Raw genomic sequence first — 54,751 nt, 5'->3', positions numbered from 1 at the left:
GGACGACAGGGAAAAAGTACGTAGATCTCAATGCGTACCATACTTGGCGACGTCCTCAAACCAAATAGTGGATAAACCATTTTGACGGCGAGGAATTTACACATAAATATGGACTTGACCCTACAAGGGAGAAAACAGCGAGAAAAAGATGCAAAATCGCAGGAATTAGCATCTTAACCATAGATAAGGGCTAAATTGATGCATTACTGCATGCATTCTTACAAGCAGATAGATCTAAACGGATGAGATTGAGAGGATTAGCTTAATTGGGCTGAGGTCAGAATCATTTTTTTATAGAGTTTTTTAGAGTTTTGTATGTCCTTTACCCTGCTTTCACCGTTCTTGCTCTTCACATGGGTTGCAACATACAAAAGTAAAAGACAAAAGTAAAAGACAAAAAAGCCTCCAAATATCCACTATTTAAGCGGAAATGGAGGCTTCTATTGAAGCAATACTCTTGCTATATGAGCATCAATTAACGATGCTCATGTAAAGCTTGCACTGCCAAAGCCAAAGATCCTGTAATTCCTGCGCGATCCTCTAGGCCTGGAGATACGATATAGGAAGCTGTATCCGTCAAAATAGCCGGATGCTGCACATATCCATTCAATAGCTGACGCAATTTCTCGTGTATACGAGGGAACAAATGACGCTGCTTAGATACGCCGCCGCCAAGCACAATTTTTTCAGGAGACAAGATCAAAATATAATTCATGAGTGCTTGCGCAATATAATGAGCCTGGAACTCCCATGCCTGATGGTCTTCGCCCAATTCAAAAGCCTTTACACCCCAACGCTCTTCAATCGCTGGCCCTGCTGCTAAGCCTTCCAAGCAATCTCCATGGTAAGGACATTTGCCCGCATACGTATCATTTACATGACGTGGTACAACGATATGCCCCATCTCTGGATGAGTCAATCCATGCACAAGCTTCCCTTCTACAACAGCACCTGCACCGATACCCGTACCAATCGTAATATATAGACAGCTGTTCAATCCTCGTGCTGCGCCCCATGTCGCTTCACCTAACGCCGCTGCATTCACATCAGTATCGAACCCGATCGGCACTTGGAAATGACGCTTCAAATGTCCAACGACATCATACCCGCTCCAATACGGCTTCGGTGTCTTCGCAATATGACCATACGTATCGCTAGCACGATTCAAATCAACAGGGCCAAATGAGCCGAACCCGATCGCTTCCACACCTTTGTTTTGGAAAAATTGCACCGTACGCTCCATTGTCTCCTCTGGAGTTGTTGTCGGGAAAGATTCCGTTTCAATAATGGTTCCATCCGATGTTCCAATTCCGACGACGAACTTTGTTCCGCCGCCTTCAATAGCTCCCAGTACTGTCATGTTCGTATCTCCGCTCCTTCGTACTGCTCTCTCCTCTACACGAAGCGCTGCCGCTAGGAAAGTATCGTCTTACGATAGCGCTTCCAACACATATTGATTATATCATTTATATCTTTGTAATCCAATATTAAACATAGACTATAACTCAACCATTTCACACATAAGCAGCTATACATTTTAAGAAATACGAAACCTCTCTATCACACCCGAAAAGGATAGACTTTCCATTCTATTCTCCGCTAAAATAAATGTATTTCAACCTTTTTCCATTCTATTTATCTCGAACAGGGGGACAAACCATGACTATGACAACATCTACTCCAGGCATGTTTGGTTCATTCGGGGGAAGTTATGTTCCGCCAGCGTTACAAGGGGTGCTGGATCACTTGGCAGAAGCATTTGAGACCTACAAGGATGACGCTGAATTTACAGCTGAGTTCGAATACTATTTACGTGAATATGTCGGACGACCAAGTCCACTTACCTATGCAAAGCATCTCACCGAACAGTTAGGCGGAGCTCGTATTTATTTGAAGCGTGAAGATTTGAATCACACAGGCTCTCACAAAATTAACAATGTACTTGGTCAAATTCTTCTCGCTAAACGTATGGGGGCGAAGCGCGTCATCGCTGAAACAGGCGCAGGTCAGCATGGCGTTGCAACAGCCACCGTGTGTGCGATGTTCGGGATGGATTGTGTCATTTATATGGGTGCTGAAGATATTCGCCGCCAAGCACTCAATGTGTTCCGCATGGAGATGTTGGGCGCTACCGTCGTTTCTGTAAATAAAGGACAAGGCCGACTTAAAGACGCTGTCGATGAAGCGCTCAATGACTTAGTTACGAATTATGAAACTACATTTTATTTGCTTGGCTCTGCCGTTGGGCCTCATCCATTCCCTACGATCGTTCGTCATTTTCAGGCGATTATTAGTAAAGAATCAAAAGAGCAAATCTTGCAGGCCGAGGGAAGACTTCCAGATGCGATCATTGCGTGCGTAGGCGGTGGCAGCAATGCGATTGGCGCATTTGCTCATTATTTGGACGAGCCGAGCGTTCGTGTGATTGGAGTAGAGCCTGATCAGGCTCCCGCACTAACACAAGGCGTGCCAGCTGTTCTTCATGGCTTTAAATGTCTCGTACTGTTAGATGAAAACGGAGAGCCAGCTCCCACTTACTCGATTGCAGCTGGACTTGATTATCCTGGAATAGGTCCAGAGCATAGTTATTTGAAAGAATCAGGCCGAGCAGAATATGTAACGGTTTCCAACGAAGAAGTGCTGGACGCGTTTATGCGCTTATCCAAAACAGAAGGTATCATCCCTGCGTTGGAAAGCTCACACGCTGTTGCACACGCTATAAAACTAGTTCCGCAAATGAAACAAGATGAGATTGTTATCATTAACATTTCTGGACGTGGTGATAAAGATGTGGAGCAAGTCTATGAAATGTTGAAGCAAACTAAATAAATCGATAACATACCGTTCATAACTATTTTCATAATAAAATGTCACGCCTGTTGATTAACCAATAATATACAAAAATTATGCAGCAAGAAGGTCGCCTTTTCTGTAAAATCGATTGCACCACACAACTCGATTTAGAAACGAGGCGACCACTATGGGATGTCGTTGAAAGCATTGCCTCTCACCATGATGGTTCCGTTGGTGAACAGCTTGCGGATATCGTTTATTCTCGTCCAAGATCGGGCTACTATACGAAGACAAAACGTCCTCTGTTCCGATTGTTCCAATGTTTAAATAACACGTAGTTGAGTGCCGCGAATCTGAAGCATTTAAGGAACATTACATGCAAAAATCACAAAAAAATCGTTTCGTCGCTGCTCTAGGCAACTATAAAACGATTTTTCAGTGCTCTTCTGCTTTTGGGATATTCCCTTTTCAAATCGGAATGTAGATTGCTAGAAACTAAGACGTGTTATTGGAATGTAGCTGAATAATCAGTGATGGATGCCCAAGGACCTACACGGACAAATACTCTGTAAGTTCCTTGTGGGAGATTATGGAGGACGGCATGACTGCTCATATTTTGATGGTACAATGTCGGCCCGCCTGGACCAGCATATGGGTTATAGGGTTGCCCAGCGACGATTGGTCCAACTATCGTTAAACTCCAGTACCCTGCACCGCCTGCATCTGGATTAGGATGGGCATTTCCTCCCGTAAAATTTACAACTAGAGTTCCCGATCCTGTTATGTCTTCATAAAAACCACTACTATCTGGCCAAGGCAACGGAACTGTTGCAGCGGAAGCATTAACGGCAGGCAACATGGCGATGATAAGTACAAAGATTAGCATTATTTTGGTCATCGTTTTTTTCATGATCTAATCCTCCTTTGATTTTACGGATAGTGTAAGCCTAATAACGAGAAATTCACCTCCATGGGTAAGAATTGCCTACACAAAACGGATCATATATGATCTTCATCTAGTTGTAAATATACCTATAAAATAATACGATTTTCGACTTTTTCTATTAAACCTGAGACAATGAAGCTTACATAATTACGGATCGAATCTGAGCATGTAGCTAGTTCGTGCGGTTATTTCAGACTAGCTTCGGGCATGCTGCACTGCACAAGAAGCTAGTCGAAAAATACGTGAATTGCACGTTTGTTTCAAGTTGGAAATGGAGCCCTTGCAAACTATCCGACGCTTAGCTTTGCACATTTTTCTCGCCTTCTTATGCTGGGGAAGTTTCCTGATATCTGCTATGAGTAACATTCAAATATATGGTTAATCAACAGGCGTGATAAAATGTAATAGTATTCTTTATTTCTAAAGCCTTCGCTAGAGGGCTTTTTCTATTATTCAAATCAACTTTTGAACTAACATTTCCCCATCTCCTATCCGATAAATAAGTATAACTATGTCCACGTAACTAGTAGGAGGATGCAATGGTGTCACGCCTTGTTCGCCAGATGAATCGCTGGCTGCTATTCTGTATTATTATCACCTTGTGCGTGTTTCCATTACAACGTCTGATATCGTCCAAGATCAATGAAGGACGCTTCTCATTCGAGATGCCTACCGATGATATTGTGCTCATGTTGTATAGCAACACTGCAATTGTAGGGCCGTATTTAGTACCGATCGATTCGAAAACGAAACATGCTGCTCCTTATCAATCTAGCGGCGAAACACTCATACCCGCTCGCTTCTTAGCAGACAGCTTTGATGCAGAGCTCACGTACGACAATAAACTAGGAAATATCGCGCTTACTTCAGACGAAGGAAGCATTCAATACACGTTAACAAAAGCTCAGGCTAAAGTAGATGGTAAGCCACTCAAGCTCCAAACCAAACCTGTGGTAAAAGACGGCATTACTTATGTTCCACTACGAGCCGCAAGTGAAGCATTTGGACGCAATCTTCATATAGAAGATGGTGTTGTGCTGTTATCTCGTAGCAAAAATGCTCCAGACTCAGAACGGATGACTGCTTGGCGTGAAGAACTCTCTTCCTATATTGCCTATGAAGCATTTGGTTCTTTCACCGTGGAAGCTTCGAATCATAGTCAGGCATTATTTAAGACATGGAATGAGGCTGTTGCCTATGCAAGAAAAAATTCTGGTCGTAAGGTGACTTATCGCGGTAGTAATCAAGTGTTATGGGATCCTGCTAAGCCAGCTCCTATAACGGCACGCCATAAGAAAGCCAAAGCGATTATGCAGCTGCCTGAGCTGCCTCGTGGTTGTGAGGTCACTGCGCTCGCCATGCTGTTATATGCAAATGACATTCAGGTCGACAAGATGACACTTGCTAAACAGATCAAAAAAGAACCAACTCCTTACAAAAAGGTTGGAAATACGATTTACTTCGGGAATCCGCACGATGGCTTTGTAGGCGATATGTACAATATTAGTAACCCTGGGCTTGGTGTGTATCATGAGCCAATCGCTGAATTAGCAGAACAGTATGCACCTGGTCGAGTAGCGGATATCACAGGTACCACTTTTGAGCATTTGAAGTATACGGTCGGTCAAGGGATACCTGTATGGGTCATTCACACGACATTGTATGATGCAGTTCCTGAAAATGCTTGGCATCAATGGCAAACACCGACTGGACCTGTTCGGATTACCTATTACGAGCACTCATTACTTGTTACAGGCTACGATAAACAATACATGTATGTCCTAGATCCACTTGGTCGCACAGATCGCATCAAAATAGATGCCTTCCGGCGCGGCTGGGAGCAAATGGGCTCTCAGGCCATTGCAATTATGGAACCAGCAACGTAAAAAACAACCTGCAAGCAGTTCAACTGCATGCAGGTTGTTTTTTTGTATACGTCTATTCAAACACTATATTCACGTTTTTTAATCTATTAGCCTTGTGCATCCGCATCCTTAAGCACTTGAATGAAATCAGCATGAATATGGCCATTTGAGCCTAACACATCTCTCACTCCAAGATGGTACGGCTGACCATGTGTATCTGTAATACTCCCGCCCGCTTCAGAGATAAGAAGGCTGCCGGCAGCTAAATCCCACGCATTCAAGTTCAGCTCCCAAAATCCTGTTAGACGACCAGCTGCCACATACGCCATATGTAGGGCTGCTGAGCCTGCCGTTCGGATATTTCGCACTTTAGGTGCAAGGGCCTGAATGCCTTTCAGATTCACTGGCAGTGCCCGAGTGAAGTCCGTAGGGAATCCTGATGCGATAAGACTGCCATGTAAGTTCTTCTCGTCTGCTACCTGCATCCGCTGACCGCGGACATAAGCACCCTTTCCTTTCTCTGCGACGAACAACTCGTCCCTTATCGGGTCATACACGATACCGACAATTACTTCACCTTTATGCGCCAATGCAATCGATACCGAGAAGAATGGAAAGCCATGAACATAATTCGTTGTCCCATCCAGCGGATCAATAATCCAAAGGTATTCGGATTGCAACGCTTCTTTGAGTGCTTCTTCCGAAGCCGCCTGTCCGCAACCTACTCCCTCTTCACCCAAAATGCTATGATTCGGAAAATGAGTTCGTATTAGCTTGCGGATCATTAACTCCGCACCTTTGTCCACTTCCGTTACAACATCGTGCATGGAAGATTTCACTTCTAACGATTTATATTGACCGAGTCGACTTTTGATCCATTCACCCGCTTTTGCAGCACAATTGATGGCCACAGCGGTAAAACTTTTCCCCGTTACAACGTAAGGTGTCTTATCCTGATTCAATCCTCTCTCACTACTTTCTGTATAAAAATGTCATATCCTTAACTATACGCTGCCTCCTTGCCGAAGTTTCATCCAATTATCCTGAATCACTCAAATTCCACTAATCAGCCATAAATCCACTTATAATCATACGAAGGGAAATGACGAGCAAAGTCAATCGCAGCAGCAGCAGCAGCCCTTTGCCTGACATTCGATTGGCTATCGCGGCACCGAACTTACCTCCTATCCACGCACTTGGAGCCAAGATCAGTACAAGCATCCAGTCCACAGAGCCGTTCCATGCATGGACAGACGTGCCCAATATCGAGCTTAGGAAAATGACAAACATCGAGGTTGCTGTTGCAATATGGGCTGGGTAGCGAAATAGCAAAACCATTAACGGCACGAACAAGGAACCCCCACCAATGCCGAACAACCCCGAGACTAAGCCGACCATAAACCCGATCAGCAGCATAAGCGGGATATTTAGACCATATTCATGCGTTGCACCTGTTCCATCTGTAAACGACTGCATACGACGCCATTGAATCTGTAACGGCTTCATTCTTTCTTTTACAATCATCAACACAGCCATCGCCAACATAAAAAAGCCGAACGCCAACTGGAATGAGCTATCTTGAAAATACTGTGCGAGCTGTGCACCAACCATCGACCCGGGGCCGCTCGTTATGAAGAAGATTAAGCCATTTCTCCAGTCCACTCGTTTGACTTTGGAGTAAGCTAGCGTAGAAGACAGCGCTGTAAATATGAGCACAGCCAACGAAGTTGCGACCGCTGTCTGCGATGAAACCGCTTCCCCAAGCAGCCATGGTCCAAGATAAACGAGGCCAGGAACGAGAATAATTCCTCCTCCTAAACCGACCACACTGCCGAATGTCGCTGCAATGAATCCAATTATCCCGAGCAGCAAAATCTCAAGCCACATGCCAAGTTCCTTCTTTCGTGTTAACGAAGCCCATAGCTTCTATTTATTGTCGCCGTGCCTCGAATATAACCACAACCTTTGTGAGGCATTCCGCAATTGCACCGCATAATATTAGCGGCACATAGAACAAACGCCCTGCATAGGATGACGTCTCATAAGAAGACACCTGTGCAAGGCGCGTGGCAATCAGGCAGGCGAACGCACAAGCCTGATCACCGCCGTTAATCATTTAACTAAGTAGATACGATGTTGTAACCACCATCCACGTAGATGACTTCCCCTGTAATACCGCGGGACCATGGGCTCATCAAGAACATCGCCGTATCCCCTACTTCTGCAGCATCTGTTGTACGACGAAGCGGAGCTTTCTCTTCCACTTGCTTCAAGATGGAGTTGAAATCGCCAATCCCCTTCGCTGCTAATGTACGAATTGGACCTGCGGATATAGCATTTACGCGGATATTATGTTGACCAAGGTCATTCGCCAAGTAACGAACAGACGCTTCCAGCGCAGCTTTTGCTACACCCATAACGTTGTAGTTCTTCATCGCGCGCTCTGCACCTAAATACGTCATCGTCATGACACTTCCGCCTTCAGTCATAAGCGGGTGCAAACGCTGCGTAACAGCTACAAGAGAGTATGCACTAATATCATGCGCTAGCGCGAAGCCTGCACGGGACGTATCCACATACATTCCTGTAAGTTCTTCTGTCTTCGCAAATGCGATACTGTGCACGATACCATGAAGGGTACCAAAATGCTCTTTCAATTGGACTGCAAGCTGGTCGATGTCTTCATCCACAGTAACATTACAAGGAAGAATAACAGAACCTTCAATCGTTTCCGCCAGCTTGCGGACACGAGCTTCTACACGCTCGCTTTCATATGTAAACGCTAGTCTTGCGCCTTGAGCTGCCAACGATTGCGCGATTGCCCACGCAATACTACGATCATTTGCAACACCCATGACGACGATATTTTTACCTGCTAATACTTGGGACATACTTTTACATATCCTCCTCTCACCGTTGAACAATTGGCAAGCTCCAGCTTGTACATTGCTGTACGTACAAGATTCTCCAATAAACGGTTTGCTTTCTTTGTACAAGGTAACGTATTTCGCGCATCTTTTCAAGTGACGACCATCATTAAGATTGGATGTTCACAGATGCAGGGCTTATGAGCGAAACCCCTTCGCCCTTATACTGAGTAAGGTCATGCATCAATTGAAAGAGTGCATCATCTTTCTTCTTCGCTTCAATCATCACATCCAGCCTATCTGTATATGGGGCTATATCCCTTAGAAAAGCTAGCAGCGGCTTCACATCGACATAATCAGCATGCCCCCGAACGTCCTTCTCGCTCTTCGGACTCGATACATGAATCTTAGGTGAAAGCAGATCATCAGCTGGTGCGTCCGCCTGAGCATATGGGGTATCCCACGTCCTCAAAACTCTTGGCCACAACTCAGATAACTGCTCCCCCTCATGATTGACCCAATGATGGTGAATATCAAGTACCATTGGAATTTGAAGCTGCTCAGACACCTCCAGTGTCTCTGCCGCAGTAAAGGTTTTATCGTCATTTTCCAGCGTCAATCGCTGCTTAATAGGCTCGGAGAGCAATTTGAAATTACTCTTGAATCGCTCGGCTGCTGTCTTCTTATTGCCATAGGCACCGCCAATATGAATATTGTTCTTCGCTCGCGCATCCAGTCCCATCGCTTCAAGCATGCGAAGATGATGATTCAAGTCACGGATCGAGTTATGCAGCACATCTTCACGAGGCGTGCTCAGCACAGTAAAGTGATCAGGATGGAAGCTAAGCCGCATCCCATGTTCATTGGCATACGCACCAATTGCTGCAAATGGATCTTTCAAAGCGATAAAGGGGTCCCAATCTGCTAACGCTTCATGTGTAGCAAGCGGAATTAGCTTACTGGAACAGCGGTACAACTCAATATGATGAGCACGATTATGCTTCAATAATCGCAGCGTATTGGTCAAGTTCTCCTCAGCCAACCGTTCCAGCTTGCGAATCGCAGCCTCCCGGTCATCAATCTTACAAAAGCTCGTATACGTCATCGTACGTGAAGGCGAACAATTCTCCACGATTACCGACATCGCTACATATCCGAAGCGGACAAGCATAGTTGTACCTCCAATGTTTGATTTGCTACTTACTAGCATCCCAATCAAGAGATTGGATCATACTTGGAGGTTAGAATAAAGCCGAAATGGAGGAAATTATACATGTGAACAACTAAAACCAGAAAGAAGTACGGAGATTATATAAACAGACTTTACTGCACGAAGCCGGAGAAATAAACGACCACCGGCTATGTGCACGCGTGTATTTTTGGAAGATACCAATCAAGAAGTCGTGTCAACAAACACCTGGACATTAAGAGAAATGGCTAATTTGGAAATGGCTTTCCACTTTAGCTTGTAGTAACTGTACTCGGATAAAGGAGGATCGAACGTAAAGCTGTACACTTGGTAGTCATAAACACCATCTTCCTTCAGATAGCGTTCGGTAATAAGCTGTCGTTCCTTCTCAGGCAAGCGCTGTGTAGCTTTCTCCACTCGCTCGCAATATGTACGCATCTTCTCAGGAATATCTACATTGTCCGCAGCAATCTCCCCAGTCTGATCCGTTACTCGATTCGTCGGTCCATGGGAACGCACCGTGTAGGAAGAAGTCAGCCTCGTTTCTTTCACTTCATAACCAATTTGCTTATACATCCGGTATTTCTCCAGTACCGCCTCAACGTTTCTACGAGTCGCTTCCTTGTCTAAATCCGGAAGGTCGAAAGATACGCCACAAAGCATCGTAGCACCGCCTTTGTTCACATCTGCAGTATTTATATCTCTATTATATACGAACAAACGTTCTTGTTCAAGTGATTTTTCATATATCTCTTTTGCTATACAAATATAATCGAAACGATATTTCCTCCTGTAAACAAATAAAGCCCCCGGATTATCCGGGGGCTGAGAAGAGGCGTGTTACACATAGCTAATTGATGTAATTTCATGGTATTGTTCTGGTGTGATCTCTCCTGATGGATTGTTCCCTGTTCGCACAGCTTTACGAAGAATATCCGCGTTGATCCAATTCATATCGAATGCATATTTCCAAAATTCCATTGTTCCAATCTCCCTTCTATTTATCGCTGTTAATCGTCATTAAACCATTCCGAGCAGTCTCGAATCTCTTGTTGGCTACTTGCATGAGGTATGACCACTATTTGCTTGCTTGTGAATTAGCTAGCTGCTGCTTTAAGGAGTCAATCTCATTTTTCTGTTGCATAGATTGGAGCTTGAGCTCAACGAGCTGTCGTCCGAGCATTTCTGTGCTAGAAACAGGCTCTTGTTGTTGCTGATGCAAAGCGTCGATCTCTTGCTGTGTTAGCCCTTCAACCCATTCTTCCAAATCAAAGCTCCAGCGCGGCTTATACAATCCAGTTGGCACTTCTACTGCGACCATATAGCCTACCGTTACTGGCTCGCTGGGTTTATCTGTACTAGAAGTACCAGTGCTAGATGAGCCCGTTTGCGCTGTCTCTGTAATAGGAAAAACGCCTGTTACGGAGTCCGCAACAAGCGTAGGTTCGATGTAAAATCCATCAAGATTTACTTTTATGGCTTCTTTCATTTTGTCTCCTCCTTAACAAATTCAAACCATTAAGTTCTTTTATTTGCAATAACGTTCAACTTCTTTATAACAGCACACGAACTCCATCCAACGGGATAAAATCATTAGATGTTGTTCCACGGACTATTACCCCTTCTTTAGACACATTCAAGTAGCATGCTGTCGCTGGGGAATTGGCATCCTTGCCATTTGCCGTCGATATTAATGGTGTGTTTCGGAAATAGCTTGGGTGCAATGCAGTTGGCAAATGGAATGCAACCTGTGCAATCGTCCCCGACTGTAACGAACCCTTAAATTCAATATAATCACCGTTTCTGCGATACATAGGTGCAAAATTCGGATCACGATTATTCCCTGGTGTCCAACCGTTGATTAATGTAGCCTTGACCCACTCCGTTACTACTGGCGCTTCTCCTTTGCTGAATTCCAACACGCTAACACGTGCGGCAAGATCTGCTGCTTCTTGCGCGATACGAGCTGCTGATGCACCTAATGTGTCAGCATATTCAACCATAATCGAAACAGGCGACGCACTAGTTGCTAGCTTCGTGTATGTGATGTAGTAAGCTTGAGATGGTTCAAAGTTATATCTACTAGTCACTAAACGTTCCTGTCCGTAACTCATACCATCATTATCTGTTATAACCTTCCAATGCATAAAATCGTACGTATTGTTCACATATACATTTTTAAATTTAGCCACTTTATGCTTTACCGCACTACCAAAATCCACTCGGTTGATCTGTACATTCGGATCAGCTGCGTCCGCACCGCGTGGAACTACCTTTTCTCGAATGACAATTCCATTGCCAACATTTACGATATTATTACCATTGGACAATATTGCTCCCGTTTCGTAAGTCTTGACTGTACGAACAACCGGATTTTTACGAAGATAAGACAGTTGGTAAGGTATCCAACTCTCGTAAGAGTGAGATGGTGCATGGTGGGATGTATAGCTATCTCCGTCCCAATCTTGTATTTTGCGAAAAGCCTTATAATTACCAGTTCCATCCGTTAGATTATACAAAGAGCCACGTCCATCACGATTATCGTACATACGCCAACCTAAGAAATAAGCCTTAATCTCATCTGGTGATGGTGTGTAATTCGCTCCCCATCCACTATCTTCGTGAGCAATTGTCAAATAGAAGTTTTCTCCTGTGCTGAAGCCCCATACAAAGTCTCCAGTTTCTACTGCCGTATGCCATGGACGAAGAATAGTTCCATCATACTTCATCCCGTATACAACACTATTGATTAACGGAATTTGATTGCCATCTAAGACAATTGTGTGATAATTTGGACCCTTCCAATCAAGTTTATATGAGTAAGAATGATTCAGAGCAAGTTTTTCCCACATCTCCGCAATATATGGTTTACCGTCAGTACCTGTAAATAGTTCATCGTTATGTCGGCCCGTATGGGGGAACGAACCCAAATTACACTCTGCCGCCCATAGTCCACGCTGCTGCGGTGTATATGGCTTAGACTCACTCCCCAAAGCGAGCATAGGATTCGTCCAGTAAAACCATCCCGTACCTACACAGGCGATAATCATTGCACCTTTCACAGCCCCCTCTGGAGATGTCACTTGGAACGTGAATTTCCCATTGCTAGTGGGAATACGGTTGTTGAAGCCTAATGATTTTCCCGCGGAGTCAAAAAATTCTATTGATGTATATGGATGCTTGTCCGCTGATACGTATCCTGCTAGTTCAACGCTTCCAGAGTAAATTTGATTAGCCCGTGCATCAAAGGTATACGTCGCACCTCTTGCCCAGGCCTGATCCGTAAATACTTCAACCGTATTATTTCCAATTAAAGTACCTGAAGAAAAGTCCCACTCCGATAAACGCGGTACAAGATTCGCACCTATTGTTTCGATGTATGGATTATCTACGAAAGCCATGCCATCAACATATGGGTACTTTTCAGCCACTTGTTCGGGTGTCATAGATGCAATCAACGTCATAGCATCGTCATCAACATGATAAATGCGAGGATGTTTATAAGACATCCAACCGACTGCACCAAGCGTTGAGAAGTTATATAGTCGTAGGTTTCCGCGACCCGTAACCGTACTTGTAAACGTTCGTACAACGGTCTTGCTTAAGCCGCCTATTTCTTCAATCATTACTTCCCCATTAGCATTTTCTACGACGATACGTCCTTGCATACTCGCATTCTCTACCGTCTGCTCAACGATTAATACGTATTTTTCACCTTGTTGAAACGGAATACGACCCATATAGTCGACCCGTCGACCATACTGATTATCATCATTAGCTACCGCATTAATAACCTGTACCTTGCTACCGTCTGTGTTCGTGTAGATCGAGAAGTTCTTCCGTCCGAAATCGGTACTCCAACCATCGGCGACTCCGTTCCCGTCTCCATCTGTGTAAAATCCACCTCCACGTCCAAGCAAGTTGATTAACGTACGACCACGCATTTCCCGCAGCGTTAGAGACGTATCGCGCTTCACAGCCACCGTCTGAACATTAGGAATCAATGAAATCTGTTTGGATAAAGCATTTTCCATATCAGCGGCTGCAGTATTAATCGCAGTCTGCGTTGTATTATCGGCTTTTTTCAATGTTCCGATGGTACCATCGATTATTTCCCATTGCTCATTGAAATGTTCCATTCGAACATAGTCGTTTGAATCAAAACGATTCAATCCATTCGGTAATTTTCCCGCCATGCTATACCTCCTTCTAAAAAAGAAAAAGCCCTGCGGAATTCGCTGGACTTTTTGCTGATAAAAATATAAATATCAATTAGAATAACCTTTTCGAAAAGTGTATTTTTTTAATGTTCCGCCTTAAATGATATACCACTTATCGACAAATAAGAGGTATTTATGTTTGTATTGCCCTGATTAATGAAAACTCGCCCTTCTGAGCCTACATCTATACGAGTAGCTGCTGCAACGCTATTAGCCGTACCAGCACACTCAAATAATAACGTCCCCTTCGGGCGATATCCTTGTGGAAGATAAAACAATGTCGTATTAGCCACCGTAACCCCTCCAGTCATAAGTCCCTCTAGCCGCACAATACCATTGTTATCGATACTGTAACGTGGAACTTGATAGCCATCAGCATACGGTTTCCAGCTATGCATCAACGTTGGGACAATCCATTCATCGATTCCCTCCATTGCTTGCTGCGCCTCTACCATGCTTAGACGGCTATCCACATCACTCATTTGATCAACGAGAGCTGTGACCGTACCTCGCATATTCGCCGTTACTTTAACATTAATAGTTGCCGCGATAGTCGGAATGAACGCTGCATACGTAATGTAATACGTGGCTGTAGGATCATAGTGGCTGATATCCGTCCGAAATTTCTCTATGCCATGGGGGTTAATATGCGACTTATACCATACTCCGTCTCTACGAGCACCCTTATAAACTTGAATTGCCTTCTTAATTTTTTGTTTTGTTGGGTTATGCGTATCCCCAATGGCTACAGCCGTTGTAGTTGTAAGGATTGCCGCCTTTTCACGTAAGATGACGCCCGAGCCAACCGTCACTACATTCGCACCAGATACAAGCGACGCACCAGTATCGTATGTCTCAACCCGAACAATTTTCGGCTTTGACTTTAGATATTGCAGCCGGTATGGATGTATATCCCTGTGCTTTGCGTAATTACCATCAATTAATTGTGAAGGGACTACATTAGGAACTGTGACAGTGGCGCCGAAGTAGCGAGTACCGTTATAGCTGTCTAACGGCGTCCATCCTTTTTCTTTACTGTCAGTGCGGTTGTATACTCCGTTTCCGTCTACTCCATTCGTGGATACATCGAACATTTTCCATCCCAAGAAATAAGCTTTAATTTCTTCAGACGTGGGCGAATACATATCCCCCCACCCGCTTTCAGCGTTTGATACACTGAATACTAGAAGGTTAGGATTAGGATCGGTAATATCCGTTAGCACCTGAGTATCAGCCGCGGTAAGCATTTCCCCTTGTAACTTGCGTCCCAGTATCGTACCGTCGTACTTTGTAACGAACGCTGTATCCTTCTGCGTTGAAGGCAATGTTTCCGTGTAAAATATTTTAAATCCCGCACCCTTATCAACAAGCCGATATGTTAAATCTCCATCTAGAGTAACCTTCTCCCACTTCTTAAGTACGTATGGAGAGCCATCTTCTCCCGTATACAATATATCAGCATCTGTACCTGTTACCGGATGAGCCGAGAGTTGTGCCTCAAGTGCCCATAGGCTTCGTTTCTGAGGTTGGTACGACTTAGGCATTATACCAACAACTAGCATCGGATTTTTTACCGTCCGAGTCCCTGCCTTCGCTCCGGTTTCGATAATAATACGAACTTGCACAGAGCGAACTCCGACTGGAACGGTAAATGTTGTACTCCTCACGTCATGCCCAACTTGCGGCGTGTCCAAAATGGGCTGCCCCGTGATATTGGTATAAACATCTAGCACCACTCCAGCTCCGTCAATATCAGCGGAGAGCGTATACGTTTGTCCTGGTACTACCGCGAAGTGCTCAGAGTCGAATGAGTACGCGCTTTGATTATCGGTTTGCAAGACAATCCTCGTCTCTTGCGGGGATACAACTTGCATAGTCTTTGAACTGTGAACGTCAAAGCGCGTGAAATCAGGGCATAAATTCATACCCGTAACCTCTACATACGGATTGATAACATGCGTCAAGGTATCCGTATATGGATATCGATCAGCAATCTGTTTCGACGTCATGCTGCCAATTACGTCATACTCGTTCCTACTTATCTCATATATACGAATGGCATCGAAGCAGCCACCCGCGTTCGTGCTAGCCGTTTTAATCCAAAGCTGAACTTCCACTTGCGATGTAGCAACTAAATCCGATGGCTTGAAACGAACGGCCAACGGCTCGAACTCTCCGTATCCCTTCGAATCAGCGGTTACAAACTTAGAACCTCCACCCATGCCGTGAATTTGCAATCTGAGTGCGGATGCCGTGATATTATGCGCCATAGCAACCGCAATATAATGACTATCAGTATTAATATTAATGGCTCTACTAACACCGTAGTAAGAGTCATTAGACACTGTAGATACGAGTAGTAAAGAGCCATTACCTTCAACTTTACGAGAAGTATCAAGTGACACCTCAAGGGGCAGCACTTTCGTAAATAAATGCGGTTCCTCGCATCTTCCCGAGATTCCCATCAAATTAACGAGCGTACGTCCCTGCACGTTATCGATCGTGATCGGTGTTGCCTCTTTCACATCAACGATTTGTGTTCCTTCGCGAAGCGCAAGCGCAAGCGGATCTTTGTTCGGCAGATTACCGCCGTGCAACGGATATAAACCCATTAGAGCACCCCCACGATTTGTACGGTTGGAGCAGCAGCAGAGATAACTTGAATCTCCTTCGCCCGTACATTCAACGTGTACCCCATACCTTCAGGCACTAAAATGCAATCCGCACCATCTACAGTAGCAGAAGCACCTACATTAATATAAATATCGCCCACGCCGAAATTTTGGATATCGAATGACTCGCACAACGTTGAAAAGGTCAATACAACAGCCTTGCCCGCTTCCAGCTTCACTCGCTTTACTTCCTTTGATTCATAGCCTGTCTGCTGGGAAGGTACCGTAAAGCCGCTCGCACCAATCGGTTTCACAGCGCCAGCCTTGTTATTCGCATCTACTGGAAATGTAAATGACATCGTTATATCCCCTCCTTAAATGCTTATCCTTACTTTATTTTCAATCACTGTTCTGCCATCGTTAAGCCTACACTTGAACGTACGATCGGCAGGCGATAGTCGAATACTTCGGTTTGAGTCCATGTCAGCTTCAGATCATCGAAATCGTTCCAACTTAACAGCAACTTGTCCAAATTAGCCCAAGACAAGTACGTATATTCGTACTCGATACTCAAATGCGCTGGAATTAACGCCCGCAGCGAAGCTTGCAAGTCTTCCAAATTCGGTGGAATGCCCATCTTGCCAATGAACGTAATCACGATCTTGTATTGAGAAGCAAACTCTTGAACGCTAACCTCACCATTCGAATACGATTCAGCTACGCTGCGGATGACGTCTGCTGTTACCGTGCCAATCCCTCTCAGCTTCGACTTAATAACCGCTCGGCGTTGTTCGAGCGGCTTTGTGGGCTGCACAGGAATACCACAGAAACGTTCCCATCTATCCAGTCCAAAGGTAGCGGTATCGACATAGAATTGACGCAGCAGTTCCGCCGTATTCCCAGCTACTTTTCCAAGCTGAGCCGCTTCTGTATCCAACAGTTCTCGATACAATAGCGATTCAAGCAGAAATTCCGGAACAGACTGCCGCATTTGCTCCCTAACAAAGGCTAACTCGTTCGAAGCAGCCTTCGTCGATCCTTCTTTTATAAGGCTCGCGATCATACAACCTTCACCGTCCCTAGTACGGCGACTTGGTCAGCTTCCAGTACAAGGTTTTGAGTTCCGCCATTCAAGCGAAGACTGGTGTAATCCAATACCGAAGACGAATCCAACACAGCATTCGCAATGCGCGCAATCCTTACGACAGGATCACGGAATGCAAGCTTGCCCAAATAATCCGTCGCACTGCGCTCAATCTCAGCACGAACAAGCGCCAAATCTGTTCCTTCTTGCGTCAAGGAAACATCCACTTCGATATGAACAGGTACTTCCTTAGCCGCAACAATGGTAACTTCTGCGCCAATCGGACGCATTTTCTCGATATGCTGCTTCACCTCATCGATCAATCCTTGTGCTGGAGCACGTTGTTCTGTACTCAACAGAACAACCTTGACGGTTCCAGGACCATTCCACACGGGAAATACCTTCGCATCCCCTATGCCCGCAATGTCCATGGCCCATTGCATATAATGATCCACATTGCCGCTCGTTGCAGGATTACGTACCTTCGCCAACAAGCGAGCCAACAATTCGCTATCTGTCTCTCCGTCATATCCCCCATAGGTGGAACTATCATTCGTCACAGATTGTACGCCTGCCAGCTCCGTAATGACTGTGTTAATCAAGCCTGCGGGCACATTGCCAGATCCACCTAACTCCACTGCGGTGATATCAACCCGAACGGGCTGGGAATCTGCGAATACCACTTCTTGCGTTGTCTGGAACAACGTCCCGCTCGCGGTAGCTACAATGGCGCCCTTCGTAATCACAGATCCTGCACGGCCGCTGAATCGAACGCTGCCTTGTGCAGCTTCAGGAGCTTTGCGCTGCAAGCCATGCTCATCGGCTCTCATATCGAGATAAGGACCATTCGTTGTCTCGGCGAATCCTAGTCTCAACACATCCTCCAACTGCTCATAAACTTGCTCCAGCTGAAGAGCTGCCGGGGATAGCACATCATAGACGAAAGTCCCTTCTCGTTTGGCTACTTGCGAAGTTTGCAAACCTTCCAGCATTTCATCAAGCAGCTTTCTCCATGTTTGCTGTTCATACATCGACTGTCACCTCCCCGTAAATCGTATTGACGACTACATGTATGCGCAGTTCGTCTCCAATCAATTGAATATTTGGCGGCTCAATGTCCGAGATATAAGGGTTAACTAGCAGGGCCTCCCGAATAAATCGTTCAGCTTCACTGCGCTGGATTGCAGGAGTATAAGCACTGCCGATTAGCGTTTCAAACTCGCTGCCATACTCCAAACTATACGCTGGATATCGATAGCGCTGCGTTTTCAGCGCCTTGTATATCCACACTTTCAAAGCCTCATTGCCTGCTAAAATAACAGGCTGGCCATCTCGCAGGATGAAATCATTTCGTTCATAGTCCCAGGCATACTCTTGAAACAAAGGCAATCCTTCTGCTTGCTCCATTGCAGTGTCCGATGCCTCTTCCATAAATGGAAAGCTCGTATCCATCACGGTCTCACCACCCTGCATAACACGACAAATTGCTGATTATCTACCAGCGGCATGACAGCTACTTTTTCGCCCACTAACAACTCACGCCCTTGTAAAGAATCAGCAATCCATAGTTCGTCTCGGTCTAATTCCAACCCCATTACCTTTACTTTAAAGTTGGGTATTGAAGCTGTTACTTCTCCAATTAACATGGTAGGCGGATTCAGCTTCGCCCCTTGCTCGCGAATATAATCCACCAGCCACGACCACTGCGACATTCCGCCACCTCCTTATTCGGCCACACGCTCATCCATCATTTTCTGGAATTGCAAATCTAACTGAATCGAATGCTGACCATTCTCAAACGTATGCGTGTCCCCACCAACAAAAAATAGACCTGTTCTGCCGAACAAGCCATGATTCATCTTAATCATATGTCCTGTGATCATATCGATCATATCGGGGCCTCCCTGCACCTGAGCGGAAGCCGTTCTTTGCATTCCCATTAGCTGAGCTGTACCAGTCGTCTTTACATCTTTCTTATCTTCTTTTTGAACCGTTGCTTGAAGTTTACCGTATCTATCTTTCCAACCTTTATTCTCAACCGAGTCGAGAAGCTTGCCATCTTGGTCTATAACACGAACAACATTGATCATACTTTCGATATCTTCATCGTAGCTGGCATCAAGCAGATTCGAAGCGGAAGAAAGCATTCGTTTTGCAACGACTTCTCCAGAAGAAACGACGGTAAGTTTGCCTTTGTCCATACGAGGAATATATAGCGGCCTTCCTTTTGTTTTTTTAGACACTAACGTGTAAGCCACCATAATCGCTTCATAAGCCGTTTTTCCCATATGAATAAAGCTTAACTTCACCTTTGAATCAGGCAATTTCCCAACAGGGACACCCAAATCCGCGCATATCATCTTCACGATTTTATCTGCTTCCAAGTCTTTAAATTTCATCGATACACTCGATTTCAGCAAATAAATAAGCCGATCGTACGCGCTGTAGCTTACTTCCAAACCAGCGAGTGTTTTTCCTTTTCGGAATATATATCCTTGAAATATCTCTTGATCATTTTCTCCAATTAAATGGACAACTTCCCCCACCTCCATGGCTACATAGGGCAGGTTGCGATCCATTTTTGAAGTAAGAACAGAGAATTCAAGCTTGCGTGCAGCTTCGCTCAACGTACCGCTCCATGTGATACGAGTTACCAGCGCTGTAATATCCTCTGTATGTCCTGAACGGGATTTATAAATCAGTTTCACTGAGCGCACCCCAATTCAGCACATATTTTGTACCTGGCTTTAACGTATGATTCGAATTTAGAAGCTTATTGAGCTTCACAAGACTCTTCCATTTCTTGCCATCACCGAGCAGTTTGCGTGCGATCCAGTACAGAGTATCCCCATAATTCACTACATAAGTTTTGGATCCATACTTCAGCAATTGCTGTTTTCTCTGCTTTGGATTTACTACATTCTGATTTCGAGGGTTCAAAAATCGATATTCTTTCAAATCAAGTGTGAAATAAACATCCTCCGGTCCGTGCTTTTGTGAATAGTTAAAATTTTCAATTGCCATCGCCTCGTTTATGCTCAAGCCTTGACCATAAATTATAAGTCGAATAGGCTGCCCACTGTCACGCCACCGTTCTATGCGCTCCACACTGGATTCCGGAGTAGGGAAATGCTTGTACTGACAAAGACCATCGTCTCGAATCGGAAAATAAGAGCTAAGCGAAATAGCTTTCAATCTTCGCTTGCCTATCACATTGACTTCTCCAAGTTGATGAATGTTAACCGGAGTCAATGTTGATCCCGTCTGCATTTCAAAGGTTTGTGGTGGAACAGCCAGTCTAAGCTGTTCCTCACCGTTTTGAAAAGACAACCAGAATTCAATCATACTCGTTCACCTCCTTTAAGCCATGTTAACAACGGCTCCTTCCAGCTCAGCGCGCAGCACTTGTGCCCATTTTGCAAAGTCGGCTTCTTCACGCGCTACTGGGTGATTTAAATTGATCGTAACGCCGCGTCCACCAAATCTGCCATTTCGATATTGATTCGCTTCCTGAGCAGTAAGCACTGCCTCATTTCTATGAAGCAAAGCTGGATAATTATCTCGTGGCACAGTACGCAAACCTGCCGCATGCGGCTTCGCTTGCGGATCTTTACGATCTTGCGGCGGTGTTGTCTCGCCCGTTATCCAGTCCACGAGATTACCGAATCGATCGCCAAGCCAGCTCATCGTATTTTTAATAGCCTCTAGGAGCGGCTCGAATACACTCCACAACATATCAATCGCAGGTTTGAACTGATCCTCGATAACAAAGGCAGCTAGTCTTAAGGCATCCTGTAAAAAGGTGAAAATAGGCTGCATCGTTTCCCAAGCTTTTGTTAAAATAGTTTGAATCGTTGGCCAAGCTTCTTCCCAGGCCTTCCATAAGCTTTGAAATACATCCATAACTCCGCTGATTAAAGGAGCAACTGTAGTAAACACTGAACCGAGTGCATCTTTAAAAATAGGCATATTATCATAGACCCACTGGAATACATTCTTAAATAAAGACATAAGCTGTTCAAAAATAGGACCCATCGTAGCACTCACTTGTCCAACCGTCGTTTGAATCCCATTAATAATTTCTGGCATTTTAGGTTGAATCCAAGTAACAAAAGCAGTCAAGTGCCTTACTACGGCACTAATGCCAGCCCCTGCAAATGCTCCAAGAGTCTGAAATACAGGACGAAATCCTTGCACCAAAGTAATTAACTGTGACAACCCAGGCTTAATTGCGGCAAGCATCTCTATACCAGCATCCTGCAAACCCGCTGTTAATGAATTTTTGAGTGTATTAGCCATACCTTTGCCTGTTTGCGCATATTTGTCTTTTCCACCTGCAAAGGTAGTATTCAAGCTTTTACCCTTTTCATTTACAACTTTTGAGAAATCACCGTTAGTAGCAGACTTTACACTGCCTTTACTCGCTGTAAATCCAAAATCCGTAAGTGCGTCTGCTTTACCACTCTTTAGTTCCTGTAAAGCGTTTACTGCATCTCCTACCGTTTTCCCGGGATTCAGGGCGGCGATATTTTGAGCTGCTTCAAGCATATCCTTTGCGGCCTGGGTGTCACCACCAGTAATTTTGATAGCATCCATACCGGCTTTCATCATCTCATCTGTTGAAAACGGCCCAGAAGAACCCAGTTCACGGAGTTTATTGATATATTCCGTTGATGCATCTCCAGCCGCTCCATTTGCTTGCGTATCACCAACAATATGTTGAATACTGATCATTTGCTGTTCCAAATCCATAGCACTGCCGACGGCGAGTTTTATACCTTGAGCAAGCATTCTACCTACGTTCTGTGCCAATCGACTGAGACCTGTAATTTGATTCGCAATTGGTTGCGTATTCGCAGTTAGTGGTACGGGAACAGGTTTTAGAAGGAACCCCTTATTAAAACTGATTAAACTAGGCTGCAAGAATAGTCCCTTATTACTATTTTTATAAGCTATTTGCGGCGTAAAGCCACCTCTCGTTCTTGTCGTTGTATCATCTGGATTAACCTGGTTAATTGCAGACGTATCAACCTTCAGCCTATAAGTCTTTTCAAAAATTTCATCCAGCGTCTTGCCGATATTTTTTACGGTTTCGTGCATTTTCCTAAACTCTCGATGTAGCTTCCTCGCCTGATTAATCGAACCTACCAAGCTACTTGCACCACCATCGCTCGGTGTCCCTGAAGCCCCCGCCGAACCTGCGCCACCACTGCTTGAACCTCCAGATCCAGCCGCTGCTCCGCCTGTACCACCTGCACCTGTACTCATTCTTCTTCACCCCCTCTATAAAGCGGACATCGTAACGAACACATTGCCTGTCTTCGCAGCCTTATGGCGCTCCTCCAATTCCATCTCAAAGAACGCACGGATAAGGTGTCGCTCGCCGGCTGACATCGACTGTATAATAGAAGGCCGGATGCCTTTTCGGCTCCAATAGTAATAGAGCATTTCGCCATAGCCATCCGACCTTATTCGTTTTTTAGCTCTTCCAAGGAACCTTCGCCAAATCCAGAAAGCGAGGAAATGATGTTGTAAAGCTGCGTAATTTCGCCGGGTAGAAGGAGCTTCGAGGACTCCAACAATTGTTTCGGCGTAGAAACACCATATGCCTCCAGCAAGCGAGCATCTTTCAAGTCAGGCTCCACAATGCCTTTCAACAGCGTGAACAACTGAACTTGGCTTGCACTGAAGCTTTCCAGCTCACCCTTTTTACTCACAGACATCGAGATTTCTTGAATCTCCTCGAACTCGTCCATCGTTAGTGCTTGGCATTTGAAAATAACAGGCTCACCTGCGATCTCGCTGAGTCGTTTCAATTCTACTTCTTTGGAAGGACGGCTCAACTTTCCTTGTCCCAATCCTAGCAATAGATCAAATGTAGATTTACTCATATTGATAACCCCTTTTCTGATTTCAATGTTGTATGGAAATAACAAAAAGACGGCATACCTAGTACACCGCCTGTCATTGGCTCATTTTTGCAACATCATGCACGCTGCATGCTAAATTACACATCATTAAATAGATGATTTAACTGTCCAATCCGTAAATGTAAATGGTGCTTCAAGTTCGCCCTTCTTCTTCAATTCCCAGTTCACCAGACTTAGGTCATTAAAGCACGCATCCTTAATCTCAATAATTTCTACACCATTGACAGAAGGATCGTCCAATCTGGACATAATTTTGAAACGCGGATTAATGCCACGCTTAATCTTTTCACTGATCAGTTTGATCATACGAGAATTTGCTTTGTGCATTTTCATCGTACCTGTACCCTTATAGCCCATAAACTTGGAATCGGTCGCGAATTTGCCGGTAATAGGCACATCTTCCTTCTCAATCTCAATTTTCGCTTCAAGAGATAGCGCTTCAGCAACATAATCCCCATCCAACCATACCTCTCCGAACGTTCCAGACATTACTTGTTCACCAGAAAAAGCCATCTATAATTCCTCCTTATTCGTATCATTGCAATTTGTTAAATTCAATACTACTGTGCTTACAAATAAACACTAATCTTCACGTCTTCGATTGCATCCAACGGACGCTGTGTTGCCGTCAAAAATACTTGATCGCGCGTATTCGCTTCTTTCAACTGCTGTTCCGTCATTTTAGCAACTTCTTCAGCTCCAAGAATTGATTTCAAGTACGTGCGCTGCGCAGCTAAATCGATATCAATGATATTTTTTCCTGGATCAAGAATACCTTCTTGCTCCAACACTTCGTAATACGCGTTAATCGCAGAAATAAGCAGAAGTTTATTCATATAGGAATTTTGCACCTTGCCGATATAATGATCTTCGATCGTTGCTTTCATATCGTGGTACGTCTTGTTCAAGATGCGCACGACTTTAATCTTCTTCCAGTCCGCACCGAGTGCTTCTGTAACCGTTAAGAACGATGTAACGCCGCGAGCGATCTTCACTTTTTCACCGTCATGGAACAAAATCAATTTGCCAGCCTTAACAGCTGCATCTGCATCTGCCTTCGTCAGCTTCGGTACATTCGTCACTTCAGGCAACGTCTGGAACGTCGGCGCAACTGTCAGTGGCAAGCCTGCAATCAAGCCCGCAATACGTGCCGTATATTGGCTAGCTGTGTATGTCTTCGCACCAACTTCAATGTTGTCGGTAGCAAAGTTAATAACAGCAGGGTGATCCGCTGCTGCATGCGGCAGCACAGCTAGAATACGACGCTCTTTATTTGTAAACATCGATTTCGCCCAAGTGGACAGAACAGCAACTTCTGCATCTTTAACACCAGGGAAAGCAACAACATTGAATGTGATCGTCTCCAAACGATCCAATGCAGCGCTATAATCAACAGCAGCGGCCGGGATAACAACCAACTTCACTTCCTTAGGAAGACCAACCATCCCTTGTTGAATATAAGCTAGGTTTTCAGCACTCAATCCAGCCGGTACATCCTCGATGCCAAACAACGTATATTCCTTCACATCATTTACAGATGCATCTTTCAATACAAGTGCCAGTACACCAACAGCACCTTGTTCTACAGCACTTGCTGCTTTTTGTTTGAATTCAATTACTACACTAGGCAATCCCATCGATTACTCCTCCTTAATAATGAACAGATACTTTTTTAATAAGATCATGCTGTACAGTCGGATCCTCAAGCTCAGCCGCTAACGTAATGCGGACAAATGTGTCTGCTCCTCTTGTGCCGCCTTTTACAGACACCCTATTGAACACGTTCCCACTGTTATCTTTCAGTTGATGCAGCGCGCTAAAATGACTGCGAATACGCTCTGACGCTGTTAGCTGCGCTCGCCCATCAGGCGCATCCCCGATTAGCGGCGGCACATACACCACTTGCCAAGTCACTTCTGACGCTGTCGTTCTGGCACTTGCTCGCTCATCTTTAGCCTTTAAGAGCTGTACCCACACAGCAGGTCGCTGCGGTACAGCTGGCAGATACCCTGCATACCACGCCGTTACTTCTGGCAGCAGTGAACGCATTCGAACTTGCAACGCCTCATAGCTTGCTTCCCACATAGTAGATTGTCATTCCCCCCTCTCTTTCGCTGATTTGTAGAGGTTGTTCAGAAAGTCCATCCTTTTTGAACACGCACTTGTTGGCATAAAAAAATCAAACGCAAAACCGAATCACACATGTTCTGCGCCTGCCCGCGCCTTTGTTCCATTGTGGAACCGGTGTGTCGTTTGCGTTTGATTTCGTAATATCAATTTAACATGTCTAGAACAAAACGCTTGATGGGATTCCTATTAATTAACTACGAACGTTTGTTCTTATTTTTGTGTTAAATCATTTCGCTATTGTTGAGTTTTTTTTGCACTCTCTCGCCTTCCTCCGTGAATATTTTCTGACGTGTCTTCGATCCACCCTTGAACGATCCATGACTGATTCTCGACTTATCCGTGACTAATCGCTGTCACCCCGTATAGTGACGAAATATCATATATAAAAAATGCCCCTATCCCTTGTAGTGGGAGAGGAGCAAAGTAAAAGCTAGTTCAAGCTAAAGCTACGATTGAGATCCAACTTTACTTCGAAGTTCTGAGGAAATGGACAGCGAATAATTTATCGAACGTCTCCATATATGACTTTATCAATTTTGGATCCGTGGGATTTTCCGTAACATTGAGCGCCAGCATCTTTTTACCATCCCTTGTTCCTATTACATAAGAAGTAGAACCATCCAAACCACCACTATGCCCCCAAACCGATACGTTAGAAGATAGTTTGTGCTCAAAAACACCGAGTCCTGCATAATAGTTCGGCATTAATTCTGACTTTACCGTAGTAAACATTTGCTTCATTTCTTTCGGTTTTAGCAATTTCCCAGCCAATAACGCACTTAGAAATCGTTGCAAATCATCGGCAGTCGATATCATTTCGCCGCCAGCATTAGCCCAAGATGGGTTCATCTCCGTAATATCTTGTAAGTTGTTAGATCCATTTCCTTTTGTATAGCCTCTAGCATGAGGGTTGGGCAGCTTTGAAGACGTACCTGGAAGAAAGGTATGTTTTAATCCTAGCGGTTTGATTATACGTTTCTGAATTTGCTCAGCATACGTCTGCCCTGTAACCTTTTGTATGATGCGGCCCATTAGCAATGTATTCGTGTTCGAATAGTGTGATTTTTCACCAGGTGCAAATACCGGTTTGACTTTAAGTCCTATTTTAGTAAGTTCATCTGCTTTGTAGGTTTTAAACCGATTTTCAATGAACCCCTCCTGAAAACCTTCAGACCATACATAATCACCAAGTCCGCTCGTATGCTGCAACAGATGCCGAATCGTTATTTTATTACCATCATACCCGTTACCCTGCACAACACCTGGCAGCCACTTTTCGACTGTGTCGTCCAAACTCAGCTTACCTTCTCCTGCCAACTGTAGCGCCACGACTGCCACAAATGTTTTTGTAATACTACCAATTCGAAAATGGAAATCAGACTGCATACTGCGTCCTGATTTGATATTAGCCTTACCAGCGGTATATTGTTTCTTCACTCCGTTATCCAGCGTTTGCAGGAGTACTCCCGGAGCACCTTTCTTGACTAATTCATTAAGTATTTTTTGAATAGCTGCATCCTTGGCCATGTTGTTGTTTGTCGCCTGAGATTTTATATTTTTATGGGAACTGGCTGCTGCATGCGCCGTATGTACGCCTCCAACAGGCAGCATAATCGTTCCTGCCAACATAATCGCCGTGCTCATCAAGATCAATTTTTTCAAGTTCATTTCAACCACTCCTATAATTCATCAAATATGCTACCTCCCAAAGATATTCAAATCATTGTCCTGTTTCCTAGTGATGTAATGTCATAGTGACATCATGTAGTATCATAATGACGTAATGTTACGTAATGTCATATCACACAAAAAAAGCCCATCCCGTACAGGGATGAGCCTTCCATATAGTAAGCCATTCGTTAATACTGAACAACGAACCGACCTATGCCTTCTGTTCTCCAAAGAACATCTCAAAAGCTAGCGCTGTTTGTATGCGCGACTCATCATCTGTCAGCTTGCGCACTAACTCCATCTCAACCTCTGTTACCTCTTCTCCTTGGAAGTTAATTTCCGCGATAGAAGCAACGATTTTGACAATGGCAACTGCTGTATTATCTGGTGTATACGCGATTACTTTCTGACCTGTTGGGAAAATACGCAAGCCCGATTTCTTCATTTTCCCGCGTCCATATTCTAATAATTCGTACAACTCTTGCTCGCTTTTGAATTTGCATACCGAATTGAACTCTGTCTGGAACCCCACAATAACCGCTCCTCCCTGCATCTTAATACTTCTATTGAAGCACGAAACATTATGGGATGGCAATGTGAGATAAGGTAATCCCTCCATATTCATAAATAAGCACAGAGGCACCATAATCAACAAATCGCATTCTACTGCTCACAATCAGCTAATACGAAGCAATTCCTTCTCATTCAACTTGCGATCAATAAGCCGCTCAATTCGCAGCTCCAGCATTTTCTTCAAACGATCTCGATTACTCGCTGGCAGCTTACGAACTCGCACCTCTTGCTCTATCTTTTCATGGATCCGAGCACTCATCTTCTGGACAATAGCCTGACGTTCTACCCCTTTCGTATGTGCGTACTCAACAAGGGACTTTCCTTCCGCCGTAGCCTTGTGCCAAGCATCTGCTCCCAGTCCAAGATCCACGAGCACCTCACTTAATTGAAGCTTCTTCATTTTCAAACCAATATGCTCTTTACCAATAGGTCGCTGTCGCTGTTCTTGAAACGAGCCCTGTTCCCCAGCTGAAAGGGACGTATAAGCAGAGAACACCTCTTTACTTGCATATGCCCCAACATGTATGGCTACAAAGATATTGGTAGCCACAATAACACCCAACATCATGAGTTTGGAAGCTTGCCGTTTCATATCTAATTCCCTCCGTCGGTACTTATATACGAATCAGTATGTCCACGGCACTGCACTTTTTATCTCTATCACCAAAAAAGCGTACCGACAACTTACACGAAGTAAGCTGAGAGCACGCTCCTACCTAAATATTTATTCAAACTGCTGAAATGATAGATACACAAATACAGTTACACATTTACATAATGAAGCTTCTGCTTCGCTGCATAACGATTCAAAGCCAGCTCAATCAAATCATCCAACAATTGCTGATATGGCTTGCCCGTTTCTTTCCACATCAATGGATACATACTGTACGGAGTAAACCCTGGCATTGTGTTTACTTCATTAATAAATACCTGACTATCGGAACGGCGCACGAAGAAGTCTACTCGAGACAATCCAGAGCCATCGATCGCACGATAAGCGCGAACTGCCATCTCACGAATGCTAGCTGCCAATTCAGCATCCAGCTCAGCTGGAATTTGCATACCGGATTTGCCATCGATATATTTAGCTTTGTAATCGTAGAACTCATTGGAAGAAATAATTTCACCCGTTACAGAAGCTTGCGGCTCGTCATTACCCAGTACACTGACCTCAACCTCACGAGCATCTACAAATTCTTCGATAATGACCTTGCGATCATATTGAAGAGCAAGTTCGATAGCTGCGATTAGCTCTGCACGATTGCGTGCTTTCGATATGCCCACAGATGAGCCAAGATTAGCTGGCTTAATGAAGCAAGGATAGCCAAGTTCCTCTTCCGTTTGACGCAAGATCTGTTCCTGATCACGGTTCCATTCTGCACCGATAAAATGAACATACTGAACTTGAGGCAAACCTGCATCTGCAAATACAAGTTTCATAAACGCCTTATCCATGCCGACAGCTGAAGCCAGAACGCCTGCGCCTACATAAGGGACGTTCGCCATTTCGAACAAACCTTGAATCGTACCATCTTCACCATTCGTTCCATGAATGAGTGGGAACATAACATCAATGGCAGCTTCAACTGCTGTGCCAGCACTGCGATCCAAACTGCGGAACAACATATCCATAGCCTGCACCGTGCCACCTTTTGCATCCAACAGCTTCAATTGTTCTTTATCTGCAAATGGAGTGTTCATCAAGCTGCCTACACGCCATTCTCCTGCTTGTGTAATAAAGAATGGGATCATTTCATATTTGTCAAAATCAAAAGCATTCATAACCGCGAACGCTGTTGATAACGATACTTCATGTTCTCCGGATTTGCCGCCGTATACAAGGCCGACGCGCATTTTACGTTGTTTATCCATAAGCCCCTCCATTTAGCGCATATCGCGCAGTTAGTCTATCCATGACGTACCTTAGGCTTTGCTGACTGTACCAAAATACCGGCAACATGCAATTCATAACTTCAAGCGGTTAGAATACGTCTGTTATGTGGAAAAAGCGATACGCTGTCGCTTCCGTCCATGCGTAAGAATCTTGATAATCCCAGTAACGGTGACGACTGTTCGTCGTATGAGCGTTCACGAGCGGCATACCGTTCAGGTCAAACGAAGTTACAATTGAACTGTGCTGATAATGTCCGTTGCCATCCCAATCATAAAGGATAACATCTCCAAGCTTCAGTTCTTTCGGGTGATCCACTGCAATTGCTCGCAATCCTGACTGATTATACGTCAAATAAATTTCTAAGCTATTGGATACCGCCCAACTGTAGCTCCACGCTTCGCGATCGGCTATCATCCCTCTGTACCACCAGCCTAATTCTCTTTTACCAGTATAGTTCATGGGTGCTCCACCTGCAAAGAGACATTGTGATACATAGTTCGTGCAATCGACCTCGAATTGTAAAAATTGAGGGTTGGGTTCATTCCAATACAATTCTGCATACTCCACAGCCATTTCACGGCGATAAGGAGTCAGATTGGCTGGTTTGGAGTGACCAAGCACATTTCGATTTAGAAATGGTCGCGTTGCAGACCGATGCTCCTGCATCAGCTTTTTATCCTGTAGGAGCGTCGACATCGGCTTCCGTTCTGGGGTAGCATGCTCAATCTGGGCAATAACCCAGTCTCCCCCTTCCTTGACAAGCACAACTCGTTCCGATTCCAGTCTCTCTTCTATTAAGGTATTTCCTTTTTGCTGACCAATACGCTGAACATGGAATTCCAAGTCAACATGTACTTCTCCTTCTGCTTCACGTACACGATTTAATTTGGCCTTCGTCTGGGACTTAATCGGCTCAAGGTCACGCTTCCGATACCAATCACGCAGTCGCTGCCTGCGTTCACTCATCATGAGCACATATCTTCTATCCGTAATTGGCGTAAGAAGTGCTTGAGGACGTTCGTCAACTTCATGCCGATTATGCTGTTCTACATAAGCGTATAATGTCGTCTTCCATGCCTGCCTCATCTTCCTGCCTCCTCCTGTCCATCGCCTATTCATCTAAATTCATATGTATGCCCAACTTGTCTCGTACATGTCGATGTGAAACATTTAGGCATATTTTTGAAGCAAAACATCTTTACCAGCGTCACTAGAAACGATATACTTGTATTGTAAATATGAAATGAGGTTTCATTAGATGAAACATTCTCATTTGATAAAGAGGAATTGAGGAGTTTACAACGATTACCACTAACTAGATATTGCAATCACAACCATGAAGGAGGTCCTTTACATGACAAGAAATAATGCATATTCCGCTCAGCGCGAGCTGACAGTTGGAAGCAAGTCCTATCGTTACTACAGCTTGGATGCACTAAACACGCAAGGATTCAACAGTATTTCTCGCCTACCGTTCTCTATTAAAGTTCTTCTTGAGGCAGCTATTCGTCAATTCGACGGCCGTGCAATTACGCAAGAACACGTTAAACAAATCGCGAACTGGGCTGAAGAGCGTGATGGAAACAAAGAGATTCCGTTCATCCCTGCACGTATCGTTTTGCAAGACTTCACAGGTGTTCCTGTTGTCGTAGACTTGGCAGCAATGCGCGACACGGTTAAAAAAGCAGGCGGTGATCCGAAGAAGATCAACCCGCTCGTTCCAGTAGACCTCGTCATCGACCACTCTGTCATGGTAGATGCATTCGGTAATAAAGACGCTCTTGAATATAATATGAACATCGAGTTCGAACGCAACGAAGAACGTTACCGCTTCCTTCGTTGGGCACAAACAGCGTTCGATAACTTCCGCGCTGTACCTCCAGCTACAGGTATCGTTCACCAAGTTAACTTGGAGTACCTTGCTTCTGTAGCAGCTACCAAAGAAGTAGACGGCGTAACTGAAGTATTCCCTGACTCCCTAGTGGGTACAGACTCTCATACAACCATGATCAATGGTCTTGGTGTTGTTGGTTGGGGTGTTGGCGGTATCGAGGCAGAAGCTGGTATGCTTGGACAACCACTTTACTTCGTTACACCTGAAGTTATTGGCTTCAAATTGACAGGTAAGTTGGCAGAAGGCGCAACAGCAACTGACTTAGCATTGACAGTTACACAAATGCTTCGTAAAAAAGGCGTTGTTGGTAAATTCGTTGAGTTCTACGGCCCTGGCCTTGAGCAGCTTGGCTTGGAAGACCGTGCAACAGTTGCGAACATGGCACCTGAATATGGCGCTACAATCGGCTTCTTCCCAGTTGATAACGTTACATTGAACTTCTTGCGTGCAACTGGCCGTAAAGAAGAGCAAGTACAATTGGTTGAAGAATACTACAAAGCACAAGGCATGTTCCGTACAGCTGACATGGAAGATCCAGTCTTCTCTGACACGATCGAGCTTGATATCGGCTCTGTTGTACCAAGCTTAGCAGGACCAAAGCGTCCACAAGACCGCGTTGAGCTAACGAACATGAAGAAAGAGTTCAACGACATTTTGCGTACGCCACTGGATAAAGGCGGCTACGGCTTGTCCGATGAGAAGATTGCTGAAGAAGTTACGGTTCAGCATCCTAACAACAAAGTAAGCAAGATGGGAACAGGTGCGGTCGTTATCGCTGCAATCACATCTTGTACAAATACATCCAACCCTAGCGTAATGCTTGGTGCAGGTCTCGTTGCGAAGAAAGCTGTCGAGCGCGGATTGGTTAAGCCTGAATACGTGAAGAGCAGCTTGACGCCTGGTTCCCTTGTCGTTACCGAATACTTGAAAAAAGTGAACTTGTTGGAGCCACTCGAAGCGCTTGGCTTCCACGTAGCTGGTTACGGTTGCGCAACTTGTATCGGTAACTCCGGTCCACTTCCAGATGAAGTTGGTCAAGCGATTGCGGACAACGATATGACAGTAGCAGCTGTTCTTTCCGGTAACCGTAACTTCGAGGGTCGCGTACATGCCCAAGTAAAAGCTAACTACTTGGCATCTCCACCGCTCGTTGTTGCTTACGCACTAGCTGGAACGGTAAACATCGATTTGGCTAATGATCCAATCGGCTATGATCAGAACAATGAGCCTGTATTCTTGAAAGATATCTGGCCTACTTCTGAAGAAGTACAACAAGCTGTTGCTCAAGCACTCAATCCACAAATGTTCATTGATAAATACGAGAACGTATTTACACAGAACGAGCGTTGGAATGAAATCGAAGTTCCAGAAGGCGAGTCTTATGAGTGGGATCCGAAGTCCACTTACATTCAGAACCCACCGTTCTTCGAGAACTTGGGCGATGATCTGGACGATATTACAGACATCAAAGATGCTAACATTATGGCGTTGCTTGGAGATTCCGTTACAACGGACCATATCTCCCCTGCTGGTAACATCAAAGCTGACAGCCCAGGTGGCGAATACTTGATTAATAACGGTGTACAACGCAAAGACTTCAACTCCTACGGCTCACGTCGTGGTAACCATGAAGTGATGATGCGCGGTACATTCGCGAACATCCGTATCCGCAACCAAGTTGCACCAGGTACAGAGGGCGGCGTAACGAAGTACTTGCCAACTGACGAAGTCATGTCTATCTACGATGCTTCCATGAAGTATCAAGCAGAAGGCAAAAACCTCGTTGTTATCGCGGGTAAAGAGTACGGTACAGGAAGCTCCCGTGACTGGGCAGCAAAAGGTACGTACTTGCTAGGCGTCAAAGCTGTTATCGCTGAAAGCTTCGAGCGTATCCACCGTTCCAACTTGGTAGGTATGGGCGTAATGCCACTTCAATTCGAAGCGGGTCAAAGCTGGGCATCCCTCGGCTTGACGGGTCGTGAGGTAATCTCGATCGAAGGATTGTCCAACGCAGTACTTCCAGGACAACAAGTGAAAGTAACTGCTGTTCGCGAAGACGGAACAGCGTTTGACTTCAACGCAATCGTACGTCTCGACAGCATGGTTGACGTTGACTACTATCGCAATGGCGGTATTTTGCAAACGGTTCTTCGTCAAATGATTGCTAACATGCGCACTCATGCTTAATTAAATCTTATAATTGTAGAGGACCTACCCGAGCAGCTTATTGCTTAGGAAGGTCCTCTTTTGTTATGTAACGATTATAATGCTCCTCTTCTGATCCGAATTGATCATTTGGAAGGAAATTCTTGGCATAATGCATTTATGTTCATCCATTTACTATCTCACTCCATACGTTCCGAAAAATAGGCGGCTGCATATGATGGATTACCCAAATGTAAGCCTATTCAAATTAAAGGAGGTATGAGTATTGTGTTGGAATTAACTTGGCTTCATGGGATTTATCTTATCTTCATCATGCTTATTATTGGCTGTCTCATTAAGCGCCGTGATACGACACTTGTTTGTATCGTCGGTATATTGCTTCTCGGCTGGTTCGCTACCTCCTCGCTGGTAGCAGCCGTCAGTGGTATTTTTTCTACGTTCATTTATGCCATGAAAGAACTTATGCCTACGATACTTATTATTTCGATTATCGTTGGTATGAGTCGTGTCCTGCTCGCATCAGGTATTCATGAAGCGCTCGTATCTCCGTTTACGCGCTTTATGCGCAGTCCTGCGATGGCTTATTGGACAATCGGAATTGTCATGATGACGATAAGTCTGTTCTTCTGGCCATCGCCTGCCGTTGCGCTTGTTGGTGCAGTGCTACTGCCAGCGGCGATCCGAGTTGGACTGCCGCTGCTAGCGGTCGCCATGGCGATGAACTTGTTCGGACATGGCATCGCTTTGTCCGGCGATTTCATCATCCAAGCTGCCCCCAAGCTAACAGCTGATGCCGCAGGCATTCCCGTAGAGAGCGTCATTAGTGCTAGTCTACCGCTTGTATTGGTCATGGGGGCGGTAACGACAGGCGCAGCCTTTTGCTTGATTCGGCGAGACTTAAGGTCAGGGCGACTGCAACCTACTAGCAGTACAATGGAGACCCGAGTAGTATCTAACGAAAATGTAGGCGACACAAATTCTACGAATATTTCATATATGGCGGCTCCTCCGGAAACTGGCTCTTCTCCTGATAGGGTTATCACTAACCTCGATAACCCTAATAATGCTAGTAATGATACCGATATCAATTTGACAGGTACTTTTGCACTCACTCCGCTGATAAAACGTTTATCAGCTATATTAATAGTCCTTCTATTTGCGCTCGATGTCATGATCTTATTCCGATATAATCTCCAAGGTGGTGAAGCCACCGCGCTTGTAGGTGGTACCGCCGTACTTATTCTCCTCCTCATCAATCTACTCACCTATCGTGGAAAAGGATTAGAACAAACGACGACACATCTTATAGATGGTTTCCTGTTTGGCTTTAAAGTGTTTGGACCTGTCATTCCTATCGCCGCGTTCTTCTATCTTGGCGATGCGGCTTTGACTGAGTTGTATGGTCCGGTGCTGCCGGCTGGTTCGCATGGTATCGTCAATGACCTTGGCGTTGCCCTAGCCCACAATGTACCCGTTCATCCGGCAGTCGGTGCTGTCACGATGACCGCCGTCGGCACGATAACGGGCCTCGACGGCTCAGGCTTCTCTGGCATTTCGCTGGCAGGCTCGGTCGCCAGCGTGTTCGGCAGTGCCATCGGTGGGGGCACTGCTACCTTAACCGCCCTAGGGCAGGTCGCCGCCATCTGGGTTGGCGGCGGAACGCTTATCCCGTGGGCGCTTATTCCAGCCGCTGCGATCTGCGGCGTTAGCCCGTTCGAGCTCGCACGGCGTAATCTTATTCCCGTATTCATCGGCTTAACGGCCACGACGCTGCTAGCAATCGTAATGCTTATGCTCAACATATGAATACGAACAAGGATGTGAAAAAGCGATGAGAGTACGCGCTTATCAGCAGCGTACTCCCATCGCTTTGGCCTTATTTTCAAAATGGTACAAGGGATATTTTCGTTTAACAGTTTAGTATTTTGATACTCTAGATTACAATTAGCTACAACTTGTTGCAATAAATTGTCTTTTCAATAAGGACAAATCATAGTTTTGTCTATACAAAGGTGGACATCATAGAGATATAGTCCCGAAACGCATTTCAACCCCCGCCCCCCACATCTAGTGCTTCAATAATATTCAACACACCAGATATAGGTTTCCGTTCAGCGAGCATGTATATACTTTTTAAAAATGTATGTCCACTATTGCGAAGACATTTTTAATAATATTCCATGTATAATAGACATTCACTCATTCATTTTTAGTAATACAAGCACGATTGGTCCACTTACACTCCTTATGTTGCTTATCTACTCATATTCCTTATTTCGCTTACTCTGCTTAGGTTAAAAGTTAATTTGATATGGCCTCTTATTATTGGATATAGCGAGGTAGTTTCACTTTATCGATAAGCAGGACACCGTCATAATGATGGCGCGGTACTATCAAAGACGCTCCATTTCCCCAAACATAAGATACTACGCGCTCAAACATCCAAGAGTTCCCACGTTCATTGTCACGATAGCGCAAATCCATAAACGTGTAAGGCTGCTTCGATGAAGATAAAATATCTTCCATCGATCCTGGAAGTAAAGGCTGTACAGGAACCGGCTTCCTTGTTTGATTTTCTGCCGATTCTCCGCTTGCCATATAAAGTCCCATGACGTAGCTTTGACGTTGGAGATTATCTGTCATAAGTTCTCCCATCCATTTATGGGAGCCATCAACAATTTGAGACTGCGCCTTGCTGATGTGGCCATTATGAGCCCAGACAATAAACTTCTCTTCTGGATAGACTTCCGTAGCAAGCCAAATCAAATTGTTCGCCATGGCACGATCACGCCATTCCGTTGCACGGTACATAGCTGCCACGCCTTCTTTTTCTATATCTATATTTACATTAATATTAATTTCAACATATTCGTTAATGAGGCGGATACGATCCTCAACCGCTCGTTCCATCAGTAGCACCATTTTCGGCTCATTCGGATATTGTTTCTTTAATTCATCCTCATGCGCTGTCACTTGCTCTAGTAATTTTTTATACAAATGAAGCAGTTCTGGCTTCGCTTTGCGGTAGCCCGTCAGATCTTTTCCGCGGCTCCATTTGGCCAAATCACTCTCTGCCTTCATGACTTGCTCTTGAAGCTTCTCCTCTTTTAACCACTGTGCATCTTTAAGCAGCGGAGTTTGTAATTGAATATCAAAGCCTAGCAACCGCAGCGGCTGCTGGCTATCCTGCGTATCCTTCATATATTGGAACAACGGAAGTGTCTCTTCTGTCCACCATACTTGAAAAATAGAGCGTTTCATTGTTTCTTCAGCCGTCTTGCTCTTCATTGTACCTTGCGCAATTGCCGCATCAGGAAGACCACTTTCAAAGGCAATGAAGTTATAACCCAATTGCTGATGCAAATATTGAATCAGACGTGTCTTCACCGAATTAAATTCAGCAGCGCCATGACTACTTTCTCCTAAATAGACAATCCGCTTATCCGCTAGCAATGGAATTAACATGTTGAGATCTTCAAAATTACTTTCCGGAATCGCCCCATTTACTCGTTTCTCCGGTTGAATGGATTTCAGAGCATAAGCATGGTCAGTCACATACTTTTTCCAATCGTCAATTGCCTCCGGGTAGTTACGGGCCATAAGTTTTTCTTTAGGATGTATCTTCTTGTTTGTCCGCTCTACTTTTTGGTCTCCTTGATGCTCAAGTTGCTTGCCCTGCTTGAAGTTGGAGTCACTTTGTGCAGAAGCAATATGGCTCGGTGCTGCAGCATAACTAATGGAATTAGTAGATGTTAATGCTACTGTCGCGGTCAATACAAGCAAAACAAAGCGGCGACATCGTGCAGACAACGGCTGGGATATGTGAGTTGATTTCACTGATTTCACTGGTTTCATTACGTTCAACTCCCTACTTTCAATATGGTTTATCTTGATTTCATCCTAGCAGTTACGCAAGATGAGCGTCTTGACATTTTGTGCTTTCTTATTTGGAAATAGGCAGCAGCTACCTATCTAAAATAAAAAAACGCTGCATCACTTCTCGATGCAGCGTTCGGCGTTACCTTTTCCATAAACCTATTTAACTGTCTATCTCTTACGCAATTACTTGATATAACGAGGAAGCTTTACTTTATCGATAAACAAGATACCGTCGTAATGATGGCGCGGTACGATCAAAGTCGGCATATATCCCCAATCATAGGCGAAGACACGTTCGAACATCCAAGAGCTCCCCCGCTCGTTGTCACGGTAGCGTAAATCCATAAACGTGTAAGGCTGCTTCGCTCCAGATAAAATATCCTCTAAAGTTCCTGGTAACAAAGGACTTACAGGGATCGGCTCTCTAGTATCGTTATCAGCCGACTCTCCGCTCCCCATGTACAGCCCCATCACGTAGCTTTGACGTTGAAGCTCCTTCGGCATAAGCTCGCCCATCCATTTATGCGCATTTTCAAAAGAGTAAATTTTTGACTGTGCCTTACTAATGTGACCGTTATGGGCCCATACAACAAACCTCTCTGTTGGGTATACCTCCGTAGCGAGCCAGATCAAATTGTTCGCCATGGCACGATCACGCCATTCTGTAGCACGAAATACAGCCAGCATATCGCCTTTCTCAACAGCTATATTACCTTCAATATTAATTTCAACATATTCGTTAATAAAACGGATCCGATCCTCGACCGCACGTTTCATCAGTACCGAGATTTTCGGTTCATTCGGATATTCTTTCTTTAATGCTCCTTCATGAGCTTCCACTTGCTTCAATAGTTTTTTATACAAATGAATAAGTTCTGGCTTCACTTTACGATAGCCCGCTAAATCTTTACTGTTTCTCCATGTAAGCAACTTAGTCTCTGCCTTTATAACTTTTTCTTGAAGTTTCTTGTCCTTCAACCATGCAGCATCCTTAAGAAGAGGTGAATTCCATTGAATATCGAAACCCACCATACGAAGTGGTCGCTCGCTGTCTTGCGTATCCTTCATATACTGGAACAACGGAAGTGTTTCCTCCGTCCACCATACTTTAAAGATGGAACGTTTCATCGTTTCTTCAGCCGTCTTACTTTTCATTTTCCCTTGTGCAATTGCTGCATCTGGAAGACCGCTTTCGAACGCAACCATGTTATAGCCAAGCTGCTGATGCAAATATTGAATGAGACGTGTCTTCACCGAGCTGAATTCTGCAGCACCATGGGTGCTTTCTCCCAAATAAACAATTCGCTTATCTGCTAACAGCGGTACTAACATATCAAGATCTTCAAAATTGCTCGCTGGTATCGAGCCATTCACACGCTTTTCCGGTTGAATCGACTTCAAGGCATAAGCATGATCATTCACATATTTCTTCCAATCTGCGATTGATTCCTTATAGGTACGGGCTTGGCTATCCATTGCCTTCTCGATTTGCTCTTTGGCTTGTTGAGTCTGTTGAGCGGCTTGCTCCGCTTTCTGTTCTGGTTGTGCTGCTGCCGCTTGCGCTTGGACGGAGCTAATAGGCCCGAGCCAAGTTGTCATTGCCATCGCCGTCATCGTGACCGTTAACAGCATCGCTTGTAGACGTCCACGCCATCCTTTATTTGAGTTGTTCGTTGCCATCTTCATCGTATTCATCTTCATTCCCCTATTCTAAGTAAAGTAATGTATGTACGAATCTTTTTCTACTATTACGCATTATGTTTGCTCACGAATTGATATGTTTGTTCTTGTTTCTCGTATAAGATAAGTTTAGACCCCCAAAGTTAAATGGGAGATACTTGAAGTTTAAAATTAGGTTAAAAATATAGCTTGGATACATATCTATCTATAGCAGCATCATTTCCACTTATGTCGGGAACCATTGTTCAAACTCCAACAAATCTTCCTCTGTCAAATAAACTGCACGGCTGCTTTGATCACGTATAAGGACTCCCGTCTCTATTAATCGCTCAGCATCGCATGCGCTAGCGCCTCTGCCTAAAAGGAGCGACTTTTCGCAAGTCAGAACTGTGCACCACGACACCTTTGATATCCATCCTTCGTCTATGCTACGCTTCTTGCATGGAGGTGGATGATCTTGGAATCCAACAATTGGTCCTCGTCTTTATTAGAAGAAGCCTGCCGGAGATATGGCGGTGATCCTTCTTCCATTCAAACGCTCGGTGGGTTTACTAATAATGTGTTTTCCTTTAAGCGAAATGAAGAACCCGTAATCTTAAAATTATATACGTACAAGTCTCCTGCCGATCACTCACATCTAGTCGGTGAACTGACATGGATGACCCACTTGTCGCAACAGAGAGTACGTATTACAAAACCTATTTTTTCTGAGCAAGGTTTATGGATTGAGGAAATACAGCTAGATGAGGGAGACTTTTTGGCGGTGGTCTATGAGAAAGCGGCAGGTAAGCTGCTCCAAGATCAGCACGAAGAAGCTTGGAACGCTAATCTATTTTATAAAATAGGCGAAGCAATGGGGAACATGCATCGTGCAGCGGCAGAAATGGAACCTATATTAGATGACAGCAAACGCATCAAATGGCATGAGGAGGCGTTTATACATTCTCCTCCCCTCGTCAGTAACGAAGTACTTTTACAATGGAATACTTATGTGAGCAAGCTAAAAAGCTGGCCAACCGATTCAAATGTGTACGGGCTTGTCCATCACGATCTTCACCCGCATAACTTCTATGTCCATAATGGAGAACTCGTTCTATTCGACTTTGGCGACTGCCTCTATCATTGGTACAGTTATGATACCGCCATCATCCTTTATCACGCTTTGCAATTCGCTCGTATCTCCGATCAGGCTGACAGAGACAAATGGGCCGTTTCATTTATGGAGTCCTTCGGCAAAGGATATGCTGCGGCCTATCAGCCATTAACCAAGCAGCAGCTCGAACAGATTCCGTTCCTATTAAGATATCGCAGACTGTATTCCTATATGTATTTCAAAGCGAATACTGTATGGGAACAATTAGATGAAGAAACAAGAACTGCACTTGAACAAATGAGAGCAGCAATTGAGCAAGACAAACCTGTACTTGATGTCGAATTCAGTCCCCTCATGCAGTAAATAGTCAAGAGCGCTGAATCCAATTCGATTCAGCGCTTCATTCTTGTGGCAGTGATTCATTATCTATTTGATAGTAAGCTAACTTCCCTAACTTCCTTCAAAGAAAAAGTTACGTGTACGGTATCCTGGGACGAGAATCATGAACGCAAACAAATAACCGTCGGCTTTTAACCTTACAATCCAAAACTTTAAGTACGAATACGAAAGAAATTTTTGTAATATAAAGGTATTTACATGTATTTGTCGAATAATATTTTCCACAAGGAAATAATTAACTAATCGATTTCATCCTACATCATGTGAAGGGGGCATAAAACAGTGGTGAAATTACGTACGAACTCTTCAAAATAATATTTTGAGGAGGAAGAATAAAATGGAGATCACTTTCAAAGCTAATAAAAACATCAACCAAGAACAATTACTCAAATTATATAACGATGTGGAATGGTATGCGTATACGAACGATATGCCGCAGCTCCAGCAAGCCCTATTGCAATCATTAGACGTTATATCTGCTTGGGATCAAGAAGTATTAGTTGGATTAATTCGTGTTGTTGGTGATGGTTTAACCATCGTTTATGTGCAAGATATACTCGTATTAAATGCCTACCAGAATCGGGGCATTGCCTCTCAGTTAATGGAACAAATGATGACCAAGTATACACATGTTCGTCAAAAAGTTCTGTTAACGGAAGAAGCACCCGATGTCAGACATTTTTATGAAAAGAATGATTTCGAATCATGCGATAAAGGCTCTTTAGTCGCATTTGCTAAGTTCGGTTAGTAGAATAGCACTGTGCAATATGGGCACGAATAAAGGATCATCTCCTATATTCGTGCTCTTTTACTTGCGTGGATCAAAAAGGCAGTATGGACAAAAGTGCATCTATTTTAAGTAGAATACGTCATTTTGCGATAGATTAGGACAAATGTGCAGTTATTTTTACGATTATATGATGAAAATAGGGAAAGACGCTTAAATAAATGCACTTTTGACGATAATCCCTCAAATAGAGACATTTTCAGATAAAATAACTGCATTTTTGTCACTATTCTAGAATAGAAGTCATCCATTACATGCGAACCCAGCTAAATCCTACTAATATCGTCTAAATAATGCGGCCGGCAAGCTCACTCTAAGCATGAAACATAATTACTATGAAATATATATTAGTAATTAGAAGATGAATAGTAGTGCTTAAACTTGATATATGATGAAATAAACTCCTTCAAACAACAATAAAAAGCGTTAACGCCCAGCCCCAGTACTGATCCTTGCCTTGCAAACAAGGTCAGCCTCTAGTGGCCGCGTTAACGCTTTTCTTATTTAGCTGCTTCTTATTTACAGCCGCTTATTTATCACTTCTGTTTATATAGCCATATATCGCTTCGCTTCTACTAGAAGCGGAAATCGTCGTCTGTCAGCGGTTCAACATGCATCGCACGAACATATCCGTTACCCTTCTTTGAGAAGAAGTCATGCTGCTTCGTACGCGTGCTAATTCCGTTAAACACAATTGGATTGATTTCTTCCTCTGGGAACATCGGCTCCATACCGAGGTTCATCAACGCCTTATTAGCATTGTAACGGATGAACTTCTTCACTTCCTCCGTCAAGCCAATCGTTGTGTACAGCTCTTCCGTGTACTTTTCTTCATTAGCATGCAGTTCCTTCAATAGCGTCTGGAACTCCGCCACAACTGCATCCTGCTCTTCTGGGCTCAATTCAGCAAACAACTCTTGAGCCAATACACCCACATAGAGACCGTGAATACTTTCGTCACGAAGAATCAAGTCGATAATTTCACCGCTGCTCGTCATCTTACCTTGTCCTGCTAGGTACAACGGATAGAAGAAGCCACTGTAGAACAAGTAGCTTTCCAGCAATACTGAAGCACACATCGCCAAGTACAGGTCTTTGCGTGTCTCAATGTTCGTGTAGTAGCGGGAAACCATCTCCGCTTTCTTCTGCAAGCAAGCATTGTCCTCTACCCAGCGGAACACGCCATCGATCTCTTCTGTCGTTGCCAGCGTTGTAAAAATACTGCTGTAAGACTTAGCATGGATTTGCTCCATCATCGCCATAAATCCGAGAACGGCTTTGCGCTGCAAGCCTTCTACATGATCCAATATTTTCGGCATACCTACGCCGCCTTGAATCGTATCAAGAAGCGTCAAACCACCAAGTACCTTCATATATAAATCCTGCTCATCCGCGTTCAATGTCAGCCAAGACATTTTATCGTCAGACAAGGGAATTTCATCATCCGTCCAAAATTGCATAATATTTTGATTCCAAAATGTAATTGTAAAATCGTCATCCGGACGATTCCAATTGACAGCTTTCATGACGCTCAATTCCGTTGCTCCCCTCTCATTCGTTGCCTGTTTGATGATTGTTCTATTATACGGAGCAGCTAATGCACTCTTCAACAGACAAACGGTTCGTGCGTGTGTAGTACAACGACTTCAAGCCCTTTTTCGCTGCATAAATGTAGTAGCGAGCCAATTGGCGCGTCGTTACGTCACTATTCACGTGCAGTACCGTAGAAATACCTTGGTCAATATGCACTTGAATTTCAGCAATAAGATCAAGCACTTTGAACTGATCCATTTGATAAGCTGACTTATAGTAGAAGAAGTTATCTGCAGCCATATACGGCATTGGATAGTAAGTCGTCGAGTTCGCATACGTACGAGTCTCAATTTGCTCTACGATCGGCATTACACTAGAAGTCGCATTTTGAATATACGAAATACTTTGCGTTGGTGCGATCGCTAAGCGATAAGCATGGTACAAACCATGTTTTTGTACGTTTTCTTTGAGCGATTGCCACTCTCCTGGACTAGGAATGTCCATGCCCTCAAACAACTGCTTCACTTTGTCCGAAACTGGACGGTAATCTGTCCCTAAGTACCGCTCGAAATACGAACCATCTGCATAGTCAGAACGCTCAAACCCTTGGAACGTAATACCGCTGTCTTTCGCGATTTCCATGCTTTTCTCCAAGGAATAGAAGTTCAACATCATAAAGAAGGTGCGCGCGAAGTCTTTCGCTTCTGCACTATCATAAGCGATTTTATTTTTAGCTAAAAATCCGTGCAAATTCATCGCGCCAAGACCTACGGAATGCAGCTCACTGTTTGCTTTGGCAACACCTGGTGCATTTTCGATACGAGTCATGTCACTAACCGAAGTCAGTGCAAGCATGCCTGCATGTACGGATTCCTTCATTTTCTTATGCTCCATTACGTTAACAATGTTCAAAGACGCCAAGTTGCAGCTAATATCTCTGCGAATAATGTCTTCTTGATTGTAGTCTGTAATTTCGGATGTCTCTTGCAGTTGGAAAATCTCCGTGCACAAGTTGGACATTTTGATGGAACCGATATTTTTAAGCGCGTGAGCATGGTTCGCATTGCTCTTGTTCATAATATACGGATAACCGGATTCAAGCTGAATCATCGCAATTTTCGTCAGCATGTCACGTGCACTCATCACTTCTTTTTTACGTACACGATCGTCTGCTAGCAACTGCTCGTACATTTCATCCATATCCATATCGTCTAAATGCACGCCATATGCTTTGAACACGGAATATGGTGCAAATAGATGAAGCGGTTTGTTCTCTTCCGCTAGCTTGTAAAATTGATTCGGTACGATTAGACCGATCGACAACGTCTTCAGGCGTGTCTTCTCGTCCGCATTAATCTTCTTACTGTCTAGGAACTCCATGAGATCCCAGCCGAAAATGTTGTAGTAAGCTGCGCCAGAACCTTTACGCTGTCCCATCTGATCTGCATAAGAGAATGCATCCTCCATCAGCTTCAGAACAGGCATAATGCCTTTCGCTGCTCCTTCAACGCCTTTAATAGGCTCACCGCGTCCACGCAACTTCGACAAGTTAACTGCTACGCCACCGCCGATTTTCGAGAGCTGCATGCACGTGCCGAGTACAAAGTTAATCGAGTTAAGCGCATCGTCCATTTCTAAAAGGAAACAAGATACCATCTCACCGCGACGGCTCTTACCTGCGTTCAAAAATGTAGGTGTTGCAGGCTGTACGCGCTGCTCCATCATCGCTCTAGTAAGCTCGCGAGCCATATTTTCATCACCACGTGCCAAGTGCAAAGCAACGATCGCAACACGATCTGCGTAATGTTCTAAGTATTGAGAGCGGTCGTTCGTCTTCACCGCATAGTCTGTGTAAAACTTGGATGCTGCCATGTAGGATTGGAATTGGAAATTATAGCTATGTGCAATTTCATAAATCTCTTCTACAGCTTCTGGCGAGTACGTCGTATAAACATCCTCGTAATAATCATTGTCAATCATATAGCGAACTTTCTCTGCAGAGCTAGCAAATGAAATACTCTTTGCAAACACTTCCTCCATGAATGCCTGTACAGCTTCCTTATCTCGCTCTAACCGGAAGAAGCCATCCGCTCCACGCTGCATTAACAAGTTGTTTAGTTCAATATGACGCAACTGCACTCACCTCCTCTTGATAGCCCGCATAACGAGCAACACCTTGCTTAAACCGTTCTACATCTTGTGTTGTACCTGCCAATTCAAACTTGCTCAGTACAGGCACACCATACGTACGAGCTATAATGTCCGCACTGCGGCCAAAGCATTCACCCCAGTTGCGATTACCACTTGCTGCAACCGCAACACAACGAGCATAATTATTTTTCAAAAAGGATTGTACCTTGGCTGGCACTTCTCCAAATCCTGTCGTATAGGTAATAAGCACAAACGGCTCGTCCAACGTCATTTTATCGTCAATCTGCACCGCAGGCAGGTTCAATTTATTTATAAATCTCCGTACGTTTCCGGTTCTGGAATCATAGGCAACCAACATTTTAATCGTATCTCCTTCCATCTTCATATGAAGCCTGTCAGCCCCATCTAAAGCGATCATGCATAGATCATTGTCCCTGACAGAGACGCTGCTATCTATGGTGTTTGAAATGTCTATCCGTAACAATATCTTGAGTGCATTATCAAATTTATATCAATATATAGTGTTTGTCAATGGACTTGAGCACATTCCAAATCTTTGTTTTCTTTGCACAAAATACCCATCTCTTGCCCCGTAAGCCTTTGCGGACATATCGACAATTCCGTGTCTTTCAGAGGTTATATGGACAAGCAGGTTTGTGCTTCAACACATATCCTTCTAATTCACAAAAAAATAAAAAAAGAAAGTTTGCTTGTTCGCATTGACAATTCATAATCAACCACTAGATATTGATACAGCGCAAAAAAGAAGGATCGACGAGTTGTCGACCCTTCCATAATGAACGTAATCATTTATAGCATTAAATATGTAAATGATTACGCAAATGGATTAGATTAGTCATGAACTTGAACCATGTGTTGGTGTCCAATCGATATTCGAACATATTCGAGCGATTCCACCTCCACATATTGTGTGGTGCAAGTAGACGTACTCCAAACACTATACTGCTGATATTAGGAAGTCGCTGATAACTTACTTCGATACTGCTCCGCCTTCTCTTCCATGCCCGCCGTAATCGCTGTATTGTCATCCAGTCCGTTCTCCTTCGCGTACTGGCGGATATCCTGTGTAATCCTCATACTGCAAAACTTCGGTCCGCACATGGAGCAGAAATGTGCAGACTTAGCTCCCTCTGCTGGAAGCGTCTCGTCATGATATTCCATCGCACGCTCTGGATCAAGGGACAGATTAAACTGATCGCGCCAGCGGAATTCAAAGCGAGCTTTGGACAATGCATCATCTCGCTTCTGAGCACGTGGATGTCCTTTCGCCAAGTCAGCTGCATGAGCTGCAATTTTGTAAGCAATAACTCCCTCACGTACGTCATTTTTATTAGGCAGCCCCAAATGTTCCTTCGGTGTTACATAACAGAGCATCGCTGTACCAAACCAACCAATCATACCCGCTCCAATAGCAGACGTAATATGATCATAACCTGGCGCCACATCTGTCGTCAGCGGCCCCAGCGTATAGAACGGCGCTTCTTTACATATTTCCAGCTGAATATCGACGTTCTCTTTAATTTTGTTCATAGGCACGTGACCAGGGCCTTCGATCATAACCTGCACATCATGCTTCCACGCTATTTCTGTCAGCTCACCAAGCGTCTCCAGCTCCGCAAACTGCGCTTCATCATTCGCATCATAAATGCTGCCTGGACGAAGGCCATCGCCAAGCGAAAAAGCAACATCATAACGCTTCATAATCTCACAAATATCCTCAAAATGCGTATACAAGAAATTCTCCTTATGATGAGCAAGGCACCATGCCGCCATGATCGAACCGCCGCGTGACACAATACCCGTCATTCGCTTAGCCGTCATCGGTATGTAACGAAGCAGCACACCTGCATGAATCGTGAAATAATCAACGCCCTGTTCCGCCTGCTCAATGAGCGTGTCGCGGAACACTTCCCAGCATAAGTCTTCTGCCTTGCCATTTACTTTTTCCAATGCCTGATAGATCGGCACCGTGCCTACCGGAACAGGCGTATTACGAATAATCCACTCACGTGTCGTATGAATATTTTTGCCAGTGGACAAGTCCATGATCGTATCTGCACCCCAACGGATTGCCCATGCCATCTTCTCTACTTCTTCTTCAATAGAAGATGCAACGGCAGAGTTACCGATATTGGCGTTAATCTTTACATGGAAGTTACGCCCGATGAGCATCGGCTCACACTCAGGATGATTAATGTTACATGGCAGTATAGCACGGCCAATAGCTATCTCATCTCTTACAAACTCTGGCGACAAGCCCTCACGAATAGCCGCAAACTCCATTTCCGGCGTAATGATGCCGTTTCGTGCATAGTGCATTTGGGTCACATTTTGCCCCGTCTTCGCACGAAGTGGCTGTGTGTTTACAGCAGGGTACTGTTCAGCTCCAGCAACCCGTACACCTTGCTCCGTACGAAAGCCATTGTCTTCTGGCTTTATTTCACGGCCATCATAAGTTTCTACATCGTTGCGTTCAAGGACCCAATTCTGCTTTAACGGCTGCAAGCCTTTACGAATATTAATGGTGATATCTGGATCTGTGTATGGACCGCTTGTGTCATATACGCGCAATGGTGGATTATGCTCGATACCGTCTGGCGTCTCTGTATCATGCAGCTTAATCTCTCGCTCCGGTACTAGGATGTCTGGACGTGAGCCCATGGTGTATACCTTGCGGCTGCTAGGGAAAGGTTCGATCATCCGCTTGGATGGTTCGGATGCTGACTGAGAATCTACGGTTAGTTCCATTTCCGTTTGTACAATTGTTGTAGGTAGCGCACTGGTTAGAGATTCAATCGATACGTTATTAGGGGTAGAATCAGTCTGCAATTGTGCAGATGTGGTTGTAGGTTTCTTCATGTTCATTTCCTCCTTGGTCATGCCATGACGAAAACTGCAATTGTGCTAATCTATCGGTTATACCTAACAGAGGAGCCCCCACTACATCTTATTTCTGCAAATAAGAGGGCTTAAAGGTACGTTGCGCAGTTGTAACTCGTATATATCGACTGTATGTAATTCAAATATAGATACAAACATACAAAAAGCCGGTCCCGTAAAGGAACCGGCTGACGTCGATATACTCACACACCGAGACAAAGGATAAATGATCGCATCCTTATCTAATGGTGCTTATCGTGCCGATTACTTCCCTACGCTGGTATAATCCAGATCAGGTGCAAAGGGTTTAAGATCTTCAGCGCGATCTTGTCTCAGCCTCCGCTCGGAGGCACCCCTAGTAACAATATGCAGTTCATGCATGGTAAATGTTAACTTATATCTCACTAACCATAACGGAATAAAGCCAATTATGCAAGTAATCCCAGAAAATAAACCTTACAAATTAAACCTACAAATTAACGGTACGTATCATCTTCTCCATACGAGAAGCGGCTTCCATCAGTAAAGGAGCGTACGCCCTCATCGTATCCGGAGTCATCCGGCTAACAGGGCCAGATACGGACAACGCAGCTGAAATACGATGGGAACGATCCAGTATAGGCACGGATATAGCTGCCGCCCCAGGTTCACGCTCTTCCACACTTAATGCGTACCCGCCTTTTTTCACTTCTTCTAACTGTTGCAAAAAGTCTGCCGTCTCAATTGAAGCTGGCCAAGAAGAGCTTTGCATCGTCTCTGCACGTTCTGATTCATCTGCAAAGGCAAGAAGCACTTTGCTCGACGCGCCTACATATAGAGGCAATCGCACACCGATCGGTGCCACACGGCGAATCGCCTGGTTGCTCTGCACCGCTTGAATGCGAATCCGGTCATTACCGTCCCGTACATACAAGCTTATCGTCTCTCCAAGCTGATCGCGCAAACGCTCCATTTCAGGAAGCAGCAGTTGAGCTGCATCATCCACTTGGGTCAAGTTTGCTGCCAACTCCCAGACACTGTATCCAAGTCTGAACTTATCTCCGTCACGCAGTAAGAAACCTTTCTCCTCCAGCGTTGCCAGTAAACGATGAACGGTACTCTTATTCAAGCCCACTCGTCCTGATATTTCCGTTAAGCTCAAATCATGGGCATCTTTGAAGCACATCAATATATCAAGCGCTCTTTCGACCGCACGAACCGTCAACTTACCTCCGCTTTCTTCCATAGGTAAATCACCTTCTTTCGTTCCATTACATGGAACTTTGTTACATCTAGTATAACGCTGAGATTTGTTTGCGTAAAGAGATGTTGTTGCTAAATTGCTAAATACGAAAAAAGAATACGGTATGCTGCACAGTAAAAAAAAGTACATGCTTATCCATACTCTATTTCATCATGACATCTAATATGACATTGAATAGGTTTGCCCAGATATTCATCCACTCCACTCCGTATGCCTCGTGCTTATTTCAAACGACAGATGTTTACGCTGGACTTTAGTCCCATCATCCGCGCTTTTTTTACATGAAGTTTACTATATTACACGAGCATTACAATCGCCTTACAAATCGTGCAATACCATTGTTTTAGCGGGGTTATCCGCATACGATGGAAGTAGTAGAAAACGTTCTCAACTCAATGACAACGAACTAGAGCGCTGCACGTATATCTCTCAGTTCGACAACACTCAACTAGGTCTTTTGTTCCATTTATATACATTGAATTCGTTACAAAGATCATCTGTGAAACATCGCGAATAAAAAGGAGGCATCTACCATGAGTTCACCTATGATATCAACGCCAAATGCCCAACCCGAATGGATCTCTCCTATTGAGCCAGCAATACCCGCTCGAATGAAGCGCGTGAAGTTGAAGCATATACTCATCGCCTTACTGTTATCCGCTGTGTTCACCGTGATTGTCATCTTTCTAGCCTTGCATGCTTTTATTGCTTGGATGTTCGCGAATCCTCAAGTTCCACCGCTGTTTGCAAATCCGATGACAGCGAAAGGACTCCAATATGAAAATGTGACCTTCCCTGCGCGTGATCAGCATACACTCGTAGAAGGATGGTACATTCCGGCAAGCTCTGCGTCCAAGAAGACGATTATATTGAGCCATGGCTATGGAGCAAATCGAGAAGAATACTGGGTACCCATGTATGACCTAGCCCAATTCGCTCAACGCCTAGGTTATAATGTCATTATGTTTGACTACGGCTTTGCTTCACCAAACCATAAGACAAAAGCAACGGGTGGTAGACTGGAGAAAGAACAGCTTCTCGGCGCAGTTGAGTTAGCGAAAAAGCGAGGTTCGGATCATATCGTCGTATGGGGCTTCTCCATGGGAGCTGGAACTGCCCTTCAAGCTGGCTTACTAAGCAACGATATCGATGCCATGGTACTCGACAGCATGTTCTTGCTAGAGCCAGATACGCTCTATCATAACTTGGAGCAGTTTGTAAACCTTCCAAAAGAGCCATCGCTGCAATTATTACGCATCATGTTCCCACTGCTGAATGATACAAGTTTGCAGCAGATACCATATGATGAAGTAAAGGCACATCAGTACTCAATTCCAACCTTCTTCATTCATGGAACAGCAGATACGAAGGCTCCTTATACCATTGCAGAGCAAATTGCTAGCAATCAGGACCCTGCTCTCTCCAGCTCTTGGATCGTAGACGGTGCTCACCATGAGCTCATCTATCGAGAAGATAGCAAAACCTATTTACGCAAAGTCGCACAGTTCCTAGAGGCTACTGCTGAACGCGATACCCAACTCACGGCTAAGCGCTAAACCATACGGCATTATATTTATCCCTTTCCTAAACAATAGGAGAGGGATATTTTGTATATTTAATTGTATCAAAGCTCCTAGTTGAGATAAGTGCAAAATTGTTGTTCGTAGAAAGCACGTAGCTTAAATGGGCGACAAATCTGCATTCGCACAAAGCACATCTGACAAATCTGCAGTTATTTTAACTGTAATTGTGCTTATTTGGGCTATTATCGGCAAAAGTGCATTTATTTTAGACTCTATACCCATTTATAGAGCTTAGTCAGGAGAAATAACTGCACTTTTGTCCTTATTTAAGGAAAAGTGACGTTTTTTTCTTAAAATAGCTGCATTTTTGTCCACACTATAATTGGTTATGTTTTATGAGCTCATGCGTACGGAAATTTGATATTACGATGCTCTTCTCCACTACCTTTTTAAACTTCACCTCTTTCACCTTCTGTCCCTTTTGTCACGCTCTATAATATCGATAACATTATCATTGTTATAGGCCAACCATTTCTCCTCATACATATACTTATGAACGCATCACGTATGGTGAAGGAGGATTGCCATGCTGCTTATTTACGGCCCTTACATGCCGATTCGCATATTGGAAGCGATTCAAGACTGGAAAAATCAAGAGAAAGAGCATGCTGTACTCATTCGCAGCGTCGTTCCAGAGTTGGAACCAAGCTTTAATCAAGTACTTACCGAATGGGAGCATGTCTTTGCTAAAACGGAGGAGACAGCGCGCGGCTGGCTGCACAATTGCATAAGCTCAGATAGACGTTGGGACAACTCCTTGCTAACACAAATTGATCAGTTGCTATGCGCTTCTGTCCACCAATCGGAGCATTTTATTCAGCAGTTGGAGCATATCAAGCAGCACAGCCAAGCGGTGCGGCATACGTCAGCAGCACCGCTTCTATGCGCCCACGTCGTGCGCGAATCATACGTGTTCGTTAGCGTGACGAAGTCGCTGACGAGCACCCCGCTCGCCGAAGCGCAAGCGAACGCTGCGGCGTATGAGCATGGCCCGACTGCGGCGTATCCTTCAGCCGCTGTTAGGCCCAGTGATGTGACAGCGGCCATAGGCAGCCGCCCGCCGCAGTCACAGGCTTTTGCGGCGGGCGAAGCCATTCCGCCGCAGAGCGAGCGCCCGCCTATCAGCGCTACGGCGTTGCAGCATAGCTCGCCATATACGCCGCATACTCCGCAAGCTGCCGCATTACAGCACGGCACGGCACACGCTCCACAAGCTGCGGCATTGCAGCACAGCTCGCCTTACGCACCACATGCTGCGGCATTGCAGCACAGCTCGCCTTACGCACCACATGCTGCGGCATTGCAGCACAGCTCGCCTTACGCACCACATGCTGCGGCATTGCAGCATAGCTCGCCATATACGCCGCATGCTGCGCAAGCCGCGGCATGCGCTCCGCCAGTGGCAGCCGCAGAGCCACTAGCGCCTGCTGCTATGGAGCCGCAACTGCGCCAAGCGGCTCCCGAAGAAGCACGTCCAGCGGACAACGTTTACGTGCCGCCAGGCGGGCATCGCTTGCCGCCACTACCCTACCCTTACAATGCACTAGAACCGTACATTGATACGAAAACCATGCAAATCCACCACGACATCCACCACAAGGCTTATGTCGACGACTTGAACAAAACTGAGTTGGCCTTAGTCGAAGCTCGCCGCACTGGCAACTTCGATCAGATCAAGGCGCTAGAGCGCGATTTGGCCTTTAACGGTGCAGGGCACTATTTGCATACAATCTTTTGGGACGTGATGAACCCAAAAGGTGGAGGTGAGCCACAGGGGGATTTAAGACGCCAAATTGAGCAAGACTTCGGAAGCTATCAAGCCTTCAAACAGCAATTTTCCAAAGCAGCAGAAAAAGTAGAAGGCGGGGGCTGGTCCCTCCTCGTCTGGAGCCCGCGCAGCCGTCGCTTGGAGATTCTCCAAGCGGAGAAGCACCAGAACCTATCACAATGGGATGTCATCCCCCTACTCGTTCTCGATGTTTGGGAACACGCGTATTATTTAAAACATCAGAACAAACGCGCTGACTATATTAAAGACTGGTGGAACGTAGTATATTGGCCTACTGTGAACGAACGCTATTTAAAAGCACGTCAATTGAAATGGGCACCTTTTTAAGCCTATCGATGTCTTGATTCCTTGTTTGCACTTGGTTAAAATAGGTAAACAGATGTTCGTCCCTTAGCCTATATTCAGTCGTGCTAAGGGACGATCCTCAATATAAGCCATTATGGAAGGAGAAAGCCCGTGCTCAAGCCGATCCTAAAGTGGGCCGGGGGCAAACGGCAAATACTTCATCATCTACATACTCAGCTGCCGCAATTGGATTGGTCCATATGTACCTACTACGAGCCATTCGTAGGAGGAGCGGCCATGCTCCTTTCGTTAAAGCCCCAAGCTGCCGTAATTAATGATATTAATGAAGATTTAATCAATGTGTATCGAGTCATTCAACATGATCCTGAGGCCTTAATTACCGCCCTCAACGGACACATCAACACAGAAGCTCATTATTATGAAGTCCGCAGTTGGGACAGAGAAGAAGATACTTATGCGTCACTCTCTTCTATTGAACGTGCTGCCCGCACCATTTATTTAAATCGGACATGCTTTAATGGTCTATATCGCGTTAACAGTCGCGGCAAGTTTAACGTACCGTACGGCAAATACAAACAAGCAAATATCGTGCAGGAACATAAAGTACGTGCCTTTTCCCGCTATTTGAACCGCAATACGATCCAGATTCAGCATGGCGATTATGCAGCGGCGGTTAGCCATGCAAAAGCAGGAGATTTCGTTTACTTCGATCCACCCTATGATACCCTCTCACCTACTGCATCGTTCACGTCCTATGCCAAGGGAGGATTTACGCGAGAAGAACAACGCAGACTTGCCGAACTGTACAAAGAACTAGACCAAAAAGGTGTATACGTCATGCTTTCCAACCACGCTACCGAGTTCATCACCGACTTATACCGCAACTATCAGATCCATCATGTTCATGCCAAACGCCTGATCAACTCCAAAGGTACTGCCCGCGGCGGTGTCAATGAAGTCGTCGTCGTCAACTATGACAACAACTCACGATCCTCAGCCTATTCCTTCTAAGACATACTTCACAGCTTTTATTTGTTCACGACTATCTTCAATAAATATGCTCTCTCAAAACCTGGTCTCTCACCATTCCATTCACATTCACAGCTTCATAACACATTCTCTTGCTGCGTACATCTGACAGGGTATTAACGAGATTTCATGCGAATACCCATGCAAATATGTACGTTTACACCTAACATACCACCCAGCAAAAAGAGGCTATAAGCTTCCCGAAATCGATCAGGAAAACGCTATAGCCTCTTTGTATAAAACGGTCACTTATAAGATGAGGGAAGGGGTTACATCTAATGCGTGTATTCTCGTCCGGTCTACACCCTCTTATCGACGATGCTAGAGCAGGCATTTTAGCGCCTAAGCGACGATAATACGCTTCTGATACATTCCGCGATCAAGGATGGCACTATCAAATTCCACACTATTGAGGAGCATTGTGGACTGTCAACACAAAATCAAACAACTTTTTTAAGGGCTTTTCTTTTGTAATTAACTGGGCTCATATAGCCTAATGTTCCATGTATGCGGTGCTTGTTATACCAATTGACATAGTCATATA

Annotated in this window: 47 protein-coding genes and 1 riboswitch; of the genes, 9 read left to right on the top strand and 38 right to left on the bottom strand. The window is 44.7% G+C overall.

Going from position 1 to position 54,751, the window contains the following annotated elements:
• Positions 1 to 475: 475 nt before the first annotated feature.
• The gene (locus tag IFO66_RS20975; RefSeq protein ID WP_192026989.1) at positions 476 to 1,360 is read right to left on the bottom strand and encodes an ROK family protein; all 885 of its coding nucleotides are present in this window, start codon (positions 1,358 to 1,360) and stop codon (positions 476 to 478) included.
• Between the two features lie 299 nt (positions 1,361 to 1,659).
• Here IFO66_RS20975 and trpB point away from each other — a divergent pair, with 299 nt between their 5' ends.
• Positions 1,660 to 2,829, top strand: coding sequence for a tryptophan synthase subunit beta (trpB, locus tag IFO66_RS20970; protein WP_192026988.1), 1,170 nt, complete (start codon positions 1,660 to 1,662; stop codon positions 2,827 to 2,829).
• 469 nt (positions 2,830 to 3,298) lie between these two features.
• Here the strand turns inward: trpB and IFO66_RS20965 are convergent, their stop codons facing one another.
• Positions 3,299 to 3,703 carry a hypothetical protein gene (locus IFO66_RS20965; RefSeq protein ID WP_028594723.1) on the bottom strand — a complete coding sequence of 135 codons (405 nt, stop codon included), beginning with the start codon at positions 3,701 to 3,703 and terminating at the stop codon, positions 3,299 to 3,301.
• Positions 3,704 to 4,278: 575 nt separating this feature from the next.
• Here IFO66_RS20965 and IFO66_RS20960 point away from each other — a divergent pair.
• Entirely contained in the window at positions 4,279 to 5,625 is a 1,347-nt protein-coding gene (locus IFO66_RS20960; protein WP_225445955.1) for a C39 family peptidase, read from the top strand.
• An 86-nt stretch (positions 5,626 to 5,711) separates the two neighbouring features.
• On the opposite strand, the gene IFO66_RS20955 is transcribed toward IFO66_RS20960, so the two are convergent.
• The 27 genes from IFO66_RS20955 to IFO66_RS20825 all read right to left on the bottom strand — a co-directional run bounded on the left by IFO66_RS20955 (position 5,712) and on the right by IFO66_RS20825 (position 30,860).
• Entirely contained in the window at positions 5,712 to 6,566 is an 855-nt protein-coding gene (locus IFO66_RS20955; RefSeq protein WP_192026987.1) for an inositol monophosphatase family protein, read from the bottom strand.
• A 100-nt stretch (positions 6,567 to 6,666) separates the two neighbouring features.
• Positions 6,667 to 7,491: a sulfite exporter TauE/SafE family protein gene (locus tag IFO66_RS20950; RefSeq protein WP_192026986.1), complete on the bottom strand. Its 825-nt coding sequence runs from the start codon at positions 7,489 to 7,491 to the stop codon at positions 6,667 to 6,669.
• A gap of 233 nt (positions 7,492 to 7,724) precedes the next feature.
• Entirely contained in the window at positions 7,725 to 8,495 is a 771-nt protein-coding gene (gene fabI / locus IFO66_RS20945; protein WP_028594719.1) for an enoyl-ACP reductase FabI, read from the bottom strand.
• A gap of 145 nt (positions 8,496 to 8,640) precedes the next feature.
• Positions 8,641 to 9,642 (bottom strand): UV DNA damage repair endonuclease UvsE, encoded by a 1,002-nt coding sequence (uvsE, locus tag IFO66_RS20940; RefSeq protein ID WP_192026985.1) that lies wholly within the window; start codon positions 9,640 to 9,642, stop codon positions 8,641 to 8,643.
• Between the two features lie 222 nt (positions 9,643 to 9,864).
• Complete coding sequence (locus IFO66_RS20935; RefSeq protein ID WP_192026984.1) at positions 9,865 to 10,323, bottom strand: ArpU family phage packaging/lysis transcriptional regulator; 459 nt, start codon at positions 10,321 to 10,323, stop codon at positions 9,865 to 9,867.
• 177 nt (positions 10,324 to 10,500) lie between these two features.
• Complete coding sequence (locus IFO66_RS20930) at positions 10,501 to 10,641, bottom strand: XkdX family protein (RefSeq protein ID WP_192026983.1); 141 nt, start codon at positions 10,639 to 10,641, stop codon at positions 10,501 to 10,503.
• A 97-nt stretch (positions 10,642 to 10,738) separates the two neighbouring features.
• A complete protein-coding gene (locus IFO66_RS20925; protein ID WP_192026982.1) occupies positions 10,739 to 11,149 on the bottom strand; it encodes a hypothetical protein in 411 nt (136 codons plus the stop codon).
• A 64-nt stretch (positions 11,150 to 11,213) separates the two neighbouring features.
• The gene (locus tag IFO66_RS20920; protein WP_192026981.1) at positions 11,214 to 13,856 is read right to left on the bottom strand and encodes a hypothetical protein; all 2,643 of its coding nucleotides are present in this window, start codon (positions 13,854 to 13,856) and stop codon (positions 11,214 to 11,216) included.
• A gap of 107 nt (positions 13,857 to 13,963) precedes the next feature.
• Positions 13,964 to 16,492, bottom strand: coding sequence for a hypothetical protein (locus tag IFO66_RS20915; protein ID WP_192026980.1), 2,529 nt, complete (start codon positions 16,490 to 16,492; stop codon positions 13,964 to 13,966).
• The gene (locus tag IFO66_RS20910; protein ID WP_192026979.1) at positions 16,492 to 16,851 is read right to left on the bottom strand and encodes a hypothetical protein; all 360 of its coding nucleotides are present in this window, start codon (positions 16,849 to 16,851) and stop codon (positions 16,492 to 16,494) included. Before IFO66_RS20910 ends, IFO66_RS20915 begins: the two co-directional genes overlap by 1 nt.
• 44 nt (positions 16,852 to 16,895) lie before the next feature.
• Positions 16,896 to 17,555, bottom strand: a complete 660-nt coding sequence (locus IFO66_RS20905; protein ID WP_192026978.1) for a putative phage tail protein — start codon at positions 17,553 to 17,555, stop codon at positions 16,896 to 16,898.
• Positions 17,552 to 18,607 (bottom strand): baseplate J/gp47 family protein, encoded by a 1,056-nt coding sequence (locus IFO66_RS20900; protein WP_192026977.1) that lies wholly within the window; start codon positions 18,605 to 18,607, stop codon positions 17,552 to 17,554. The genes IFO66_RS20905 and IFO66_RS20900 overlap by 4 nt, the downstream gene beginning before the upstream one ends.
• A complete protein-coding gene (locus IFO66_RS20895; protein WP_225445957.1) occupies positions 18,600 to 19,028 on the bottom strand; it encodes a DUF2634 domain-containing protein in 429 nt (142 codons plus the stop codon). Before IFO66_RS20895 ends, IFO66_RS20900 begins: the two co-directional genes overlap by 8 nt.
• Positions 19,028 to 19,288, bottom strand: a complete 261-nt coding sequence (locus tag IFO66_RS20890) for a DUF2577 family protein (RefSeq protein ID WP_192026976.1) — start codon at positions 19,286 to 19,288, stop codon at positions 19,028 to 19,030. The genes IFO66_RS20895 and IFO66_RS20890 overlap by 1 nt, the downstream gene beginning before the upstream one ends.
• Before the next feature lie 12 nt (positions 19,289 to 19,300).
• Entirely contained in the window at positions 19,301 to 20,284 is a 984-nt protein-coding gene (locus IFO66_RS20885) for an XkdQ/YqbQ family protein (protein ID WP_192026975.1), read from the bottom strand.
• Positions 20,268 to 20,921: a LysM peptidoglycan-binding domain-containing protein gene (locus tag IFO66_RS20880; protein ID WP_192026974.1), complete on the bottom strand. Its 654-nt coding sequence runs from the start codon at positions 20,919 to 20,921 to the stop codon at positions 20,268 to 20,270. The genes IFO66_RS20885 and IFO66_RS20880 overlap by 17 nt, the downstream gene beginning before the upstream one ends.
• Positions 20,922 to 20,936: 15 nt before the next feature.
• A complete protein-coding gene (locus tag IFO66_RS20875; protein ID WP_192026973.1) occupies positions 20,937 to 22,844 on the bottom strand; it encodes a phage tail protein in 1,908 nt (635 codons plus the stop codon).
• 15 nt (positions 22,845 to 22,859) lie between these two features.
• Positions 22,860 to 23,024: a hypothetical protein gene (locus tag IFO66_RS20870; RefSeq protein ID WP_186786168.1), complete on the bottom strand. Its 165-nt coding sequence runs from the start codon at positions 23,022 to 23,024 to the stop codon at positions 22,860 to 22,862.
• A gap of 20 nt (positions 23,025 to 23,044) precedes the next feature.
• Positions 23,045 to 23,467, bottom strand: coding sequence for a phage tail assembly chaperone (locus tag IFO66_RS20865; RefSeq protein WP_192026972.1), 423 nt, complete (start codon positions 23,465 to 23,467; stop codon positions 23,045 to 23,047).
• A 126-nt stretch (positions 23,468 to 23,593) separates the two neighbouring features.
• The gene (locus tag IFO66_RS20860) at positions 23,594 to 24,019 is read right to left on the bottom strand and encodes a phage tail tube protein (RefSeq protein ID WP_192026971.1); all 426 of its coding nucleotides are present in this window, start codon (positions 24,017 to 24,019) and stop codon (positions 23,594 to 23,596) included.
• A gap of 56 nt (positions 24,020 to 24,075) precedes the next feature.
• Positions 24,076 to 25,143 (bottom strand): phage tail sheath subtilisin-like domain-containing protein, encoded by a 1,068-nt coding sequence (locus tag IFO66_RS20855; RefSeq protein WP_192026970.1) that lies wholly within the window; start codon positions 25,141 to 25,143, stop codon positions 24,076 to 24,078.
• Positions 25,144 to 25,156: 13 nt separating this feature from the next.
• On the bottom strand, positions 25,157 to 25,591 hold the full coding sequence (locus IFO66_RS20850; protein ID WP_192026969.1) for a hypothetical protein: 435 nt from the start codon (positions 25,589 to 25,591) through the stop codon (positions 25,157 to 25,159).
• Positions 25,592 to 26,101: 510 nt separating this feature from the next.
• Entirely contained in the window at positions 26,102 to 27,304 is a 1,203-nt protein-coding gene (locus tag IFO66_RS20845; RefSeq protein WP_192026968.1) for a serine hydrolase domain-containing protein, read from the bottom strand.
• Positions 27,305 to 27,518: 214 nt separating this feature from the next.
• Positions 27,519 to 27,839 (bottom strand): hypothetical protein, encoded by a 321-nt coding sequence (locus IFO66_RS20840; protein ID WP_192026967.1) that lies wholly within the window; start codon positions 27,837 to 27,839, stop codon positions 27,519 to 27,521.
• Between the two features lie 144 nt (positions 27,840 to 27,983).
• Entirely contained in the window at positions 27,984 to 28,472 is a 489-nt protein-coding gene (locus tag IFO66_RS20835) for a hypothetical protein (RefSeq protein WP_192026966.1), read from the bottom strand.
• Between the two features lie 170 nt (positions 28,473 to 28,642).
• Positions 28,643 to 29,752, bottom strand: coding sequence for a D-alanine--D-alanine ligase (locus IFO66_RS20830; RefSeq protein WP_192026965.1), 1,110 nt, complete (start codon positions 29,750 to 29,752; stop codon positions 28,643 to 28,645).
• A 109-nt stretch (positions 29,753 to 29,861) separates the two neighbouring features.
• Entirely contained in the window at positions 29,862 to 30,860 is a 999-nt protein-coding gene (locus IFO66_RS20825) for an amidase domain-containing protein (protein ID WP_192026964.1), read from the bottom strand.
• A gap of 268 nt (positions 30,861 to 31,128) precedes the next feature.
• Here IFO66_RS20825 and acnA point away from each other — a divergent pair, with 268 nt between their 5' ends.
• Positions 31,129 to 33,855 carry an aconitate hydratase AcnA gene (gene acnA / locus IFO66_RS20820; protein WP_192026963.1) on the top strand — a complete coding sequence of 909 codons (2,727 nt, stop codon included), beginning with the start codon at positions 31,129 to 31,131 and terminating at the stop codon, positions 33,853 to 33,855.
• A gap of 237 nt (positions 33,856 to 34,092) precedes the next feature.
• The gene (locus IFO66_RS20815; RefSeq protein ID WP_225445954.1) at positions 34,093 to 35,640 is read left to right on the top strand and encodes a hypothetical protein; all 1,548 of its coding nucleotides are present in this window, start codon (positions 34,093 to 34,095) and stop codon (positions 35,638 to 35,640) included.
• Between the two features lie 516 nt (positions 35,641 to 36,156).
• On the opposite strand, the gene IFO66_RS20810 is transcribed toward IFO66_RS20815, so the two are convergent.
• The 3 genes from IFO66_RS20810 to IFO66_RS20800 all read right to left on the bottom strand — a co-directional run bounded on the left by IFO66_RS20810 (position 36,157) and on the right by IFO66_RS20800 (position 39,796).
• A complete protein-coding gene (locus IFO66_RS20810; protein ID WP_192026962.1) occupies positions 36,157 to 37,689 on the bottom strand; it encodes an erythromycin esterase family protein in 1,533 nt (510 codons plus the stop codon).
• Between the two features lie 207 nt (positions 37,690 to 37,896).
• Entirely contained in the window at positions 37,897 to 39,408 is a 1,512-nt protein-coding gene (locus IFO66_RS20805) for an erythromycin esterase family protein (RefSeq protein WP_192026961.1), read from the bottom strand.
• A gap of 211 nt (positions 39,409 to 39,619) precedes the next feature.
• Entirely contained in the window at positions 39,620 to 39,796 is a 177-nt protein-coding gene (locus tag IFO66_RS20800; protein WP_192026960.1) for a hypothetical protein, read from the bottom strand.
• Positions 39,797 to 39,850: 54 nt separating this feature from the next.
• On the opposite strand from IFO66_RS20800, the gene IFO66_RS20795 reads away from it, so the two are divergent.
• Together IFO66_RS20795 and IFO66_RS20790 are read left to right on the top strand one after the other, a co-directional pair.
• The gene (locus IFO66_RS20795) at positions 39,851 to 40,849 is read left to right on the top strand and encodes a phosphotransferase enzyme family protein (protein ID WP_192026959.1); all 999 of its coding nucleotides are present in this window, start codon (positions 39,851 to 39,853) and stop codon (positions 40,847 to 40,849) included.
• Positions 40,850 to 41,222: 373 nt separating this feature from the next.
• Positions 41,223 to 41,633: a GNAT family N-acetyltransferase gene (locus IFO66_RS20790; RefSeq protein ID WP_192026958.1), complete on the top strand. Its 411-nt coding sequence runs from the start codon at positions 41,223 to 41,225 to the stop codon at positions 41,631 to 41,633.
• 614 nt (positions 41,634 to 42,247) lie between these two features.
• On the opposite strand, the gene nrdF is transcribed toward IFO66_RS20790, so the two are convergent.
• The 5 genes from nrdF to IFO66_RS20765 form a co-directional block, all read right to left on the bottom strand.
• Entirely contained in the window at positions 42,248 to 43,198 is a 951-nt protein-coding gene (gene nrdF, locus IFO66_RS20785; RefSeq protein WP_192026992.1) for a class 1b ribonucleoside-diphosphate reductase subunit beta, read from the bottom strand.
• Positions 43,199 to 43,253: 55 nt separating this feature from the next.
• A complete protein-coding gene (gene nrdE / locus IFO66_RS20780; RefSeq protein ID WP_192026957.1) occupies positions 43,254 to 45,338 on the bottom strand; it encodes a class 1b ribonucleoside-diphosphate reductase subunit alpha in 2,085 nt (694 codons plus the stop codon).
• Entirely contained in the window at positions 45,325 to 45,714 is a 390-nt protein-coding gene (gene nrdI, locus IFO66_RS20775; protein WP_192026991.1) for a class Ib ribonucleoside-diphosphate reductase assembly flavoprotein NrdI, read from the bottom strand. Before nrdI ends, nrdE begins: the two co-directional genes overlap by 14 nt.
• A 614-nt stretch (positions 45,715 to 46,328) precedes the next feature.
• Positions 46,329 to 48,125 (bottom strand): phosphomethylpyrimidine synthase ThiC, encoded by a 1,797-nt coding sequence (gene thiC / locus IFO66_RS20770; protein ID WP_420488690.1) that lies wholly within the window; start codon positions 48,123 to 48,125, stop codon positions 46,329 to 46,331.
• A gap of 384 nt (positions 48,126 to 48,509) precedes the next feature.
• Positions 48,510 to 48,624: riboswitch (TPP riboswitch) on the bottom strand.
• Positions 48,625 to 48,726: 102 nt separating this feature from the next.
• Positions 48,727 to 49,482, bottom strand: a complete 756-nt coding sequence (locus IFO66_RS20765; RefSeq protein ID WP_192026956.1) for an IclR family transcriptional regulator — start codon at positions 49,480 to 49,482, stop codon at positions 48,727 to 48,729.
• A 551-nt stretch (positions 49,483 to 50,033) separates the two neighbouring features.
• On the opposite strand from IFO66_RS20765, the gene IFO66_RS20760 reads away from it, so the two are divergent.
• From IFO66_RS20760 to IFO66_RS20750, 3 genes are all read left to right on the top strand, one after another.
• Positions 50,034 to 51,056, top strand: coding sequence for an alpha/beta hydrolase (locus tag IFO66_RS20760; protein WP_192026955.1), 1,023 nt, complete (start codon positions 50,034 to 50,036; stop codon positions 51,054 to 51,056).
• 553 nt (positions 51,057 to 51,609) lie between these two features.
• Complete coding sequence (locus IFO66_RS20755) at positions 51,610 to 53,199, top strand: Fe-Mn family superoxide dismutase (protein ID WP_192026954.1); 1,590 nt, start codon at positions 51,610 to 51,612, stop codon at positions 53,197 to 53,199.
• 129 nt (positions 53,200 to 53,328) lie between these two features.
• Positions 53,329 to 54,189, top strand: coding sequence for a Dam family site-specific DNA-(adenine-N6)-methyltransferase (locus tag IFO66_RS20750; RefSeq protein ID WP_192026953.1), 861 nt, complete (start codon positions 53,329 to 53,331; stop codon positions 54,187 to 54,189).
• A gap of 458 nt (positions 54,190 to 54,647) precedes the next feature.
• On the opposite strand, the gene IFO66_RS24400 is transcribed toward IFO66_RS20750, so the two are convergent.
• The coding region (locus IFO66_RS24400; RefSeq protein ID WP_192026952.1) for an IS3 family transposase at positions 54,648 to 54,751 on the bottom strand (104 nt) is incomplete at its 5' end.

Origin of the sequence: Paenibacillus arenosi, from assembly GCF_014841135.1 — a bacterium.
Classification (GTDB): Bacteria; Bacillota; Bacilli; order Paenibacillales; family Paenibacillaceae; genus Paenibacillus_B; species Paenibacillus_B arenosi.
This window is presented reverse-complemented; position numbering and strand designations above follow the sequence as displayed.

Excerpts from the sequence above, each read along its gene's own strand:
- IFO66_RS20975 (WP_192026989.1), bottom strand. The coding sequence starts at position 1,360 with ATGACAGTACTGGGAGCTATTGAAGGCGGCGGAACAAAGTTCGTCGTC.
- trpB (WP_192026988.1), top strand. The coding sequence starts at position 1,660 with ATGACTATGACAACATCTACTCCAGGCATGTTTGGTTCATTCGGGGGA.
- IFO66_RS20965 (WP_028594723.1), bottom strand. The coding sequence starts at position 3,703 with ATGAAAAAAACGATGACCAAAATAATGCTAATCTTTGTACTTATCATC.
- IFO66_RS20960 (WP_225445955.1), top strand. The coding sequence starts at position 4,279 with ATGGTGTCACGCCTTGTTCGCCAGATGAATCGCTGGCTGCTATTCTGT.
- IFO66_RS20950 (WP_192026986.1), bottom strand. The coding sequence starts at position 7,491 with ATGTGGCTTGAGATTTTGCTGCTCGGGATAATTGGATTCATTGCAGCG.
- fabI (WP_028594719.1), bottom strand. The coding sequence starts at position 8,495 with ATGTCCCAAGTATTAGCAGGTAAAAATATCGTCGTCATGGGTGTTGCA.
- uvsE (WP_192026985.1), bottom strand. The coding sequence starts at position 9,642 with ATGCTTGTCCGCTTCGGATATGTAGCGATGTCGGTAATCGTGGAGAAT.
- IFO66_RS20935 (WP_192026984.1), bottom strand. The coding sequence starts at position 10,323 with ATGCTTTGTGGCGTATCTTTCGACCTTCCGGATTTAGACAAGGAAGCG.
- IFO66_RS20930 (WP_192026983.1), bottom strand. The coding sequence starts at position 10,641 with ATGGAATTTTGGAAATATGCATTCGATATGAATTGGATCAACGCGGAT.
- IFO66_RS20925 (WP_192026982.1), bottom strand. The coding sequence starts at position 11,149 with ATGAAAGAAGCCATAAAAGTAAATCTTGATGGATTTTACATCGAACCT.
- IFO66_RS20920 (WP_192026981.1), bottom strand. The coding sequence starts at position 13,856 with ATGGCGGGAAAATTACCGAATGGATTGAATCGTTTTGATTCAAACGAC.
- IFO66_RS20915 (WP_192026980.1), bottom strand. The coding sequence starts at position 16,492 with ATGGGTTTATATCCGTTGCACGGCGGTAATCTGCCGAACAAAGATCCG.
- IFO66_RS20910 (WP_192026979.1), bottom strand. The coding sequence starts at position 16,851 with ATGTCATTTACATTTCCAGTAGATGCGAATAACAAGGCTGGCGCTGTG.
- IFO66_RS20905 (WP_192026978.1), bottom strand. The coding sequence starts at position 17,555 with ATGATCGCGAGCCTTATAAAAGAAGGATCGACGAAGGCTGCTTCGAAC.
- IFO66_RS20900 (WP_192026977.1), bottom strand. The coding sequence starts at position 18,607 with ATGTATGAACAGCAAACATGGAGAAAGCTGCTTGATGAAATGCTGGAA.
- IFO66_RS20895 (WP_225445957.1), bottom strand. The coding sequence starts at position 19,028 with ATGGATACGAGCTTTCCATTTATGGAAGAGGCATCGGACACTGCAATG.
- IFO66_RS20890 (WP_192026976.1), bottom strand. The coding sequence starts at position 19,288 with ATGTCGCAGTGGTCGTGGCTGGTGGATTATATTCGCGAGCAAGGGGCG.
- IFO66_RS20880 (WP_192026974.1), bottom strand. The coding sequence starts at position 20,921 with ATGATTGAATTCTGGTTGTCTTTTCAAAACGGTGAGGAACAGCTTAGA.
- IFO66_RS20875 (WP_192026973.1), bottom strand. The coding sequence starts at position 22,844 with ATGAGTACAGGTGCAGGTGGTACAGGCGGAGCAGCGGCTGGATCTGGA.
- IFO66_RS20870 (WP_186786168.1), bottom strand. The coding sequence starts at position 23,024 with ATGCTCTATTACTATTGGAGCCGAAAAGGCATCCGGCCTTCTATTATA.
- IFO66_RS20865 (WP_192026972.1), bottom strand. The coding sequence starts at position 23,467 with ATGAGTAAATCTACATTTGATCTATTGCTAGGATTGGGACAAGGAAAG.
- IFO66_RS20860 (WP_192026971.1), bottom strand. The coding sequence starts at position 24,019 with ATGGCTTTTTCTGGTGAACAAGTAATGTCTGGAACGTTCGGAGAGGTA.
- IFO66_RS20855 (WP_192026970.1), bottom strand. The coding sequence starts at position 25,143 with ATGGGATTGCCTAGTGTAGTAATTGAATTCAAACAAAAAGCAGCAAGT.
- IFO66_RS20850 (WP_192026969.1), bottom strand. The coding sequence starts at position 25,591 with ATGTGGGAAGCAAGCTATGAGGCGTTGCAAGTTCGAATGCGTTCACTG.
- IFO66_RS20845 (WP_192026968.1), bottom strand. The coding sequence starts at position 27,304 with ATGAACTTGAAAAAATTGATCTTGATGAGCACGGCGATTATGTTGGCA.
- IFO66_RS20835 (WP_192026966.1), bottom strand. The coding sequence starts at position 28,472 with ATGAAACGGCAAGCTTCCAAACTCATGATGTTGGGTGTTATTGTGGCT.
- IFO66_RS20830 (WP_192026965.1), bottom strand. The coding sequence starts at position 29,752 with ATGGATAAACAACGTAAAATGCGCGTCGGCCTTGTATACGGCGGCAAA.
- IFO66_RS20825 (WP_192026964.1), bottom strand. The coding sequence starts at position 30,860 with ATGAGGCAGGCATGGAAGACGACATTATACGCTTATGTAGAACAGCAT.
- acnA (WP_192026963.1), top strand. The coding sequence starts at position 31,129 with ATGACAAGAAATAATGCATATTCCGCTCAGCGCGAGCTGACAGTTGGA.
- IFO66_RS20815 (WP_225445954.1), top strand. The coding sequence starts at position 34,093 with ATGAGTATTGTGTTGGAATTAACTTGGCTTCATGGGATTTATCTTATC.
- IFO66_RS20810 (WP_192026962.1), bottom strand. The coding sequence starts at position 37,689 with ATGAAACCAGTGAAATCAGTGAAATCAACTCACATATCCCAGCCGTTG.
- IFO66_RS20805 (WP_192026961.1), bottom strand. The coding sequence starts at position 39,408 with ATGAATACGATGAAGATGGCAACGAACAACTCAAATAAAGGATGGCGT.
- IFO66_RS20790 (WP_192026958.1), top strand. The coding sequence starts at position 41,223 with ATGGAGATCACTTTCAAAGCTAATAAAAACATCAACCAAGAACAATTA.
- nrdF (WP_192026992.1), bottom strand. The coding sequence starts at position 43,198 with ATGAAAGCTGTCAATTGGAATCGTCCGGATGACGATTTTACAATTACA.
- nrdI (WP_192026991.1), bottom strand. The coding sequence starts at position 45,714 with ATGTTGGTTGCCTATGATTCCAGAACCGGAAACGTACGGAGATTTATA.
- thiC (WP_420488690.1), bottom strand. The coding sequence starts at position 48,125 with ATGGAACTAACCGTAGATTCTCAGTCAGCATCCGAACCATCCAAGCGG.
- IFO66_RS20765 (WP_192026956.1), bottom strand. The coding sequence starts at position 49,482 with ATGGAAGAAAGCGGAGGTAAGTTGACGGTTCGTGCGGTCGAAAGAGCG.
- IFO66_RS20760 (WP_192026955.1), top strand. The coding sequence starts at position 50,034 with ATGAGTTCACCTATGATATCAACGCCAAATGCCCAACCCGAATGGATC.
- IFO66_RS20755 (WP_192026954.1), top strand. The coding sequence starts at position 51,610 with ATGCTGCTTATTTACGGCCCTTACATGCCGATTCGCATATTGGAAGCG.